The organism is Streptomyces sp. NPDC000229 (assembly GCF_040300825.1).
Taxonomy (GTDB): domain Bacteria; phylum Actinomycetota; class Actinomycetes; order Streptomycetales; family Streptomycetaceae; genus Streptomyces.
This window is the reverse complement of record NZ_JBEPEL010000016.1, coordinates 57,207-98,677: the sequence shown is the minus strand read 5'-3', so window position 1 is coordinate 98,677 and position 41,471 is coordinate 57,207. Positions and strand designations below refer to the sequence as shown.

Annotated in this window: 42 protein-coding genes (1 of these 42 only partly in view); 21 read left to right on the top strand and 21 right to left on the bottom strand. The window is 71.6% G+C overall.

Annotated features, from left to right (window positions below; genetic code table 11):
• Window positions 1–389: 389 nt before the first annotated feature.
• The 3 genes from ABT360_RS11800 to ABT360_RS11790 form a co-directional block, all read right to left on the bottom strand.
• Window positions 390–1,808, bottom strand: a complete 1,419-nt coding sequence (locus tag ABT360_RS11800) for a DEAD/DEAH box helicase (protein ID WP_351813999.1) — start codon at window positions 1,806–1,808, stop codon at window positions 390–392.
• Between the two features lie 210 nt (window positions 1,809–2,018).
• Entirely contained in the window at window positions 2,019–2,474 is a 456-nt protein-coding gene (locus ABT360_RS11795) for a DUF6003 family protein (RefSeq protein WP_351813997.1), read from the bottom strand.
• Window positions 2,475–2,719: 245 nt separating this feature from the next.
• A complete protein-coding gene (locus ABT360_RS11790) occupies window positions 2,720–3,106 on the bottom strand; it encodes a thiol-disulfide oxidoreductase DCC family protein (RefSeq protein WP_351813995.1) in 387 nt (128 codons plus the stop codon).
• 192 nt (window positions 3,107–3,298) lie between these two features.
• On the opposite strand from ABT360_RS11790, the gene ABT360_RS11785 reads away from it, so the two are divergent.
• Window positions 3,299–4,147 carry an RNA polymerase sigma factor SigF gene (locus tag ABT360_RS11785; protein WP_351814015.1) on the top strand — a complete coding sequence of 283 codons (849 nt, stop codon included), beginning with the start codon at window positions 3,299–3,301 and terminating at the stop codon, window positions 4,145–4,147.
• Between the two features lie 228 nt (window positions 4,148–4,375).
• Here the strand turns inward: ABT360_RS11785 and ABT360_RS11780 are convergent, their stop codons facing one another.
• From ABT360_RS11780 to ABT360_RS11770, 3 genes are all read right to left on the bottom strand, one after another.
• Entirely contained in the window at window positions 4,376–4,813 is a 438-nt protein-coding gene (locus ABT360_RS11780; protein ID WP_351813993.1) for an ATP-binding protein, read from the bottom strand.
• A 300-nt stretch (window positions 4,814–5,113) separates the two neighbouring features.
• A complete protein-coding gene (locus ABT360_RS11775) occupies window positions 5,114–5,518 on the bottom strand; it encodes an ATP-binding protein (RefSeq protein ID WP_351813991.1) in 405 nt (134 codons plus the stop codon).
• 149 nt (window positions 5,519–5,667) lie between these two features.
• Window positions 5,668–6,051 (bottom strand): STAS domain-containing protein, encoded by a 384-nt coding sequence (locus tag ABT360_RS11770; RefSeq protein WP_351813989.1) that lies wholly within the window; start codon window positions 6,049–6,051, stop codon window positions 5,668–5,670.
• A 346-nt stretch (window positions 6,052–6,397) separates the two neighbouring features.
• Between ABT360_RS11770 and ABT360_RS11765 the strand changes: the two genes are divergently transcribed.
• Complete coding sequence (locus tag ABT360_RS11765) at window positions 6,398–7,630, top strand: PP2C family protein-serine/threonine phosphatase (protein WP_351814013.1); 1,233 nt, start codon at window positions 6,398–6,400, stop codon at window positions 7,628–7,630.
• A gap of 204 nt (window positions 7,631–7,834) precedes the next feature.
• Window positions 7,835–8,251, top strand: coding sequence for a CBS domain-containing protein (locus ABT360_RS11760; protein WP_351813987.1), 417 nt, complete (start codon window positions 7,835–7,837; stop codon window positions 8,249–8,251).
• Between the two features lie 245 nt (window positions 8,252–8,496).
• Here ABT360_RS11760 and ABT360_RS11755 read toward each other — a convergent pair whose 3' ends face one another.
• From ABT360_RS11755 to ABT360_RS11745, 3 genes are all read right to left on the bottom strand, one after another.
• A complete protein-coding gene (locus tag ABT360_RS11755; RefSeq protein WP_351813983.1) occupies window positions 8,497–9,093 on the bottom strand; it encodes a hypothetical protein in 597 nt (198 codons plus the stop codon).
• 272 nt (window positions 9,094–9,365) lie between these two features.
• Entirely contained in the window at window positions 9,366–9,755 is a 390-nt protein-coding gene (locus ABT360_RS11750; RefSeq protein WP_351813981.1) for an ATP-binding protein, read from the bottom strand.
• 71 nt (window positions 9,756–9,826) lie between these two features.
• Window positions 9,827–10,480 (bottom strand): fasciclin domain-containing protein, encoded by a 654-nt coding sequence (locus ABT360_RS11745; protein ID WP_351813979.1) that lies wholly within the window; start codon window positions 10,478–10,480, stop codon window positions 9,827–9,829.
• A 380-nt stretch (window positions 10,481–10,860) separates the two neighbouring features.
• Between ABT360_RS11745 and ABT360_RS11740 the strand changes: the two genes are divergently transcribed.
• Together ABT360_RS11740 and ABT360_RS11735 are read left to right on the top strand one after the other, a co-directional pair.
• Window positions 10,861–11,445, top strand: a complete 585-nt coding sequence (locus tag ABT360_RS11740) for a sigma-70 family RNA polymerase sigma factor (RefSeq protein WP_351813977.1) — start codon at window positions 10,861–10,863, stop codon at window positions 11,443–11,445.
• The gene (locus ABT360_RS11735) at window positions 11,442–12,185 is read left to right on the top strand and encodes an anti-sigma factor (RefSeq protein ID WP_351813975.1); all 744 of its coding nucleotides are present in this window, start codon (window positions 11,442–11,444) and stop codon (window positions 12,183–12,185) included. The genes ABT360_RS11740 and ABT360_RS11735 overlap by 4 nt, the downstream gene beginning before the upstream one ends.
• 235 nt (window positions 12,186–12,420) lie before the next feature.
• Here ABT360_RS11735 and ABT360_RS11730 read toward each other — a convergent pair whose 3' ends face one another.
• Together ABT360_RS11730 and ABT360_RS11725 are read right to left on the bottom strand one after the other, a co-directional pair.
• Window positions 12,421–12,870 (bottom strand): DUF4383 domain-containing protein, encoded by a 450-nt coding sequence (locus tag ABT360_RS11730; protein ID WP_351813973.1) that lies wholly within the window; start codon window positions 12,868–12,870, stop codon window positions 12,421–12,423.
• A 224-nt stretch (window positions 12,871–13,094) separates the two neighbouring features.
• Complete coding sequence (locus ABT360_RS11725; RefSeq protein WP_351813971.1) at window positions 13,095–14,663, bottom strand: molybdopterin-dependent oxidoreductase; 1,569 nt, start codon at window positions 14,661–14,663, stop codon at window positions 13,095–13,097.
• Between the two features lie 435 nt (window positions 14,664–15,098).
• On the opposite strand from ABT360_RS11725, the gene ABT360_RS11720 reads away from it, so the two are divergent.
• From ABT360_RS11720 to ABT360_RS11710, 3 genes are read left to right on the top strand one after another with little or no spacing between them, the layout of a single operon-like run.
• The gene (locus tag ABT360_RS11720) at window positions 15,099–15,812 is read left to right on the top strand and encodes a hypothetical protein (protein ID WP_351813969.1); all 714 of its coding nucleotides are present in this window, start codon (window positions 15,099–15,101) and stop codon (window positions 15,810–15,812) included.
• Between the two features lie 3 nt (window positions 15,813–15,815).
• Window positions 15,816–16,265, top strand: coding sequence for a phage holin family protein (locus tag ABT360_RS11715; protein ID WP_351813967.1), 450 nt, complete (start codon window positions 15,816–15,818; stop codon window positions 16,263–16,265).
• The gene (locus ABT360_RS11710) at window positions 16,241–16,933 is read left to right on the top strand and encodes a DUF3618 domain-containing protein (protein WP_351813965.1); all 693 of its coding nucleotides are present in this window, start codon (window positions 16,241–16,243) and stop codon (window positions 16,931–16,933) included. The genes ABT360_RS11715 and ABT360_RS11710 overlap by 25 nt, the downstream gene beginning before the upstream one ends.
• A 128-nt stretch (window positions 16,934–17,061) precedes the next feature.
• Here ABT360_RS11710 and ABT360_RS11705 read toward each other — a convergent pair whose 3' ends face one another.
• Window positions 17,062–17,721 carry an alpha/beta fold hydrolase gene (locus ABT360_RS11705; protein ID WP_444852221.1) on the bottom strand — a complete coding sequence of 220 codons (660 nt, stop codon included), beginning with the start codon at window positions 17,719–17,721 and terminating at the stop codon, window positions 17,062–17,064.
• Between the two features lie 393 nt (window positions 17,722–18,114).
• Complete coding sequence (locus tag ABT360_RS11700; protein WP_351813961.1) at window positions 18,115–19,278, bottom strand: ATP-binding protein; 1,164 nt, start codon at window positions 19,276–19,278, stop codon at window positions 18,115–18,117.
• 682 nt (window positions 19,279–19,960) lie between these two features.
• On the opposite strand from ABT360_RS11700, the gene ABT360_RS11695 reads away from it, so the two are divergent.
• The 5 genes from ABT360_RS11695 to ABT360_RS11675 all read left to right on the top strand — a co-directional run bounded on the left by ABT360_RS11695 (window position 19,961) and on the right by ABT360_RS11675 (window position 25,234).
• Window positions 19,961–21,562, top strand: coding sequence for a TROVE domain-containing protein (locus ABT360_RS11695; protein WP_351813959.1), 1,602 nt, complete (start codon window positions 19,961–19,963; stop codon window positions 21,560–21,562).
• A 267-nt stretch (window positions 21,563–21,829) separates the two neighbouring features.
• Window positions 21,830–23,260 (top strand): bifunctional 3-oxoadipate enol-lactonase/4-carboxymuconolactone decarboxylase PcaDC, encoded by a 1,431-nt coding sequence (gene pcaDC, locus ABT360_RS11690; protein WP_351813957.1) that lies wholly within the window; start codon window positions 21,830–21,832, stop codon window positions 23,258–23,260.
• A 23-nt stretch (window positions 23,261–23,283) separates the two neighbouring features.
• Window positions 23,284–23,916 carry an MBL fold metallo-hydrolase gene (locus ABT360_RS11685; RefSeq protein ID WP_351813955.1) on the top strand — a complete coding sequence of 211 codons (633 nt, stop codon included), beginning with the start codon at window positions 23,284–23,286 and terminating at the stop codon, window positions 23,914–23,916.
• Between the two features lie 43 nt (window positions 23,917–23,959).
• A complete protein-coding gene (locus ABT360_RS11680; protein WP_351813953.1) occupies window positions 23,960–24,739 on the top strand; it encodes an exodeoxyribonuclease III in 780 nt (259 codons plus the stop codon).
• Window positions 24,740–24,787: 48 nt separating this feature from the next.
• Complete coding sequence (locus tag ABT360_RS11675; protein WP_351813952.1) at window positions 24,788–25,234, top strand: DUF6278 family protein; 447 nt, start codon at window positions 24,788–24,790, stop codon at window positions 25,232–25,234.
• A gap of 291 nt (window positions 25,235–25,525) precedes the next feature.
• Here the strand turns inward: ABT360_RS11675 and ABT360_RS11670 are convergent, their stop codons facing one another.
• The 3 genes from ABT360_RS11670 to ABT360_RS11660 form a co-directional block, all read right to left on the bottom strand.
• Window positions 25,526–27,127, bottom strand: coding sequence for an alpha/beta fold hydrolase (locus ABT360_RS11670; protein WP_351813950.1), 1,602 nt, complete (start codon window positions 27,125–27,127; stop codon window positions 25,526–25,528).
• Between the two features lie 104 nt (window positions 27,128–27,231).
• Window positions 27,232–28,413 (bottom strand): L,D-transpeptidase, encoded by a 1,182-nt coding sequence (locus ABT360_RS11665; RefSeq protein ID WP_351813948.1) that lies wholly within the window; start codon window positions 28,411–28,413, stop codon window positions 27,232–27,234.
• Window positions 28,414–28,519: 106 nt separating this feature from the next.
• Window positions 28,520–29,248 carry a hypothetical protein gene (locus tag ABT360_RS11660; RefSeq protein WP_351813946.1) on the bottom strand — a complete coding sequence of 243 codons (729 nt, stop codon included), beginning with the start codon at window positions 29,246–29,248 and terminating at the stop codon, window positions 28,520–28,522.
• 104 nt (window positions 29,249–29,352) lie between these two features.
• On the opposite strand from ABT360_RS11660, the gene ggt reads away from it, so the two are divergent.
• Both ggt and ABT360_RS11650 read left to right on the top strand, forming a co-directional pair.
• A complete protein-coding gene (ggt, locus tag ABT360_RS11655; protein ID WP_351813944.1) occupies window positions 29,353–31,161 on the top strand; it encodes a gamma-glutamyltransferase in 1,809 nt (602 codons plus the stop codon).
• Between the two features lie 91 nt (window positions 31,162–31,252).
• Window positions 31,253–32,308 (top strand): LacI family DNA-binding transcriptional regulator, encoded by a 1,056-nt coding sequence (locus tag ABT360_RS11650; RefSeq protein ID WP_351813942.1) that lies wholly within the window; start codon window positions 31,253–31,255, stop codon window positions 32,306–32,308.
• A 224-nt stretch (window positions 32,309–32,532) separates the two neighbouring features.
• Here ABT360_RS11650 and ABT360_RS11645 read toward each other — a convergent pair whose 3' ends face one another.
• The 3 genes from ABT360_RS11645 to ABT360_RS11635 are packed head-to-tail and all read right to left on the bottom strand — an operon-like array spanning window position 32,533 to window position 35,929.
• Window positions 32,533–33,243, bottom strand: coding sequence for a sulfite exporter TauE/SafE family protein (locus tag ABT360_RS11645; RefSeq protein ID WP_351813940.1), 711 nt, complete (start codon window positions 33,241–33,243; stop codon window positions 32,533–32,535).
• Window positions 33,240–34,625, bottom strand: a complete 1,386-nt coding sequence (locus ABT360_RS11640; protein ID WP_351813938.1) for an amidohydrolase family protein — start codon at window positions 34,623–34,625, stop codon at window positions 33,240–33,242. Before ABT360_RS11640 ends, ABT360_RS11645 begins: the two co-directional genes overlap by 4 nt.
• Window positions 34,622–35,929: a uracil-xanthine permease family protein gene (locus ABT360_RS11635; RefSeq protein WP_444852223.1), complete on the bottom strand. Its 1,308-nt coding sequence runs from the start codon at window positions 35,927–35,929 to the stop codon at window positions 34,622–34,624. The genes ABT360_RS11640 and ABT360_RS11635 overlap by 4 nt, the downstream gene beginning before the upstream one ends.
• Window positions 35,930–36,365: 436 nt before the next feature.
• Here ABT360_RS11635 and ABT360_RS11630 point away from each other — a divergent pair, with 436 nt between their 5' ends.
• The gene (locus tag ABT360_RS11630; RefSeq protein WP_351813935.1) at window positions 36,366–37,223 is read left to right on the top strand and encodes a GNAT family N-acetyltransferase; all 858 of its coding nucleotides are present in this window, start codon (window positions 36,366–36,368) and stop codon (window positions 37,221–37,223) included.
• 40 nt (window positions 37,224–37,263) lie between these two features.
• On the opposite strand, the gene map is transcribed toward ABT360_RS11630, so the two are convergent.
• Window positions 37,264–38,031, bottom strand: a complete 768-nt coding sequence (map, locus tag ABT360_RS11625) for a type I methionyl aminopeptidase (protein ID WP_351813933.1) — start codon at window positions 38,029–38,031, stop codon at window positions 37,264–37,266.
• A gap of 32 nt (window positions 38,032–38,063) precedes the next feature.
• On the opposite strand from map, the gene ABT360_RS11620 reads away from it, so the two are divergent.
• The 3 genes from ABT360_RS11620 to ABT360_RS11610 all read left to right on the top strand — a co-directional run bounded on the left by ABT360_RS11620 (window position 38,064) and on the right by ABT360_RS11610 (window position 40,174).
• Window positions 38,064–38,315: a helix-turn-helix domain-containing protein gene (locus ABT360_RS11620; protein WP_351813931.1), complete on the top strand. Its 252-nt coding sequence runs from the start codon at window positions 38,064–38,066 to the stop codon at window positions 38,313–38,315.
• A 171-nt stretch (window positions 38,316–38,486) separates the two neighbouring features.
• Window positions 38,487–39,158: a hypothetical protein gene (locus ABT360_RS11615; RefSeq protein ID WP_351813929.1), complete on the top strand. Its 672-nt coding sequence runs from the start codon at window positions 38,487–38,489 to the stop codon at window positions 39,156–39,158.
• Window positions 39,159–39,338: 180 nt separating this feature from the next.
• A protein-coding gene (locus ABT360_RS11610; protein WP_351813927.1) for an IS5 family transposase occupies window positions 39,339–40,174 on the top strand; the annotation gives its coding sequence in 2 pieces (ribosomal slippage) (window positions 39,339–39,816 and window positions 39,816–40,174; 837 coding nt in all).
• 41 nt (window positions 40,175–40,215) lie between these two features.
• On the opposite strand, the gene ABT360_RS11605 is transcribed toward ABT360_RS11610, so the two are convergent.
• Window positions 40,216–40,392 (bottom strand): hypothetical protein, encoded by a 177-nt coding sequence (locus tag ABT360_RS11605; RefSeq protein ID WP_351813925.1) that lies wholly within the window; start codon window positions 40,390–40,392, stop codon window positions 40,216–40,218.
• 225 nt (window positions 40,393–40,617) lie between these two features.
• Between ABT360_RS11605 and ABT360_RS11600 the strand changes: the two genes are divergently transcribed.
• Window positions 40,618–41,010: a PPOX class F420-dependent oxidoreductase gene (locus tag ABT360_RS11600; RefSeq protein ID WP_351813923.1), complete on the top strand. Its 393-nt coding sequence runs from the start codon at window positions 40,618–40,620 to the stop codon at window positions 41,008–41,010.
• A gap of 73 nt (window positions 41,011–41,083) precedes the next feature.
• Window positions 41,084–41,471 carry the start of a hypothetical protein gene (locus tag ABT360_RS11595; protein ID WP_351813921.1) on the top strand. Its footprint extends 914 nt past the window's final position, so only the first 388 of its 1,302 coding nucleotides appear in the window; the start codon lies at window positions 41,084–41,086; its stop codon lies off the right edge, out of view.

The window sequence follows — 41,471 nt, the reverse complement described above, 5'->3', positions numbered from 1 at the left end:
CCCTGCCTTCGGCGGGGGGACCCCCACCTCCGCCTTGCATCTGCACGCACCAGACCCCGCTCGCTGATCCGGCCTGATCCAAAAGACACGCCCTAGCCGCCGGTGGGGGCAGGCGGGCGGGTGGGGGCCGGTTGGTGCGCGCATGTTACTCACCAGTAGAGCGGTGGCGTAAGAGGCATTCAACCGACTGGACGGCAGGTTCGATGATCGGCCGCCTCGGCGGACCCCGGCGCGCTGTGCTTCCGTCCCGGCGGCCCCCAGGGGTGCGACCACGCCAGAGCCGCCCCGCCCGCGCCGGGCCCGGCACTGCACGCGTACGAGCGAGGCGCGGGCGACACCATGCCGCTGCTTCCCGGCCGGTGACCGACCCGGGGCCGACTCCGCCGGCGTCAGCGACCCTTGCGTACCCGGGCCGCGGCGCGGGCTTCCGCGGTCCTGCGGGCCTCGGCGGCCTTGCGGGACTCCTTCGCGGGGCGGCCCGGACGGGTGCCGAGGCCGCGGAAGGGCGCGTTGCCGTTGGCGGTTGCCGCCCCCGTCGGCGGGCGCTTCGCCCCCGTGATGGCGGTCAGCTTCTCCTCGCCGGAGCGCACCTGTGTGACCGTCGGCCGGATCCCGGCCTCGGACATCATCCGGTTCACGTCGCGCCGTTGACCGGGAGTGACCAGGGTGACCACCTTCCCGGACTCCCCGGCGCGCGCCGTGCGCCCGCCCCGGTGCAGGTAGTCCTTGGCGTCGGCCGGCGGGTCGACGTTGACGACGAGGTCGAGCGCGTCGATGTGAATGCCCCGCGCCGCGACGTTGGTGGCCACCAGCACGGTGATCTCACCGTCCTTGAACCGGCCGAGCGTGTGCGTGCGCTGCGGCTGTGACTTTCCGCTGTGGAGGGCGGCCGCCCGTACGCCGCCGGCCCGCAGATGACGGGTGAACTGGTCCACACCGGCCTTGGTGTCCAGGAACATCAGTACCCGGCCGTCCCGCGCGGCGATTTCGGTCGCGGTCGCGTACTTGTCGGCGGCGTGGATGTTCAGCACGTGGTGTTCCATCGTGGTGACCGAACCCGCCAGCCGGTCGACCGAGGCGAGCACCGGGTCGTGCAGGTAGCCGCGCACCAGCTGGTCGACGTTGCGGTCGAGCGTGGCCGAGAACAGCAGCCGCTGCCCGTCGGCGCGGACCTGGTCGAGGATGTCCGAGACCTGTGGCAGGAACCCCAGGTCGCACATCTGGTCCGCCTCGTCCAGCACGGTGATCCGCACCTGACTGAGGTGGCAGTCCCGGCGCGACACGAGGTCGGTCAGCCGCCCCGGCGTCGCGATGACCACGTCTGCGCCGGTCCGCAGCAGCGCCACCTGCTGGTTGATCGACAGCCCGCCGACCACCGTCGCCAGTCGTACGTTCAGCGCCTGCGCGTACGGCGCCAGCGCGTCGCTCACCTGCTGCGCGAGTTCCCGGGTCGGCACCAGGACCAGCGCGAGCGGCCGCTTCGGCTCCGCTCGCAGGCCCGCCGTCCGGACGAGCAGCGCCAGCCCGAAGGCGAGCGTCTTGCCGGAGCCGGTCCGCGCACGGCCGAGAACGTCGCGGCCCGCCAGCGCGTTGGGCAGTGTGGCGGCCTGGATCGGGAAGGGCTCCTTCACCCCGAGGCCGGTCATCGTCTCCATCAGCCGCGGCGGCAGCCCGAGTGCGCCGAAGGACTCGGCCGGCGGCAGGCCCGGGGCCACCGTCTGCGGCGTCGAGAGCTCGCCCTGCGGCGCTGTCGCCCGCTGGGGCTTGCCGGCACGGGACGGGCCAGGGGCCGGCGGCTTCGCGTTCATGGGGAACCTTCCTCGGTCGGGCGCCCGGAACGCACCGGGGCCCGTACCCCTTGGTACGGGCCCCGGCGGTGTCGAAGCGTGCCTTCCAATTTACCAGCGGTCGCCCGGATGCCTGCCGCCCTGCCGTCCGGTCCACCGAACGGTGGCGCATGGCCCGGCCGGGTTCATGTCTCGGCGCTACGCGCGGGCCTCGCCGGAACCCATGCCCGCTCAGCGGCGTCCCCGGGACTCACCGGCCTTCGCGTCGGCGGCCACGGACGCCACGATCTCGGGATCCTCGCCCGTCAGTTCCGCGATGCGGTGCGGCGGAACCCCTGCGGCCACGGCCCGGGACAGCAGCGCGTCCCGCTCACCCGTGCAGTCGCGGTAGGCCAGCAGTTCCTCCTCGACACCGGCGAGGGCTCCGGGCGCGAGGGCATGGCGCAGCCGGATCAGCTCCTCCTCGCTCAGGGGAACGGGCAGCTTCTCCACTCCGTCCGGGATGCTCCCCGTCTCCTCGGGCGGCAGCAGCCGCAGCGCGGCCGAGGCCGCCGTGACACCGTGAGCGTCGAGCCAGGCCCGTACCGCGGGGGTCTCCAGACACGTGAGTTCTCCCACAGCGGCGACGGGTGTGCCCAAGAGGGTCGCCGAGCCGTCCGCGAGAAACAGGTAGGCGTCGTCGGTCATGCTCGTCTCCTTCGCAGACGCGATGGTCAGGTGCTGTCCTCCCTACCCCCTCCCGCGCGAGACACCGGTCGGCGGACCACGCCCTGTGCCCCACGCCCTGTGCCCCACGCCCTGCGCCCCACGCCCGGAGCCTGTCGACCCGGAGCACGCGCCGGGCGGTCGGCGCGCCGAGCGGTGGCCCGGCTGCCGCCGTGCGCGACGCCGACCTGATCGGCCGGCTCACGTACCTGGACGGCCGGCCGGTGTCATCGACGCGCGCCGCGCGCGGGCACGGCGCACGCCGCCGTACCGCCCGGCATCCGGTGGCGGTTGTCCGCGACCAGCCGGTAGGCGACATGGGCGACCGACCGCACCGGGCGCAGCATGAGCAGCGCCCCCAGTGGCGCCCAGCCTCGGCCCGCGCGCAGCAGGATCTTCGCCACGGCCTGGGCACCGCCGTACACCCGGCCGACAGGAGTCACCCACAACACCTCGTGGCCGGCGCGCTCCGGCGTCACCCCCAGCGAGGCCAAGTCCGCGAACTGCCACGGGACGATGTCGCAGTCGGGTCGCAGGCGACTCTCGACGAACGTCACGGACCTCGTGCAGAAGCCGCAGTCACCGTCGAAGACGAGCACAGGTCGAGTGCGCATGTGCCCATGATGCCGAACCACCCTGCCGGGAGGGACCAGTGGGCTCCTCTCAGGCGCGCCCCTCGAGGGCCGTCCGATTGCCGGTCCCGGCAATGCATGAGACCGGTCCCCCTGGGTAGCCGCGGTTCATCGGCTTGTCGGGGGACAAAGGCGAAGGTCGACGGGTAATGGGAGGGAAGAAGCATGACGGTGATGGCGGCCAAGCGCGCGACGACCACGGACACGGGTGTGACGACCCTGCCCGAGATTGCCAACCCTCAGCAGGTCGCCCCTCGGGACGCGCGGAATCTGTCGAAGCTGTTCTTCGACCAGCTCGCTGTACTCGAAGAAGGCACCCACGAGTACCAGGACGTTCGCAACACGCTGATCGAGATGAACATGTCTCTCGTCCGCTACGCGGCCGGCCGGTTCCGCAGCCGGGGCGCGGACGAGATGGAGGACATCGTCCAGGTCGGAATGATCGGCCTGATCAAGGCGATCGACCGCTTCGAACTCTCGCGCGAGGTGGAATTCACCAGCTTCGCCGTGCCGTACATCGTCGGCGAGATCAAGAGGTTCTTCCGCGACACATCGTGGGCCGTCCACGTACCGCGGCGCCTTCAGGAAGTGCGCATCCAGCTCGCCCGTGCCACCGAAGAACTGCGCACGCGTCTGGGGCGCACGCCCACGGTCAAGGAACTGGCCACGCTGATGAGCCTCTCCGAAGAGGAGGTCATCGAGGCCCGCCTGGCGTCCAACGGCTACAACTCCAGCTCCCTGGACGCCGCCATCAACAACGACAGCGAGGACGGCGAGGCCGCCCTGGCCAACTTCATCGGCGCCGAGGACCCGGCCATGGAGCTCGTGGAGGACTTCCACGCTCTCGCCCCGCTGATCGCCGACCTCGATGACCGTGACCGCCAGATCATCCACATGCGGTTCGTCGAAGAGCTCACCCAGTCGCAGATCGGCGAACGACTCGGCTGCTCCCAGATGCACGTCTCCCGTCTCCTCACCCGCACCCTGAAGCGTCTGCGGGAAGGGATGCTCACCACGCGCTGACACTCCTCCCGTCGAGGAGTTCCCCGATGCTCTCGGCCCGGCGCCGAGGACGCAGGCCGGTGCCGACCGGAGCCTGCGGTGCCGGCCCGAGAGCATCGGGGCATACGGCTGCCGCGCGATTCTCGCCGTCACCACGGGGCTGAGTGCCGTCAACGGGGACGAATGCCGTCACCACGGGCCGAACGCCGTCACCACGGGGCTGAGTGCCGTCAACGGGGACGAATGCCGTCACCAAGGGACGAAGACGTGCACCGTCTTGCCGACCGCCTCCGGCGAGATGATGGTCTGCTCGGCGACGGTTTCGATCAGGTGCCATCCGATCCCGCCACGACCGGCGAGGTCGAGCGGGCGCGGCTGCGGTGCCGCGGGATTCGTGTCGCTCAGGGCTACCTGCACGGTGTCGGCCACTGCCCTGAGACGGAGACTGAACGGGCCGGGTGCGAAGGCGAAAGCGTTGGAGGCCAGCTCGGCGACCACCAGCTGCACATCGTGGTGCGCGTCCGGCGAGGCCGGCCGCTGCATGCGCTCCAGGCCCCGGAGGAAGACACCGGCACCTTCCCTGGCGTCGGTCACGTCGCTCAGCACGCCCTCGAAGTGCCAGGTCTGTTCAACGCTCAAGGCATTCAACAGCCCGTCACCCTGTAGCCGGTCGGGGTCAGCGGCCATGTCGCTCTCCTTCCGCTTCCGGTGTGCCTGTGGCCTTTCTCGACTGCCCGCTTTCTCGGGGCCCATGTCCGAGTTGCTGCTTTCGTATGGGTTGGGGGGTGAATGCTTCAGGTGCTGCGCCGTACGGTCACCGGCCGGGGCCCCGGACCTCGGCCGGTCGCCGGCGCGTCCCGCCCGCCACCCTGGCCGGGACGCGTCGGCTCCTGCTGCGTGCGGTCGGGGACGACGGCATCGCGCGGGTGCCGGGCGCGGGCGTCGTCGCCTCACCGCCCGGCCCCTGGGCGCCCGCGGCGCCCGCGGTCACCACGGCAGGCGCGTACGCACGGCCTTCCCACCGTCGGGGGCGGGCAGGACACTTACGTCGTCGGCGAGCCGCGTGATCAGGGCCCAGCCCCAACCGCCGCGTGCGCCGGTGATGTCGGGGGTGCGTGGCTGAGGAGGCTCGGCACTGGTGTCGCGCACTTCGACCAGTACGCCGCCTTCGTATGCCGCCAGGCACAGGGTGCACGGTCCGGCGGTATGGCGGACGGCATTGGTGACCAGTTCGCTCGCCACGAGCAGTACCGCGTCCGTCGCGGCCCGGCTTGCGGGATGCCCACGAGCCTGTTCGGCGTCGTTCATGAACCGGGCGGTGAACTCTCGGGCCCGGGCGGCGGCGACCGTGCCACCGTCCAGGTCGATGCATCGCTGAAAGGTAGTGGTCATGACGTCGCTTCCCGGGGCCGGCGGTCGAGTATTCATGGTGTTGCCACGAATGCGCCTGCCCCGTTTACGAGGCGATATCGGACCCCGACCGGATCGGCGGTACATCCCCGCCCACGAAGGCTGATCGAGCGCTTGGACGCGGGTGCCGGCTAGGCCGGTTCGGCCTGGCTGCCGCTGGCGGCATCAGCAAGCAGCAGACGCCCTTGTTCGACCGTGGCGGCGATGACGAAAAGCTGATCGGCACCCAGCAGCTCCAACAGGGATCTGAGCTGTTCCCGTACCGCGGCCAGCGCGAAGGCGCCTCCTGCCTCCTGGGCGGCCTGCCGGGATCTGAGCAGGGCGTTGAACCCGCGGGAGTCGCAGAACGACATCTTCGAGCAATCCACCACAATCCTCGGATAGCCCGCACCGATCAGATCGCCGACTGCTCCGAGCAGCGCCGTCTCCCCGTCCATGTCCAAGTCGCCGGCCAGGGAGAGGACAACGTCCCGCTCCACCACTGCCGGAGTGATCACCAGCCGCTCCACCGGCATCCCACCGCTCCTTTGTCTCGCCGGATGTTCAGGGCGGCCAGCGTACGCGCCCACTCCTCGAATCCTCCCCTCGCCGACCACGCATCATGTCGACACGGGAAAGTGAGGAATCACATGGTCATGGATCTTCGGCATCGATTTCTCCGAACGGCCTGCACCATGGGGCCCGGGTGGATCACCCCTCCACGCGCCCTCACCCGGCCGGCCGCGCTTTCCCCGAGCCGTGCACGCGGGGCGCTCAGGAGGGGAGACTGGTTGAGGGCCCGCACCGTTCGTGCGGCGTGGTGCTGTACCGAGAGAGCGGAGGGCGCCGACTGTGGACGACCGGAACGGTGATGGCCACCGGATGCTGGAGGGCCTGCTGGCCGCCAGCCACCTGATGCCGTTGGAGCGGTTGCCCACTGTGGTCGGCGAGCACGCGGCAGCGGCGGGGTTCCCGGAGGTACTGATCTACGTGGGCGATGTGCAGCGCAACGCGTTGCGGCTGCTGACCGGACGCGGCGAGGACGCCGGCCAGGCGGCGAAGGGTGAGGAAGCCGAGCTGAAGATCGAGGGGACACTGCCCGGACGGGCCTATCAGTACATCCAAGTCCTTCCCGACACCTCTCCTGGAGGAGCGGGGGAGAACCGGTGGTGGGTGCCGCTGCTGGACGGCACCGAACGCCTGGGAGTGTTGCGCGTCACCGCCGCCGAGGGCGGTACGCGCACCCGGCAGGACATGGTCGCGCTGGCTTCCCTGATCGCGCTGATCCTGGTGAGCAAGCGCGTACACAGCGACTCCTTCGCCCGGCTGACGCGTACCGAACCGATGAACATCGCGGCCGAGATGCAGTGGCAGCTGATGCCGCCGCGTACCTACGCGGACGGGCGAGTGGTGATCTCCGCGGCCATGGAGCCCACCTACCAGATCAGCGGTGATGCCTTCGACTACTCCACCGCCGGACCCATCGTGCACCTGTCGATTTTCGACGCGATGGGACACGACACCGCGGCCGGGCTCACCGCGAACCTCGCCATGGCCACCTGCCGCAGCGCCCGCCGCCGAGGCGCCGGGCTGGTGGAGATCACCGAACGGATCGAAGAGGCGCTGGTCGAACAGTACGGGCAGACCCGGTACGCGACCGGGATCCTCGCCGACCTCGACACCCAGACCGGCATCCTGACGTGGGTCAACCGCGGCCACCAACCGCCCGTGATCATCCGTGGGGGCCGCTGGACGAGTGATCTGCACTGCCGGCCGGCGCACCCGATGGGCACCTGCTTGGGACTGGTGACCACCGTGTGCCATGAGCAACTGGAGCCCGGTGACCGGATCGTGCTCTACACCGACGGGATCACCGAGGCCCGCAGGCCTGGTGACGCGGAGTTCGGGCTGAAGCGGTTCACCGACTTTCTCATCCGCCACCACGCCGACGGCCTGCCCGTACCCGAGACGCTGCGCCGAGTCGTCCACGCGGTCCTGGAGTACCACGACGGCCGACTGGAGGACGACGCCACCGTACTGTTCTGCGAATGGCTCGGCCCCAACCCCGACACGACCGGCGAGGCAGCGGAGTTGACCGGTCTCACCCCGCCGTGATCGCTGATCGCACCTCCCGAGGAGGCGTACGCGGCCGGCTCCCCGGCGGGTGGACGCCCGACAGCAGGCGTGGCGGAAACCGCACGTGGGACTCGTCAGGACGCGTCACGACTCGTCAGTGAGCCGTGGCGCCCGTGGCATCCATCGGCGGGACCGGGGCATGCGTAGGCCAGGAAGCAAGCACCGACGAAGGAGGCTGCTGGAATGACGACGGCTCGCGAGATCATGACGGAGGGCGCCGAGTGCATCGGTGCGCAGGAGACGGTCCTCGAGGCCGCCAAGAAGATGGGTGACCTCGGGGTCGGGGCCCTGCCCATCTGCGGCACCGACGACAAGCTCAAGGGCATGCTGACCGACCGCGACATCGTCGTGAAGGTCCTCGGCGCAGGCAAGGACCCCTCCGAGGTGAAGGCCGGTGACCTCGCCCAGGGCGAGGCGGTCACCATCGGCGCCGACGACGACGCCGAGGAGATCCTGCGCACCATGACCGAGCACAAGGTCCGCCGCCTGCCCGTGATCGACGGCCACCGCCTGGTCGGCATGGTCGCCCAGGCCGACGTCGCCCGCGCCCTGCCCGACCCCAAGGTCGGCGACCTGCTCCAAGCCCTGTCCGCGGACTGACCGGGAGGGCGGCTTCGGCTCACCGGCACGGCTGCGGGCGAGGTGTGTCCTCGAACGACACCGCGGCGCCGGATCCGCGAACGCCCGGCCGGCCCCCATGCCGGCCGCACGCGCAGTGAGCCGGCTCCGGGCGGAGCAAGGGAAGACGCCGGCCGGTCGGCCGGCGTCTTCCCTTGCTTGCGAGGTCTGTCCCCCGATGGCGCCGCGGACGCTCCCCGCCGTGTGCCGCGCCGCTCCCGACAGTGTCAGTGCATCAGGTGCCAGTCCGGAGCCGACGGCATGTGCGGCGCCATGGACCGTGCCTTCTGCCACATGCCCTGAGCTTGCTCGGCCGGGCGCTGCTGCTCGCCGTGCAGGGCGTTGAGGACCACCAGTGCTCCCGTCAGGGCGGGTACCACCCACTGGGCGCAGGCGAGCTGGCGCTGCGCCTTGTCGGTGTCGATGGGGTGCTTGGCCGCCTTCTCGGCGTCCTCGGGGTCGGAGGAGGAAGCCAGCTCGATCTTCTTGCCCAGCACACGGGCGTAGGCGGTGGCGGCCAGCGCCGCACCGGTGATGACGGTCTTGGCCAGCGTGGAGGCCCCCACGCCTTGCTGCGCGGCGACACGGGGAGCGTTCGCGACCAGCAGGCCCCCGCTGCCGAAGAGGTGCGTGCCGATCGCCGCGGCGTTGACCGGCGTCCACTTGGCCCACCCGGACGATGCGATCCGCGCGGTGGTGGCCCACGTACTGCCCTCGTCCTTCGCCGCGCCGTTCAGGCCGACGGCGCCCATGAGGGAGCCGCCGAACCATACGGCCAGCCCTACATCGTGCAGGCTGCGCATGAGGGTATTGCGTTCGGACATGAGGGGCTCCTTCACAGGCGGGTACAGACGGTGCGTCGGGTGAGTGGCGTGTCCACCGTCGCCCGCCGGTGTTGTGACTGCCATTCGGGCTGGTACGAACGAGGCAGCCCGAAGGCGTCGGTCGCACGGACGGGGGAGAGGCGCGCCCCCGGAGGCTCCCGGGAGGGCCGGCCATGCGAAAGCCCCTGTAGTGCAACCTTGCGGTTGCGTGTGGTTCCCTCCCGTCGGCCGAGACGGGAGGGAACCCGTCCGTGGCGGTCGACTTCCCCGGGTCACACCGTCAGCCGGGCCCAGGTGGTGTGCCCGCGTGCGTGCGCCGTGTCGCCCCAGGAGTCGGCCAGGGCGTTGACGATGAACAAGCCGCGGCCGCCTTCGGTGAAGGTGTACGAGGGATGGCGCCAGTGGGCTCGTGCCCATGCGACATCGATGCCCGGTCCAGTGTCCTCCACCTCCAGCAGGAGGGATTCCTGCCCGTCCTCGTCACGTGTCCGGCGGATGCGGACGCTCACCGGCGGCGCTCCGTGGCGGACGGCATTGCTCACCAGTTCCGTGACGATGAGCAGGGCGTCGTCGACCAGCGCGTCCAGATGCCAGCCGATGAGGCAGTGGCGGAGTTCCGCGCGAACGAGCGCCGCCGGGGGTGACGCGGTTTCCGTTCTCATGTCCCTTATTCGTGGCCACCCGCATCATGGATGGGGCCCGGGCGGCGCCCGGGCCCCGGTCCGCGGAACGGTTACATCTTGGGCATGAGGACGGTGTCGATGATGAACACGGTGGCGTTCGCGGTGGGAACGTTGCCGCACACCACGTTCGCAGCGCCGTTGACCTTGTACGTCTCGCCCGATCCGGATGTGGTCAGGGTGCTCTTCTCCAGCGTTTCGAACGTACCGTTCTCCAGCTGCTGCGGCGTGAGCTTCTGGCCCACCACGTGGTAGGTGAGGATCTTCGTCAGCGTCGCCTTGTCGTTGAGGACCTTGTCCAGGTCCGCCTTCGGGATCTTGGCGAAGGCGTCGTTGGTCGGCGCGAACACCGTGATGTTCTGGGCGTTGTTCAGGGTGTCGACCAGGCCGGCCTTCTTCACGGCCGTGACGAGGGTCGACAGGGCGGGGTTGTTCGATGCGGCCGTGGCGACGGGGTCCTTCCCCATGCCGTCGAAGCTTCCCGCACCTTCCTTGGGCACCGACGCGCAGGCTGGGCCGAACGGGCCGTCCGCCGTCACCTTCTCCTCACTCTGCTTCTCCTGACTCCGGCTCGGAGCGGAGGCGGCGGCCGACGAGTCCGACGTCGAGTCGCTGGAATCGTCCATACCGCAGGCCGCGAGGGCGAGCGGCAGAGTGACGGCTGCTGCGGCAGCGGCGAGAGCGCGGCGGGAGCGAATGGCAAGCATGGGCGGTCTCCTGAAGGGGAATGCCGGCACCGGCGTGGGTGCCGACGGGGTAGGGAGGGCAGCGGACAGCACTCACGCCCGGAAGCAGGTGAAGAGTTCTTCCCGCCGCCCTCACACCCCGCATTCGGAGATGCCCCCGGGTCGGATTGGCCCCAAGCCGAGAAGTTTTCCTCCGATTGCCGCATCCCGGGGAATGTCACACAGACGGACGCGCCGCGAACCCATCCGCGAGCGCGTGGGCTACGAATCAGCGGCAAAGGGAGCGGAGCATTGGGTGTGCACCGTCTTTTTCCTTTCGGACGACGCATGAAGGGATCACTCATGGACGATCGGCAGGTCGCCACCTGTCCAAAGGGTTACGCCCGCCGGGCGGGTACGCGGTGAGGGAGATCGCACGCATCGGCGGCTCGCCGCACCGCGAGGCGGACCTGGCCGAGGTCGTCGCCCGGGTGGCCGGGGGAGACCAGGACGCCTTCGCCGGCCTGTACGACTCGATCGTGGGACCGGTCTTCGGACTGGCGGTCAGGGTGCTGAGAGACCCGGCCCAGTCCGAGGAGGTGGCGCAGGAGGTGATGGTGGAGGTGTGGCGCCACGCCGCCCGTTTCCGGCCCGAGCAGGGAAGCGTCATGACCTGGGTCATGACGATGGCGCACCGCCGTGCCGTGGACCGCGTCCGCTCCGAACAGGCGGCCACCGAGCGCGACCGGCGCTCCGCCCGTCGGGAGCACACCCCCGCCTACGACCAGGTGAGCGAGGAGGTGGCGGTCCGGCTGGAGAGCGAACAGGTACGACGGTGTCTCGGATCCCTCACCGAACTGCAACGGCAGGCGGTGACACTCGCGTACTACCAGGGATACACCTACCGGGAGGTCGCCGCCTTGCTGTCGGCGCCGCTCGGCACGGTCAAGACACGCTTGCGTGACGGGCTGATCCGGCTGCGGGACTGCATGGGAGTGAACGCGTGAACGAGGAACATCTGCATGCGCCCTCCGGTGCCTACGCCCTCAACGCGCTGCCCGACGACGAGCGCGCCGAGTTCGAGCGCCACCTGGAGGACTGCTCCGCGTGCGCGCAGGAGGTGCGGGAGCTGTCCGCCACGGCGGCCCGCCTGGGCTCGGCCGCCGCCTCCGCGCCGCCGCCCGCGATGAAGGCACGGGTCCTGAGCGAGATCACCACCGTCCGCCAGCTTCCGCCGAGGACACCGCCCGGCGCCACCGCGCCGCCCGCTGGTTCCGGCCGCGCGTGGCGGCTGCCCCGGATGGTCCTGGCGGCGTGCGTCGCGGCGGCCGCAGCGTTCGGCGGCGTGGCCCTGTGGCAGCACCAGGAGGCGCGGCAGGCGCAGCAGCAGGCGCAGCGGGCGGAGGAGCAGGCGGCCGATATGGCCCGGGTGCTGGCGGCCCCCGACGCCCGCACTGTCACAGGGACCAAGGGTGGGGCCAAGGCGACCGTGATCGTCTCCCGCGCCGAGAACAGCGCCGTGTTCCTGTCCTCCGGCCTTCCCGAACTGCCCTCGGGCAAGACGTACCAGCTCTGGTTCGACGACGGCGGCACGATGAGGCCGGCGGGCCTCACCCGCGCCGACGGCGGCCTGGTGATGGAGGGCGACGTCGACGGGGCCAGGGGAATGGGCATCACCGTGGAACCTGCCGGTGGGTCACCGCAGCCCACCAGCAAGCCCGTGCTGCTCATGGCGCTTCCCGCCTGAAACACGGGGCACCGTCAGGAGAGCACGGCCGGCGTCCCGGCCGGGCAGGCGGGCTGCGCGGCTCACCGGCCCGGCCTCCAACGTCGAGGCCGGGCCGGCCCGGAAACAGCCTCAAGGACGGGCGGTGTCGGAACTCGCGAACCGCCCGTCCTTCCCCAAGGGCAACGCTCTCGACCGCTTCCGGCGGCGTGCACTCAGGGCTGAGGCTGAGGCTGAGCCGCAGCCGCGCCGGCTGTCAGCGTGCGTGGGTGGTGCGGCGGGTGAGCAGCACGCCGAGAGCGACCATGCCGATGCCGAGGACGAAGTGCAGCCAGTTGTCGGCCGAGTTGACGGGGACGAAGTTGGCCGCGCTGTCCTGGTCGATGACCAGACCGTAGATCCACAGCACCAGGTAGACGGCGCCACCACCGATGAGGAAGGCACGGGCGGTGGAGGCGGCGCGTGCCATGGCAAGGCCGGCGATACCGAACAGCAGGTGCACGATGTTGTGCAGGATCGAGACCTGGAACACGCCGAGGAGCTTGGCCTCGGAGTGGTGCTCGGCGAACGTCATCGTGTCGTAGCCGGTGGTGACCCCGGGGATGAACCCCAGAATGCCGACCAGGAGGAACACCGCTCCGACGAGAAGGGCGGCCTGCTGCACAGGGGTACGGACTGCTACGGGGCTCGCATGATGAGCGGACATGGCAGGAGTGTCCTTTCGATGGGTGAGTAACTGAAGAGCCGCATGTTCTTGGCGCGTTGTCCGGCGCTCGCCTCGGCTCGACGGCTGAGCGCTCGGCACTGCTTCCGGAGGTCCGGCGCCGTCCGCCGCGCCGACGGCCATGGGTCGCCGGTGCTCCAGCCGTAGGCACTCCGTGCCCCGGTGGCCGGCCCATGCCGAGCGGGCTCAGGCGTTCCGGAGGTGGCTCAGTCCACGGTGACCACCACCGAATGCCAGCCGCTCGCCCCGTCGGGGGTCGTGCGGGTGCGCTTCTCGCTCTGCGTTGTTCCGGTCCGGTCGGTGGCGCGGACGGTGAGGGTGTGGCTGCCCGGTGTGGCCTTCCAGGGGAAGGACCACTGCCGCCAGGTGTCGATCGTGTTCTCGGCGGCCAGGTCGGCCTGCTGCCAGCGGCCGTCGTCGACGCGTACCTCGACACGGTCGATGCCCCGGCTCTGGGCCCAGGCGACGCCGGCGACCATGACGGCCCCGGCGGCGGGGCGGGCGAAGGGTTGGGGAGTGTCGATCCGGGACTGGGTCTTGACGGGTGCCTCGCGGGCCCATGCGTGCTTGACCCAGTACGGATCGTAGGCATCGAACGTGGTGAGCTCGATGTCCTCGATCCACTTGCACGCCGAGACGTAGCCGTACAGGCCGGGAACCACCATGCGGACCGGGAAGCCGTGGTCGAAGGGCAGCGGTTCGCCGTTCATCCCGATGGCGAGCAGTGCGTCGCGCCCGTCCATGACGTCTTCGACAGGGCTGCCGAGCGTCATGCCGTCGACGGACCGGGCGACCAGCTGATCCGCCCTCCCGCCTTCGGACGGCGGCTTCACACCGGCTTCGGCCAGCACGTCGGCCAGACGCGCGCCGATCCAGCGCGCGTTGCCCACATAGGGGCCGCCGACCTCGTTGGACACACACGCGAGGGTGATGTCCCGCTCGATCAGCTCACCGTCGAGCAGGTCCTGGAAGCTGAGCGTCAGGGGCCTGCGTACGCCCCGGCCGTGGATCCGCAGCCGCCAGCGGGTGGCGTCCACCTTGGGCACGACCAGAGCGGTGTCGACGCGGTAGAAGTCCTTGTTGGGGGTGACGAACCGGCTGACGCCGGGGACGCGCAGCTGCGCGCCTCCGGGCACCGGTGCGGCGGGCGAGGCCGGGCGAGGAAGCCGGACCGCCACGCGGGAGGAGACGGCGTCGCGTGCCCGCGAACCACCAAGGGCCCGCCCCGCGACGCCGACGCCGGTGGACGCCACGGCGGCGGCGCTCGCGGCGATCAGGAATCCGCGCCGGTCCCAGCCCTCCTCGGGCGCCTGAACGCGTGCGGGCCGGGTGAGCCGCCCGGTCAGCCAGTACAGGAGCGCCGCCCCTGCCAGCGCCCCCGCCAGGGAGGGCGCCCCGTCGGCGAGGGAATCGGAGTCCGGGCGGGCCGTGGCGGCGACGGCCCCCACCACCCCGAACAGCAGCACCCCGGCGGCGCCCGCCCGGCGGTGGCGCAGCGCCAGCAGGCCGAGCACCACGGCGAGGGCCGCGAGCACGGCGACGATGCCCACCAGCAGGACCAGTTTGTCGCTCTCACCGAAGGTCCGGATCGCCCAGTCCTTGACAAGCGCCGGTGTACGGTCGACAGCCGCCGCGCCCACTGCTGTGACCGGACCCGCCTCAGGGCGAACAGCGGCAGCGGCCAGCTCCGCCACCGCAAGCGCCCCATACCCGGCCAGCAGTCCGTTGAGCCCAGCAGACGGCCGACGAAAGCAGATCCCTCGGTAAGCAGTCACACCCTCTCTTCGAAGCCGTGCGCCGGAAGGATTGGGTCAACTTTGCCGCCGGGCTGCCGACCAGGTGGATCGCCCCGGCCGCCCCTGCCGGCCGGGGCGCCTGCTCCACCCACCGTTCCACGGCAGCCGACGCTGCCCAGCCGATCAGGGCAGGCGTTCAGCCGCTGCCGCCGCCGCTGCCGATATGCGGAGGCGGCGCGCTTGGGGCAGTGTGGAACTGGAGCACTGGCGGAGCCCCGCCAAGGGGAGCCGGGCGGGTTGTGGCATACCGGCCCAGCACTGCGCTACCCCGGGCGGTTCCGAGCCAGGGGCCTTGTGCCGTGCCGGTCAGCTTTGACCAGCGGTCATCCGCACGAAGTCGAGCGGTGCATGGCTCGGACCGGGGTACACGACGGGTGCCAGACAACCCGATGCGTCGATCGACCAGGAGGAGCTTTGAGCGACTTCCAGGGCACGAGCCGTCCGGACCAAAGCAGGTCGGCGGCGGTAGCGAAAACGGCACAGGACAAGGCGAGCGAGGGTGCCGGGCTGGTGGGCGACAAGGCCACCGAGGTGGCCGGCACTGCCAAGGAACAAGCCGCAGGTGTTGCTCATGAGGCCACTGCTCAGGCCCGTGACTTGGTAGGGGAGTTGCGTGATCAGCTCCAGGGCCAAGCGCAGTCCCAGACACAGCGGCTGGCGGAGAATGTGCGCCGGCTGGCGGATGAGCTGCGGGAAATGAGTGAGAGCGGCAAGCAGGACTCCAGCGCCTCGGGCGTGGTCCGTCAGATAGCCGACGGCGGTCATCAGGTGGCTTCCCGCCTGGAACAGCGCGGCCCGGACGGCCTCATCAACGACCTCCAGGACTTTGCGCGCCGCCGACCCGGTGTGTTCCTGGCGGGGGCGGCTCTGGCGGGGTTCGCCGTCGCACGGGCCGGTAAGGGAGTCAGTGCTGCGGGATCCACGACGACCTCGGGTCCGGGCCCTGAGGGCGGCCAGCAGCAGACCCCTTCACGTCCGCAGGTGGAGTACGACACCCCGGCTCAGTTCCAGCCGCCTGTCGCACCCGGCTACGGGCAGGCCCCCACGGCAGAGCCCCCTACGGCACCTCCGCCGCCTGTCGCCCCGCCGCCCTACCCGGGCACGCAGCGGCCGATTCAGGGGAGTTGAGAGGTGGCTACGCAGTTCTCGCAACCCGCCCGGGCGAACGCCCCGCACCCGCCGGCGCCAGGCTCGCCCGAAACGGCGGATCCGTCCATCGGTGATCTGCTCAGTGAGATCAGCACGGACCTGTCGCAGTTGGTTCGTGACGAGATCGAGCTGGCCAAGGCGGAGATCAAGCAGGAGTCGACGAAGGCGGGCAAGGCCGTCGGGATGCTGGGCGGGGCCGGTTACGCCGGTCACCTGGTCCTGCTCCTGGGAAGTTTCACCATCATCTTCGCCCTCGCCAACGTCATGGACATCGCCTGGGCGGCGCTGATCGTCACCGCCGTGTGGGCCGTGGTCGCAGCGGTGCTGTACTCCAGTGGCCGCAAACGCCTGCGCACCGTCAACCTCAAGCCCGAGCAGACTGTGGAAACGCTGAAGGAGGATGCCAAGTGGGCACGACACCCGACGAGCTGAGGACCGACGTGGAGTACCGCCGCGCCCACCTGGCCCGCAACGTCGACCGCCTGGCGGACAAGGTCACCCCCCGCAGGGTGGCCCAGCGGAAAGCCGGCGCGGCCCGCAACCGGCTCACTGGAATCAAGGAGCGTGTAATGGGCACGGCCCGCGACACCACAGGGGGGATGGCGGACACCGCGCAGGGGATGGCGGGCTCCGTAAGCCAGGCGGCAGGAAGCCTTGCCGATTCCACCAAAGAAACGGCCGGTCAGATCGGCGACGCCGTCCAGCAAGCACCCTCCCAGATCAAGCAGCAGACCCAGGGCAGCCCGCTCGCGGCCGGTCTCATCGCCTTCGGTGCCGGGATGCTGACCGCAGCCCTCCTGCCGACCACCAAGGCGGAGGAGCAAGCCGGCCGGCAGCTGCGCGAACACTCCGACAAGCTTGTCGAACCGGTGAAGCAGCAGGCCATCCAGGCAGCACAGGACGTCAAGGAAGAGCTGCGCCAGCCGGCCACCGAAGCGGTCGAGGCCGTCAAGTCCACGGCACAGGAAGCAGCGGAGACCACGAAGGAGCAGGCCCGGAGCGCTGGGCAGGACACCTCGCAGGGGCTGCGCGAGGTGGGCCAGGACGCCGCCCAAGAGATGCGTGACCGGCCCAACCGCCCCGATCAACCGTATACGTGACCTCCTGGTCGGCGTGCCCAGCCCAGAGCAGGCGCGGCGAACCGAACGAGTCCGGCCCATCCCTCATGTTCGGGGGGTGGGCCGACCGTCGTTCTCCCAGTGGTGTCCTGCCGGACAGGTGCGGGTAGCTAGCGACTGCCTCGCGGCAGGTCCCGCAGGAGTCGGCCACCTTCACACACCGTGCCGTGGGCCTCGGCAACGGCCAGGCCGGGTGGCATGGCGATCTCACCGAGGATGCCCGCTGTCAGGGAAGCGGTGAGCCGGTGCCAGTCGCCTGCGTCGCGGAGCATGGCGTGTCCGCCGCGTGGCATGGAGATGCCGCCTGCCCGCGCACCCGTGCGATGAGCCCTGCGTACCAGGTCCCAAGAGTCGCGGGCGCTGGTGACGCGGTCGGCCTCGTCGTGCAGAACCACCAGGTGCTTGCCCCTGAGGTGCGTCACGGGTTCTCCCGGCGGACACCATGGGGCAAGGGCCACGACCCCGCTCACCTGGGAGTGGCCCGCCACCCGGAGAGCCGCCCGGGCGCCCATGGAGTGTCCCACCAGGACCACGGGGCTGAGCGGGGCGAGCAAGCTCAGCTCGTCCAGTGCCTCGTTCGCGTCATGGACCGGATCGGTACGGGATCCGTTCCAGCCGCGGTAGCGGTAGCGGACCGTCGCCAGCAGTACGTCACCTTTCGGCATCCTCCGGAGGATCGCGCTGCCGAACGGCCGCATGCGGGCCGCCGGCAGGTTCAACAGCGGGGGTGGCGTCAGGGCGTCCGAGCGGCCTCCGTGCAGCAACAGCACTGCTCCTCGAGGCACGGGCGGCACGACGCGTGGCCACAGGCACCGATGCCCGTCGCCATCCCGGTCGGCGCGCCTTTCCCCGAGCCCGCTCATCGGGCACCCCCGGCGCCACGCCCGGCAGACCGGTGCGGAGGGCGGGGAACGGAGCTGCTCATGCTCGGCAGGTGCCGCGCATAGCCGGGACGTCCCGCCATTGGGCCTCCAGAAGTCGCTTGCCGCCTCCCCCGAACAGGGGGACGCCCATTATCCCCGGGAGCGGGAAGGCTCGTCGGCGGGGTGGGAGGCCGGGACGCCGCCCGGACCAGCACAGCAGCACACTCAGTACTTCGTTGGTCTCCCTTGAGTCACCCCGCCGGTTCCGTTCCCGGGAAACGGCGGGACGGTCCGCTGGGCTCAGACCTGGCGGGCGCCCGGGAGGATCTGGTCGAGGACAGCGGCAGCCTGCTCCGGGTGTTCCTCCAGCCACGTGCTGAGGTGGTCCCGGACGGCCTGTCCGACGCAGCCGCGTACCGCCGTGCCGCCCAGCACGTTGGCCGTGGCGCCGAGAAACTCGGGCTGGTCCAGCTTCACCGATACGACCGCTGTCAGGCCCTCGCCGATCCGGCGGGCGCTGAGGTCGGGATCGCTCGCCGTCAGCAGCCCCTGTCGCCGCGCATACGCGTTGATCGCGGCCGCCGTTCCGTCGCGGAAGCCCTCCGCGTGCGTGCCGCCGTCGGGGGTGGGCCGGCTGTTGGCGAAGCTGCGGACCCGCTCCTCGGGAGAGGCGCGCCAGCGCAGGGCCACCTCCAGCGTCCCTGCCATGCGTGGCTCCTCTGTTTCGAAGCCGATGACGGACGGATGAGCGGGCGTTCCCGCCCCTGCGTCGAGGAAGGAGACGAAGTCCCGCGCCCCGCCCCGGAACCGGTAGCGCACGGAACGCGAAGCACCTGGTGGGCGCTCGTCGGTGAGCGAGATGTCCAGGCGGTGGTTCAGGTGCGCCAGTTCCCTGAAGCGCTCGGCCAGCACGGCATACGAACACTCGGTCGTGTCGAAGACGGCGGCGTCGGGCCGGAAGGTGATGGTGGTTCCGCTGCCGGTCGCCGACCCTACGGCGGTGAGCGGGGTGACGGCGATGCCGCGGGCGTACTCCTGCACCCAGCGCACCCCCTCGCGCCGCACCTCGGCCGTCAGACGGCTCGACAACGCGTTGGCGACGCAGAGTTCGGGCCGGCCGAAGAGACTCACGGCCGCGGCGTGACGCCCATCAGGCTCCGCCTCGGAGCACCGGGTCAGCAGGGTTTCCAGGGTGGGACCTCCGCCTGCGGCGACATCGACGGGGATGCCCGGCCCGTCGTCGGTGACACGCACGCCATCCTCCGGTGTGAGGGCGACGTCGACTGAGCCGGCACGACCCGCCAGGACCTCGTTCACCGCCCGGCCGACGACTTCGAACACCATCTGGTACAGGCCGCGCTCGCCGACCGAACCGACGTACATGCCAGGCCGCTTCCGGATGGCTTCGGGCCCCCACAGCACCTGGATGTGACTGGCCTCGTATCCCATGGCTTCGTCACTCATGAAGTTCCCCTCCGATGGTGTCCAGCAGGGCTCCTCAGCCTAGGCGATAGGCCAGAAAATGCCAGGTCAGAGCCTGTTTGGCGAAGCTGTGGACCAGCGGGTGCGTGCCTGCCCCGAGCGGACCGGCCCGAGGGGTCCGGTCAGCGCCCGGAACAAGGCCTGGCCCCCACCGAGGCCGTGTGCGGGCCGGTTCCGGGCGGTCCCCAGGTCCCCGATTCCGGCGCGTCGCCGTCACCGGGCGGCGATCGCCCGGACGGAAACCCCGAGCAACGGAACGCGTAGTGCGAGACGTCGTCCACCCGCGCAGGCGCGGCCTGGCGGCAGAACGACGGCGCGGCCGGCGGACCGGCGAACCAGCAGCACCCCGGCGATGACGACGGCCGGTACAGCGGCGGCCTCCCGGGGCCGGAGGCGCCCGGGTCGGAGCCCGGGAACGGGCCGGCGTTAATCGCTGGTGTGCGGTCCGGTGGCCCTTGTACGGTGGCACCGCGACCGCGCCTCCGATGCGCTCGGCTGCGGCTACTTCTTCTGACAACCAAGTGACGCCGCCGCCCCTTTTGATCTCGGCAGGCGCGGGCGTCTCTGCCCCGTCGGGCCTTGTGGCCGGGGCCGTCCGATCCTTTGAATCCGGGGGGATTCGCTGCCTCGTCACACCCCACGCGTCTCCAAGATCTGGTCCGAGATGCTTGTGGCCCCGCACGTTTCGGCGGCCGCCCGCTCCCTGCCCCCACCACGGCTCCACCGCGGGCTCGCCGAGCCGGACCTCCGCACCTACCAGGGTGGTCCGGCCTTCGTGCGGGAGCCCCGCGAGGAGCTCTTCCTCCTGGCGGTCGGCAACTTCGTCTCCCAGCAGACCTTTTACGAGAGTGGTGAGGAGCGGGACGACCGGTACGTCCGTCTCGTCGGTGAACTCGCCGTCCAAGACCCTGTGTGGACGGCCGGCCTGCTGGGCTGGCTCCGCGGCGAGGGCAACATGCGCACGGCGTCCCTGGTGGGCGCCGCCGCGTACGTGCGGGCCCGGCTCGAGGCCGGGGCGCAGGGAGGGCCGTCCAACCGGTCCGTGATCGACTCGGTGCTCCAGCGTGCCGACGAGCCCGGAGAGCTGCTCGCCCACTGGATCGCGGCGTACGGACGGAACGTGCCGCAGCCCGTGAAACGGGGCATCGCCGACGGCGTACGCCGGCTGTACACCTCACGGTCCCTGCTCAAGTACGACACCGCGTCCAAGGGCTTCCGCTTCGGCGACGTGCTCAACCTGGTGCATGCGTCCCCCGACCCGGACAAGCCCTGGCAGGGCGCGCTCTTCCGGTACGCCCTGGACCGGCGTCACCACCCGGAGCAGGCGGTTCCGCCGGCCTCCGACCACCTGCTGACCGCCCACCGGGCGCTGATGGAGGCGCCTGCGGACGAGCGGCGGGCGGTGGTGACCGGGCCGGGCGGCTCCGAGCGGCTGGCCGCGGCGGGCATGACGTGGGAGGCCCTGGCGGGCTGGCTCCACGGACCGATGGACGCCGCCGTCTGGGAAGCCGTGATCCCCACGATGGCGCCCATGGCGCTCCTGCGGAACCTGCGGAACTTCGACGAGGCGGGGGTCTCGGACGACGTCGCGGCCCGGGTCGCCGCGCGGCTCTCGGACGCCTCCGAGGTCGCCCGGTCGCGGCAGTTCCCCTTCCGCTACCTGGCCGCCCACCGGCACGCGCCGTCGCCGCGCTGGGCGGCCGCGCTGGAACGGGCGCTGGGCCACTCCCTGGCCAACGTACCGGCCCTGCCCGGCCGGACTCTGATCCTGGTGGACCGGTCCGACTCCATGTTCTGGGACACCGTCTCCGAGCGGTCGGAACTGACCCGGGCGGACGCGGCGGCCGTGTTCGGCACCGCGCTGGCCATGCGCGCCGAGCAGGCGGATCTGGTGGAGTTCGGCTGGCGCAGCGCAGAGGTGCCGTTCGAGCCGGGCGAGCCGGTGCTCGAGGTGCTGAAAAGGTTCCACAGCCTCGGAGGCACCCACACCACCAAGGCGGTGCGCACTCACTACCGGGAGCACGACCGGGTCCTGATCGTCACCGACGAGCAGGCCGCCCCCTACTGCCCGGGCGGGCCGGCCGAACCGGTCCCTGCCGACATCCCGGTCTACACATGGAACCTGGCGGGGTACCGGCCCGCCCACGGCCCCACGGGGCCCCACCGGCACACCTTCGGCGGCCTCGCGGACGCCGCGTTCCGGATGGTCGGCCTCATCGAGGCCGGCCGCGAGGCCGCTTGGCCCTGGACCGCTGAGCCGGCCTGACCCGGACGACACGGGCCGAGCTGACGGTCATGCGGTGCCCGGGTCGCCGCCGGTGCACCGGCCGGGCGAAGCGAACGCCCGAGGTCTCCGGCGAGGATGCGGGGGTGCCGCCACCACCGCAGGCCGGGCCGGGCAGCCTGCCTCGCGGCCGGAGCCGGGCGGGCACCGCCACCGCGGCCCTTGCGTTTGCGGTTGGCGACCCGGACAAAAGCCGCCAACTCCGCCCCGGCGATGTGAGATTTCGTGATACGTGAGAGGGTCTGGCGGGTGAGCGAGACACCACCGAACACCCTGCAATACCGCATTGACGGGCCGGAAGAGGCTCCAGTCCTGATCCTGGGTGCCTCACTGGGTACCACATGGCACATGTGGGACCGGCAGATACCCGAGCTCGCCCGCCAGTGGCGGGTCATCCGTTTCGATCTGCCCGGCCACGGCGGCGCCCCCGCCCACCCCGCGACGTCCGTCGGCGAGCTCACCGACCGGCTGCTGGCAACCCTCGACGAACTGGGCGTGCAGCGTTTCGGTTACGCCGGCTGTTCCGTCGGCGGCGCCATCGGCACCGACCTGGCGCTGCGGGCCCCGCACCGTCTCGCCTCACTCGCCCTGATCGCCTCCTCGCCCCGCTTCGGCACCGCCGACGAGTTCCGCCAGCGCGGCGTGATCGTCCGCACCAACGGCCTCGACCCGATGGCCCGCACCGCGCCCGAGCGCTGGTTCACGCCCGGCTTCGCCGCCGCCCAGCCCGCCATCGTCGAGTGGGCCGTGCAGATGGTCCGGACGACGGACGCCGGCTGCTACGTCGCCGCGTGCGAGGCGCTCGCCGCCTTCGACGTACGCGCCGACCTCGGCCGCGTGGGCGTTCCCACCCTCGTCCTGGTCGGCTCCGAGGACCGCGTCACCGGCCCCGCCGAGGCCCGCCACCTGGTCGCCGGCATCCCCGACGCCCGCCTCGCCGTGGTGCCCGGCGCCTCGCACCTCGCGCCCGTGGAGCAGCCCGCGGCCGTCACCGACCTGCTCGTACGGCACTTCTCGACCTCCTGGCAGGACACGATGACCGCGCTCGCGGCGCCGCCGGTGATCCCGGCCATCGCCGCACCGGCCGCCCCCGCCGCCACCCCCGCTCCCGCCCCGCACCCCGTGCCGCCGGTCGCGGCCCCGCCCGTGCCGCCCGCCGAGACCGCCCCGGTCCCGCCCGGAGCCGTACCGCCCGGTGTCGCGGTACCGCCCGGCGGCGCCGTAGCACCCGGCGCCGTTCCCTCCGCCGTCGTCCACGCCGCCGCGCCGACCGCGGCCGCCCCCGCCCCGGCCGGGCGGCCCGATCCGTACGACGCGGGCATGAAGGTGCGGCGCGAGGTCCTGGGCGACGCCCATGTCGACCGGGCCATGGATGCCGCCGACGACTTCACCGGCGACTTCCAGGAGCTGATCACCCGCTACGCCTGGGGCGAGGTGTGGACCCGCGACGGGCTGGACCGCAGGATGCGCAGCGCCGTCACCCTGACCGCCCTGGTCGCCGGCGGACACCTGGACGAGCTGGCCTTCCACACCCGCGCCGCCCTCCGCAACGGCATGTCGCCCGCAGAGATCAAGGAAGTACTGCTCCAGACGGCGATCTACTGCGGCGTCCCGGCCGCGAACTCGGCCTTCAAGGTCGCCCAGAAGGTGATCCTGGAGGAGACCACACCGGACGTGTGAAGCGCGAAGGGGAGGAAGCCCTGATGAAGCTGACCAAGAAGACCCACGCCTGCATCCGGCTGGAGAAGGGCGGGCGGACGCTCGTCGTCGACCCCGGGGGGTTCAGCGAACAGGACGCGGCTCTCGGCGCCGACGCCATCCTGGTCACCCACGAGCACCCCGACCACTTCGACGAGGGGCGGCTGCGCGCCGCCCTGGAGGCCGATCCGGGCGCCGAGATCTGGACCCTGCGCAGCGTCGCGGAGAAGATCTCGGCGGCCTTCCCCGGCCGGGTCCACACGGTGGGCCACGGCGACACGTTCACCGCGGCCGGGTTCGACGTCCAGGTGCACGGCGAACTGCACGCGGTCATCCACCCGGACATCCCCCGGATCACCAACATCGGCTTCCTGGTCGACGGGTCCCTCTTCCACCCCGGCGACGCGCTCACCGTCCCCGACCACCCCGTCGAGACGCTGATGCTCCCGGTGATGGCCCCCTGGAGCAAGATCTCCGAGGTCATCGACTACGTACGCGAGGTGAAGCCGCGGCGCGCCATCGACATCCACGACGCGCTGCTCACCGACCTGGCCCGGCCGATCTACGACCGCCAGATCGGCGGGCTGGGCGGCACGGACCACGGCCGGCTGACACCCGGGGACGCCAGGGACCTCTGACGGCCGGCTCCGGCTGTCAGAGGCCCCCGTTAGGCTGTGGGACATGCGCATCGCCACCTGGAACGTCAATTCGATCACCGCCCGGCTGCCCCGGCTGCTGGCCTGGCTGGAGAGCAGCGGTACGGACGTGCTGTGCGTCCAGGAGACCAAGTGCACCGCAGAGCAGTTCCCCACCGACGAGCTGCGCGAGCTCGGGTACGCCTCGTCGGTGCACGCCACCGGCCGGTGGAACGGCGTGGCCCTGGTCTCCCGGGTCGGCCTGGAGGAGGTCGTCCACGGCCTGCCGGGCGGGCCGGAGTACGACGGCGCGGCCGAGCCGCGGGCCATCTCCGCGACCTGCGGCCCCGTCCGGGTCTGGTCGGTGTACGTGCCGAACGGCCGTGAGGTGGTCCACGAGCACTACGCCTACAAGCTGCGCTGGCTGGAGGCGCTCAAGAGCGCGGTCGCCGACGACGCCGCGGGCCCCCGCCCCTTCGCGGTGCTCGGTGACTTCAACATCGCGCCGACCGACGACGACGTCTTCGACCGCGCCTTCTTCGAGGGCTCCACGCATGTCACCGAGCCGGAGCGCGCCGCGCTCGCCGGGCTGCGCGACACCGGGCTGACCGACGTGGTGCCGCGCCCGCTGAAGTACGACCATCCGTTCACCTACTGGGACTACCGCCAGCTGTGCTTCCCCAAGAACCGGGGCATGCGCATCGACCTGGTGTACGGCAACAAGCCGTTCGCCGAGGCGGTCAAGGACAGTTACGTCGACCGCGAGGAGCGCAAGGGCAAGGGAGCCTCCGACCACGCCCCGGTCGTCGTCGACCTGGACGTCTAGCGCGCGCCCTGTAGTGCGCCCGGTGGGTTCGGTGCGACGCTGGGCGGTATGAACATCCCTTTCCTGGACGCCTGGCGTAAACGGCACGGCGGCGGGCCCGCCGCCTCTGCGGTGGAGCGCGTCCCGAAGGGCAGCGACCCGGAAGGTGTGGCCGACATGCTCGCCGAGTGTGATCTGCTGCGCGCCCGGGTGCAGGGGTTCGGGGTCCAACTGGATGACACCCCCCGGTCCTTGGAGGCCATCGACCAGCTCCCGCCGCGCTGGCGGGACGACCCCGAGGAACTGCCCTGGCTGGGCAACGACGCCGGTCTGTACCTCGGTACGGTCATCGTACGGACGGTGCCGGGCGCGCATTGGCACCTGGCGCCTGGCGGCCACCCGGTCGTGCGGCTGGTGTCGGGCCGGGAGATCCATGTCGTCGAGGCCGGTCTGGACTGGGCGATCAGCGGTTCTCCCGAGCTGTCCCAGGTGTACGCGGAGGCGGCGGAGGGATAGCACCGGGTGGGGTGGTTATACGGCTTATGCCCCCTTTATGCGTGTCGAGGACGTGAAGTCCCTTTTCGGGCTGGATAGTTTGCGCTGACCTCAACACAGCCAAACATGGGCAGGACACCGTATGGCCGTCGATCCGTTGATCGAGCTGCGTGACGTCAACAAGGACCACGGGAAGGTGGACGCCGCTGCCGGGGGCCCCTCCGCGCCGAGATAGGGCGCGGAGGGAACACGGCGGCGAGTCGGGGTGCCGACAGACCCGATGGGCCAGGCCCGCCCGGCAGCGGCCGGAGATCACTTCTCGCGCAGCGGGACCGACACGTACGACGGGTCGGACGACGGCGAGGAGAAGGTCAGCCGCGCGCCGGACGGGTTGTGCTCGATGTACAGCGGGTCGACGGTGTCGACGACCAGGGCGAGCCGGTGGCCGGCCGGCACGTCGTAGGAGGTGGAGAACAGCTCCAGGTCCACGGCGAACGGCCGGCCCGGTGTCTTTCCGTGGAATGTGTAGGGGGCGCTGCTGACCAGCTTGCCGACGCCGAGCGGGCCCACGTCGTAGAGGTACGCGACGAGGGTGCCGCTCGACTCGTTGCTGGTGACCGTGGTGTGGAGCTTCGCCGTACCGCGGACGCGCTGGACGGAGTCGTACCGCTCGGACTGCCAGACGGCCGCGAAGGAGCGGGGGAGGAGCGGGATGGAGGCCATCGGGGGCAGCTTCAGGAACTGGTCGAGGGCGTTGGAGAGCATGACGACGCCGCCGTTGGCGCCCGAGTCGATGTTCGCGTACACCTTCTGCGCGTCGGCGAGGGCGATCTTCCGCTCGTTCGCGCCGACCGACTTCCAGTCGGGGTAGCCCTCGTAGCCGCCGCCGGTGCGGGACTTGAGCTGGACCGGCTGCTCGCGGTCGATGCCGTTGTCGGCGCCCTTGAGGTGGTGGTCGAACCAGCGGTGGGCGTTGGTCCAGGTGTCGTTGGGCAGGCCGAGCAGGCCGGTCGCCTCGGCGGTGGCGTGGTCGCCGGGGCGGAACTCCAGGCGCTTGGGCCCGGTGAGCTTCTCGTAGAAGGAGGCGTACTGGTTGGGCGGGAAGATGGTGTCGCCCCAGGCGTTGCCGAGCATGATGGCGGCGCCGTTGGCGTTGATCTTCTCCAGCTGGAAGGCGGGGGAGCGCTTGGCGCCCCACGCGATCATCTCCTCCTCCTTGTCGAGGTCGGAGGCGAGGAAATCCTTGAGGGTCTGCTGGAGTTCGGCGCTCGGACGGCCGGTGAGGTAGCCGGTGCCGCCCAGCATCGCGGCGGCCTGGAGGTGCTGGGTGCGGCCGCTGTAGATGGAGTCGATGAGGTCGGCCCAGCCGCTCATCGCGACGACCGCCTTGATCCGCTTGTCGTGCCCGGCGGCGAGCAGGCTGATGCCGGCGCCGTAGCTGACACCCGCCATGCCGATCCGCTCGGGGTCGGCGGGGGTGTTGGCCAGCGCCCAGTCGATGACCTTGGAGGCGTCGGCGACGTCCGGCGGGCCGGCGACCTCGATGTGGCCGCCGGACTGCCAGAAACCGCGGGAGTTGTAGCTGACGACGACGTATCCGGCGTCGGCGAGCTTCTGCGCCTGGGCGAGGTACTCGATCTGCGGCATGGACCAGCTGGTGGGCAGCACGATCACCGGGTAGCGGCGGGTGCCGTCGGAGTTCGCCGGGGTGACGACATTGGCCTTGAGTACGGTGCCGCCGTCACCGGCGATGTCGACGAACCGTATACCGCCGCTCGTCCCGGTGGCGGCGGCGGTGGGGGCGAACCCCAGGGCCGTTCCGGCCAGCAGGGCGGCCGAAACGGCGCCGGTCGTCGTCGTACGCACGGATGCACGCAGGGCTGTGCGCGGTTTTCCCACGGTTCGTTCCCCCATCGCTGTGTCAACGCTTGAAAGGTGAACCGAAGGAAAGCACGGGTCGCTTACCGGAGGTAACCCATCGGTAAGTTACGCACCGGTAACGATTATTGGACGACGTGTCAACGAAGGGCGCTCTTCGCCTGCCAGTCCGTCCACGACAGGTTCCACTCGCCGTACCCGTTGTTCAGCGCCTGCGTGCCCTTGGCGTCGCCGCCCTCCACCTCGAACGGGTCGCCCACCTGCACCTGGTCGTACACCCACCGGGCGTCCGGGGTGTCCATGCCGAGGCAGCCGGAGCTCTTGTTGGCGTTACCCATGTAGCGGGCGTTCCAGGGCGCGGCGTGCGCGTACATCCCGGACCAGGTCAACCGCATCGAGTAGTCGACCATCTTGTCGTACGCGTCGCCCAGGCCGACCGTCTCGGAGCGCATGTTGATCGTGCCCTCCTTCGACATCAGCACGGTCTTCCCCCGCCACGACGCCTTGTCACCACCCGGCGTACCGCCCGACATCGGGATGTCCTTGACCTCCTGTCCGTCCCGCACCAGCTTCAGCCGGTGGTTGTCCAGGTCGACCTTGACCAGCTGGTTCTTTCCTATGGTCACGTTGGTCGTGTAGTCGCGGACGAACCAGCCGCCCTCGCCCGAGTCGATGCCGTTCAGCTCGGCCTGGAGCGTGACCTTGGTGCCGGGCTTCCAGTACTCCTTGGGCCGCCAGTCGACCCGGTCCTTGCCCGACCAGTCCTCCATCCAGCCCCACGAGCCGACCGTGTTGTTCGAGGTCGTCACCTTGAGCTGCCTCTCGACCTCGGCCCTGTTCTTCACCGGGTGGTCGAAGACGATCGACAGCGGGTGGGCGATACCGACCGTGGTGTTCTTGCCGGGGGCCAGCGTCAGCTTGTTCACCTTGCCGGGTGCGGCCGTGGCGAAGTCGGCCTTGGCCGTGCCGCCGTCCGTGGAACGCGCCTCGACGGTGTACCCGGTGCCGGGGGCGGCCTTGCGGGCGGAGGTCCAGGTGCGGCCGTCGGCCGAGACGGTGCCGTGGAGCGTGGCGCCCTTGGAGTCGGTGACCGTGACCTGCTGGAGCCTGCCCTCGGCGAGCGTCACCTTCACCGGCCGGCCGGCCTTGGCCTGCTTGCCGGACAGGTTCACCGAGATCCGGGTGCCCGGCCTGGTGTCCTTGCCGTCGGCCTTCGCGGTCCCCGAGCCGCCCGAGCACGCGGTCAGGGCGGCCGCGGCGAGGACCGCGGTGCCGGCCAGAGCGGCGGTGCGGAAGGGATGGCGCGGGCGTGTGCGGGTCACCTGGAAAACCTCCGATGCGATCTTTCGTCCCCCGGTGAGAGGGCGAGCGGAGGCCCCGGGTTGCCTGCGGGGTGCCGGAAATTTCCGGCCGTGCCGGATTGGGGTGCTAGCCGGCCTCCGCCACCGGTGCCGACCGCGCGGTACGGGTCACATCCGCGACCAGCTCGACGACGTCGGGCCCGTACGCCTCCGAGTTGACCACCTTCAGCAGCAGCACGAACGACCCACCGGTCCCGTACTTGCGGGCCAGCTTCTCGTGGTGCCGGACCAAGTAGCGGGTGGCCGCCTGGTTGGTTATCGCGCGCTGCCCGCAGAAGAGGAACACGGGCCGGGCGCCCTCACCGGCGGTGAGCCGGGCGAGGAGGGCGTACTCGGACGACCCCCCGTCCACCGGATAGAGCTCGGAACCGATGGTGAAGGCACCGCGCTCCGGGCTCGGGTCCACGTCCACATTGACGTGCACTCCCGGAAGCAACGTCCGCAGGTGCGCCTCCATCCGCCTGTTGGAAGACGGCCCGCCGAGGCAGAATTCGGTGCGCTCGCCGAAGCCCTGCTGCGCCACGTCGTGCGGCACGATCCGCGCGTGGGCGCCGCAGTCCTTGATGAGGGCCGCAAGTTCCAGCAGGGCGAAGACGTCGTAGCGGCGGACCGCGCCGTCGCTGCCCGCGTCGCGGTTGACCACCAGCAGGCACTCGGCGTTCCCCGGCAGCCCGAAGAAGGCCTGCTTGCGGCGGAGCCTGCGGCGCCACAGGGCGGTACGGGCGATCCAGCCGAGCGACGCGCTGACCCCGGTGGCGATCACGCCGAGCGCGATGTTGAGCAGGTCTTCATACATGGGCGCGCATGGTAGCGGGGGAGCGGAACGTTGTTCGAGGCGGTCCTGGCAAGGGGCTGCCGGCGAAGTTAGGCTGCGCGGACGGTCGTTGACTGGAGGTACGGATGCGTCGGTCCCACGTACGTAACGTCTCGCTCGCCGCTGTCGCCGCCACGGTCCTCTCGGTCGGGGCCGCGGCGCCCCCGCCCACACCACGGACGACGCCCGACAAGGAACCCGTGGCGGTCGGTTACGGCGGCGCCGTCGCGAGCGTGGACCCCGACGCCTCGGCCGCCGGTATCGAGGTACTGCGGCGCGGCGGCAACGCGGTGGACGCGGCGGTCGCCACGGCCGCGGCGCTCGGCGTCACCGAGCCGTACTCGGCGGGCATCGGCGGCGGTGGCTACTTCGTGTACTACGACGCCAAGACGCGCAAGGTGCACACCGTCGACGGTCGCGAGACGGCTCCCCTCTCCGCGGACGAGTCGCTCTTCCTCGGCGAGGACGGCAAGCCCCTCCCCTTCGAGGAGGCCATGACCAGCGGGCTGAGCGTCGGGACCCCGGGCACGCCCGCCACGTGGGACACCGCACTCGACGCCTGGGGCAGCAAGTCGCTGCGGGACCTGCTCAAGCCGGCCGAACGGCTGGCCCGGGACGGCTTCACCGTCGACGCCACGTTCCGCGCCCAGACCGCCGCCAACGAAGCCCGGTTCCGGGACTTCCCGGCCTCCGCCGAGCTGTTCCTGCCGGGCGGGCGCCTGCCCGTCGTCGGTTCGGTCATCAAGAACCCGGACCTCGCGCGTACGTACGAGAAACTCGGCCGCCACGGCGCCGGGGCCCTGTACAAGGGCGAGCTGGCCCGGGACATCGTCCGTACCGTCCAGGACCCGCCCGTCCGGGAGGGCGCCACCCGCAACGTCCGCTCCGGCGACCTGACGGAGCGTGACCTGGCCCGGTACGAGACGGTGTGGCGCAAGCCGACGAAGATGTCGTACCGCGGCCTCGACGTCTACGGCATGGCGCCCTCCTCGTCCGGTGGCACGACCGTGGGTGAGGCGCTCAACATCCTGGAGCGCACCGACCTGTCGTCCCTGTCCAAGGCCCAGTACCTGCACCGGTTCATCGAGGCCAGCCGGGTGGCGTTCGCCGACCGCGGCCGCTGGGTCGGCGACCCGGCCTTCGAGGACGTCCCGGTCAAGGGCCTGCTGTCGCAGCGCTTCGCCGACTCGCGCGCCTGCCTGATCCGCGACGACGCGGTCCTCACCAGCCCGCTCGCACCCGGCGACCCGCGCGACCCGCGGCCGTGCGCGGCGGGCGGCAAGGCCGCGCCGACGACGTACGAGGGTGAGAACACCACGCACCTGACCGCGTCCGACAAGTGGGGCAACGTCGTCGCGTACACCCTGACCATCGAGTCGACCGGCGGCAGCGGCATCACCGTGCCGGGGCGGGGCTTCCTGCTCAACAACGAGCTGACCGACTTCTCCTTCGCGCCCGCCAACCCCGCGGTCCACGACCCGAACCTCCCCGGCCCCGGCAAGCGCCCCCGCTCCTCCATGTCGCCCACCATCGTCCTCGACGCCCACGCCCGCCCGGTCCTCGCCCTGGGCTCCCCGGGCGGCGCGACCATCATCACCACCGTGCTCCAGACCCTGACCGGCGTCGTGGACCGCGACCTCCCGCTCGTCGAGGCGATCGCCGCCCCCCGCGCCAGCCAGCGCAACCAGACGACCACGGAACTCGAACCGGCCCTCTACAACAGCCCGTTGCGCGCGAAGCTGGAAGCCCTGGGCCACGCCTTCCGCCAGAACCCCGAGATCGGCGCCGCGACCGGCGTCCAGCGCCTCCCGGACGGTCGCTGGCTCGCCGCCGCCGAGACGACCCGCCGTGGCGGCGGCTCGGCCATGGTGGTCCACCCGGCCGGCAGGCCGTAGCCCCGACGCGCCTTCCGGCGGCCCGGGCCCGTCGGCGAAGATGAGGCTGTCAGCACCAGGCACGAGCAGTGAACGAGGAGCGTCCACGCAGATGGCCACGTCCGGTCCCGGAACCAGGCCGCCCACGATCGCCGACGTGGCCCGGGCCGCGTCGGTGTCGCGGACGACCGTGTCGCACGCCCTGAACGGGATCGGCAAGGTCGACCCCCGGACCCGGGAGCGGATCAAGAAGGTCGCCGCCGAGCTCGGCTACCGGCCCAACCTGCGGGCGCAGCGGCTGCGTCGCGGTGAGGCGAAGGCCATCGCGCTCGCCTCGTCCATGCCGTTCGCGGTGGCCGGCGGGCCGTCCCGGCTCGGGTTCTACATGGAGGTCGCCGCCGCGGCCGCCGAGCGGGCCCTGCTGCACGGGTACGCCCTCGTGCTCGTACCGCCCGTGCAGTCCGGTTCGGCGCTGTACTCGGTGGACATCGACGGCGCCATCGTCGTCGAGCCCGACCGGGACGACGTCGCCGTGGCGCAGCTCCACGAGCGGGGACTGCCGTACGTGGCGCTCGGGCGCCCCACGGCGGAAGGGGACGACGCCGCGTACGTCGACCTGCGCGGCGGCCTCGTCGTCGACCTGCTCCTCGCCCACCTGCGCGAGCAGGGCGCCCGGCACCCGGCGCTGCTCATCGGAGGCGGGTCACGGCACTCCGCCGTCGACGCCCGCGCCGCGTATCTGCGCGCCGCGGCCGAGCACGGCTGGGCGCCCATCGTCACCACGGCACGCGAGGAGGGCGGCGAGCAGGCCGGGTACGACGCCTGCGCCGCCCTGCTCGCCGACCACCCGGACGTGGACGCCGTCTGCGCGCTCGTGGACGCCTTCGCGGTCGGCGCCGTCCGCGCGATCCACGACAGCGGCCGCCGCATCCCGGACGACATCATGGTCGTCACCCGCTACGACGGACTGCGCGCCCGGACCTGCGAGCCGCCGCTCACCGCCGTCGACCTGCACCTGGACCAGGCCGCCGCCGACGCCGTGGAGCTGCTGCTCGGCCGGCTGCGCGGCGAGGCGACCGCGCCCCTGGCCACCGCGCCGGAACCGCGCGTCGTCCCCCGGGCCTCGTCGCTGCGTGCCACGGCACGGGCGGACGCGCCCCCGGGATGAGCCCGCCCCGGTGGCGGGCGCGGCTCATACCGGCGTACGGCACGGGCGAAGCGGCCCCCGGGGCGTGCCGGACCGGGGGTGAGCCCGGCCGGTCGTGAGCCCGTCCGGGGCCTGCCCGACCGGCGTGAGCTCGGCCGGTCGTGAGCCCGACCCGGGGGAGAGCCCGACCCGGGGGCGTGCCGGACCCGGCGTGAGCCCGCCCCGACCGTGAGCCCGACCCGGGGTCACAGCCCCAGGATCAGCCCCGCCCCGGAGACCAGCGCGAAGACCAGCACGAACAGCCGCATCCGGCGAGCGTCGAGCCGCTCGTGGACCAGCCGGCTCAGCCACGCCCCGGCGGCCAGTGCGGGCAGCAGTGCCGCCGCCCATCCCAGCTGACCCACGCTGCCCCGGCCGGTGGCGAACAACAGGGCCAGCGAGGCCACTTCACCGATCAGGAAGCAGACCGCGACCGTGGCCCGCAGCTCCGCCGGCGGCCGGTGCTGGTACACCAGCGCCAGCGGCGGGCCCCCCACGCCCGTCGCCGTCTCCGTGAGCCCGGTGACCAGCCCCGCGCCCACATACGCGCCCCGTCCGGGCGTGAACGCGGGCGCGGCCAGGCTCACCACCGCCGCCAGCACGGTCGCCACGCCCACGAACAGGCCGAGCCGCCGGTCGGGGATCACCCACAGCAGCATCAGCCCGCCCGGGGTGGCCGCCAGCCGCGCCGCAGTGATCCAGCCGGCGCCCCGCAGGTCCAGCGCCGCACGCTCGCGCCACGCGACGTACAGATTGAGCGGGATCATCGACGCCAGCACGAACACCGGCACCAGGGTCGGGTCCAGCAGCCCCGCCACCGGCGCCACGATCAGGGCGAAGCCCAGTCCGCTCGCGCCCTGCACGAACGCGGCGACGGCGACCGTGACGGCGAGGACGGCGATCGTCTCCGTACTCACGAGCAGGCCGCCCAGGCGTCGGCCGACGTGGGGTGGACCCGGGTCACGGGCGCCCGCAGCATCACGTCCTGGGCCAGCTCGGCCGCCCGACGCACCAGCGCCGGGCCGTCCCAGCCGGTCGGCCACCCGCGCCACAGCCGCAGCCGGCCGGCCACGAACACGGCGCTGATCTGGTCCCGGTTGCCGCGCCGTACCAGCTCCCAGGGCAGGTCGTGGGACAACCCCGTCTCGGGGGTGGCGACATCGACGAGCAGGAAGTCGGCGGCGGCGCCCACCGCCACCCGGCCGGTGCGGGCGCCGAGCCCGACCGCGTCCGCGCCGCCCCGGGCGGCGCGGTCCAGCCACGTCCAGCCGGCGCCGCACGACGAGTCGCCGGTGGCCAGCCCGTACGCGAGGCGCTGCGCGAACTCGGCGGCGTCGGCGAGCCGGAACGCGTCGCCCCGGGTGCCGTCCGTCCCCAGCCCGAACCGGATCCCGCGCTCGGCCATCGTCGTCGCCGGAGCGACGGCGTTGCCCTTCCAGGCGCTGGCCACGGGGTTGTAGCTGACGGCCGCCCCGCTGTCGGCGAGCAGGGTGACCTCCCGGGGTGTGACCAGGGTGGCGTGGGCGGCCAGCAACTGCGGCCCGAGGGCGCCGACTTGGTGCAGGTACTCCAGGGGCCGCAGCCCGTGCCGGACCAGGGAGCGCTCCACGCCGGCGAGATGCTCGTTTACGTGGATCTGGACCACCGCGCCCGCTTCGGCGGCCAGGTGGGCGGTGTGGCGCAGGGTGCGGGCGGTCGCGGCCTCCGGGACGGAGACGGCGAGGGACGGGTGGATCAGCTCCTCGATGCCGTACCGGGTGAGGTGCTTCTCGGCGTCCGTCAGCGTCTGCGCGGTGTCGCCGTCCACGTCGTTGCAGACCAGGCCGAGGACGCAGCGGATGCCGGCGTCCCGCGTGGCGGCGGCCACGAGCTCCACGTCGACGGGTGCCCGGGTGCCCGCCTCGGCGACGGTCGTGAACCCGCCGCGCAGGGATTCGAGGGCGGCCAGTTTCGCCGCCACGTACACCGCCTCCTCGTCCAGGGCGCCTTCGAGCGGCACCCACACCCGGCGGAAGATCTCCGACGGTTCCCCGAAGGCCAGCGCGGCCCCGAAGCTCTGGGTGAGGTGGTGGTGGGCGTCGACGAAACCGGGCATCAGGATGTGTCCGGGCAGCCGTACGGGGGTGAGGTGCGGATGCTGCCGCGCCAGCCGTTCGGCCGGTCCGACCGCCTGGAAGGTGCCGTCGGCGACGACTGCCGCGTAGTGGTCCTTCAGCCCGTCGGGTGTGAGCACCGCGTCGGGGGCGAGGAGGAGTCCGCCGTCGTCGGGATGGAGGCGGTCGGGGGTCAGGTCGTTCATCGGTCGCTTTCGGTACGGGTACGGGGGCGGGGGAGGCGGACGTGATGGAACAGGACGTTCAGGACGGCGGCCGTGACGGCGCCGACGGCGACGCCGCTTTCCAGGAGGATCCGGGCGTTGGGCGGGAAGCCGCCGTACACGCCGGGGATGAGGATGGGCAGCAGGCCCAGGGCGAGGGCGACGGCGCAGATGAAGGTGTTGGTGTGCCGGTCGAGCTCGGCCCGGCCCAGCATCTGCACGCCGAGCACCGTGATGACGGCGAACACCACCATGGCCGTGCCGCCGACGACGGCCGACGGGATGACACTGATCGCACGGGTGACGGGTGCCAGGAAGCCGATGACGATCAGCACGACTCCCGCGGCGGCGGTCACGAACCGGCTTCGTACGCCGGTGACGCGGACGATGCCGATGTTCTCGCCGCTGGTCACCATCAACGGCAGGCCGAAGAAGCCGCCGAAGAGCGAGGTGAGCGCGTCGCCCCGGATGGTCTTCGGTACGTCGGCCTTCTTGTCGATCTCCTTGCCCACGGCCTCCGCGTTGATCACCGTCTGGCCGGTGGCCTCCGCCATGGAGGCGAGGCTGTACAGCATCAGCGGCAGCGCGGCGACCAGGTTGAACTCGGGCGAACCGAAGGGCAGCACCTGGGGGAGGTTCAGCAGTCCGCCCTCGGTGGCCGTGCCGAAGTCCACGCCTCCGAGGAGGAAGGCGAGGACCGTACCGGCGATCAGGCCGAGCATCACGGCGAGTTGGCGCAGCACGCCGGTGAACAGCCAGTAGAACGCGACCGTGAAGCCGATGGTCGCCATGCCGAGCAGCAGGTTGGTGGGGTCGGCGAACCCGGGCGTGCCGGGCCGGCCGGTGACGAGCACGGCCCCGACCTTCACCAGGTTGATGCCGACGATCACGATCATCGTGCCGATGACCAGGGCGGGGAAGAACGCCAGCAGCCGGGAGAAGACGGGCAGGACGACGAAGTAGAAGGCGGCGGTGAGGATCACCGCCCCGGTCGCCGTGGGCAGTCCGTGCTGTTCGGCGATGGCCAGGAACAGGATGAGCGGTGCGCCCCCGGGCAGCATGACGAACGGCAGCTTCGGCCCGAACTTCCACGGCCCGAGCGACTGGATCAGGGACCCGATCCCGGAGAGCACGAAAGCGGCCGAGAGCAGATCGACCGTGAGGCCGGGATCGAGCCTGAGGGTGGCGCTCATCAGGAAGATGGCCGAGATGGGCGTCGCGGCCATGACGAGCACATGCTGGAGCCCGAACAGCAGGATCCGGCCGAGGGGCCGCGATTCGTCCACGGGGTGGGGCGCCCCGGAACCCTGCTCGTTCTGCTCGTCCTGCCGTTCGGTCCCGCCCGGGGGCGGGCCACCGGCCGTCGGCGTGGACTGGTTCGGCGATGCGGGCGCCGGGACGGGGGTGGACGCCGTCTCGTCGTGGTGGTCGGGGGCCGGCCCCGGTGGCGTGGGGACGGGGGGAGTGGGGTGGGGACTGGACACGTTCGAGCTCCGTTCGGCTCGCTCCGGCTTCGGCCGCGATCCACCCGAGACGGGGGCGGAATCGTGGGGGCCAAATCGATTTGGCCGCCAGTATGTGAGTGCCAGGGAGGCACGTCAAGAGACTGGTGTGGCCCGGGTTCCCCCGGCTTGGCGGCCGGATTGCCGCGGGCATGGCGGAGACGTTTGATGGAAAGAGACCCCCGGTGGGCCGGGCCGTCGGCCGGAAGGAGAGGCGATCGTGGTTCTCGTACTGCGCCCCGGGAGGGCGGAGGACGCCCCGGAGTGCGGCAGGATCTGCTTCGAGGCCTTCGGTGGCATCGCCCGTGACCACGGGTTCCCGTCCGACATGCCCGGGGCCGAACCGGCCGCGGAGATGTTCCGGATGGTGTTCGACCATCCCGGCTTCTACACCGTCGTCGCCGAGGACGACGGCCGGATCGTGGGCAGCAACTGCCTCGACGAACGGTCACCCGTGGTCGGCGTCGGGCCGATCACGGTGGACCCGGCCGTTCAGAACGGCCGAATCGGGCGCCGGCTGATGCTCGACGTCATGCGGCGGGCGGCCGAGCGGCAGGCGCCGGGCATCCGGCTGCTGCAGAGCGGATACCACTGCCGGTCGTTCGCGCTCTACGCCGGGCTCGGGTTCGAGTTCCGCGAGACGGTGGCCTGCCTCCAGGGCCCGCCGATCGGCGGTGTGGTGCCCGGGTACGAGGTGCGGGCGGCCACGGACGCGGACCTGGCGGCCTGCAACGACCTGTGCCGCCGGGTCCACGGCGTCGACCGGGGCGGTGAGCTGGTCGACGCGCTCAAGGCCGGTACGGCACGGGTGACCGAGCACGGCGGGCGGATCACCGGCTACGCCACGGACCTGTCGTTCTTCGCCCACGCGGTCGGCGAGACCACCGAGGACGTCCGGGCGCTGATCGCCGCGGCGCCCTCCTTCGGCGGACCCGGCATTCTCGTACCCGCGAGCGACAGCGCCCTGTTGCAGTGGTGCCTGGGAAATGGGCTCAGGGTGGTGCAGCTGATGAGCCTGATGACCATCGGCCTCTACAGCGAGCCGGCCGGGGCGTACCTGCCGTCCATCCTGTACTGACCCGCGCGTCCGTCCTGCGCCGACCCACGCCGACCGGGCGCTACGGCGCCGTCAGCACGCGCGGGCCCTCGTCCGTGATCGCGATCGTGTGCTCCACGTGGGCCGCGCGGCTGCCGTCGAGGGTGCGGACCGTCCAGCCGTCGCGGTCCGTGCGGTGCTCGTCGCCGCCGCCGGCGATCAGCATCGGTTCGACGGCCAGCACCATGCCGTGGCGCAGCGGCATCCCGCGGCCCGGCCGGCCCTCGTTCGGTACGCCCGGCTCCTCGTGCATCCGGCGCCCCACCCCGTGGCCGCCGAACCCGTCCGCGATGCCGTACCCGGCGGTGCGGCACACGCGGCCGATCGCGTGCGCGATGTCCCCGATGCGGTTACCGGTGACCGCCGCCGCGATACCGGCGTCCAGCGCCTCGTACGCCGTGTCGATGAGCCGCGTGTCCGCCGGACGCGCCCGCCCGACCGTGAAGCTGATGGCGGCATCGCCCACCCAGCCGTCCAGGACGGCGCCGCAGTCGACGCTCACGAGGTCGCCGTCGCACAGCCGGTAACCGTCCGGGATGCCGTGCACCACGGCGTCGTTGACGGATACGCAGATCACCGCCGGGAACGGCACCGGTGCCCAGTCCGGCCGGTACCCGAGGAACGGTGACCCCGCGCCCGCCTCGCGCAGCACCTCGCGTGCGGCCGTGTCCAGCGCGCCGAGCGTGACGCCGGGCGCCGCCGTCCTCCGTACCGCCGCCAGGGTCTCGGCGACGATCCGGCCGGAGGCGCGCATGGCCTCCAGGGAGGCATCGGTCTTGATCTCTACCATGCCAATTACTATACCGGTATTAGTATGGGCGCATGGTCCGTACCCCACTCACCCCCGAAGAGCGCGAACGCGGCGAACGCCTCGGCCAGTTGCTGCGCCAGGCGCGCGGTCCGCGCAGCATGGTCGAGATCGCGGCGGCCGCCGGGCTCTCGGCGGAGACGCTCCGCAAGATCGAGACGGGGCGCGCCCCGACCCCCGCCTTCTTCACCGTCGCGGCCCTGGCAGGGGTGCTGGGTCTGTCGATGGACGACCTCGCGTCCCGGTGCGCGCTGGTGCCGTCCTAGGGCCTGTCTGACAAATGATCAGCACCGTGCTGGTCGTATGACCGACGAAGGCCCCGCCGACTGAGCCCAGCCGTTGCGGCACAACTCTTAAACCAAACGCCGTTGGCGGTCCGATCTGCAATGTTGTTGAGTGTCCGTGCCAAGTGACCGGACCGATCGGAGGAGTTGACGTTGAAGAGTGCGACGCGGGGGATGGTGCTGGCTGTGCTGGTGGCGGTGTTGACCGCGTGCGGAGGCGGGCCGGCCGGTCACGCGAACGGCGATTCACTGGAGGGGCACGAGAACGAGGCTCCGCTCACGCTGTCCGCAGAGCAGCTCCGTGTGGCTCTGCCGAGCAAGAAGAGCCTCCCCGAAGGCTGGATAGGGGGAGGCTGGTCGTCCGATCCCCAAGTGGACGAGGGCGCGAAGGCGGCAGACGACTGCGGAGACGACACCCAGACGGGCTGCGCCGGGCTCATGGCCCACGGTCGCCGGTCTGTGGAGAGCGAGGAGAACGCGGAGTCGACGGGCAAGGGGGCACCTGTGTACATCCACGTCTACTCCTTCGACACCGCCGAGAACGCGGGTGTGGCGTTCAAGGGCTTGGTGGCCAGCAAGCGCAAGCCGGCGCCTGGCGGGAGCGCCCCCGTGCCGGTCGCGATCTCGACGGGCGCCGACGAAACGGTCGCCGTCTCCGACGACATCAGCGGCGAGTACACCGTCGAGGTGATGATGCGCGTGGGCGGGGTCGTGGTGTACCTCGGCGGATACGACCAGAAGAAGCCGGACAGCCTGCAAGAACTCGCGCAGCTTCAGATCGACCGGATCAAGAAAACGGCCGAGGGCAAGAACCCCGACGCGTGAGGGCACCCACGGCCCGGGCCGGCGACGCCCGGGCCGTGGCCTCGAACAATGGCGGGCGCGCCACGCGACAGACTGCCGTGTCGGGCCCCGTGCCCGGCGGCCAGGACTACGCCGATCATTGATCATGCGGCTGGTCGAGGTGGGCTGACGGACGCGGCGTGGGAGCGGATAGAGCCCTTGATGCCGCAGGTGGACGGGCGTGCCCGTCCGTGGCGTGACCACTGCCAGGTGGCAAACGGTGTGCTGTGGCGACTGCGGACCGGGGCTCCGTGGCGTGATCTGCCCGAGAGGTACGGGCCGTGGCAGACGATCTGCGAACGGTTCGCCCGCTGGGATGCCGATGGGACCTGGGCGAGACTGCTGGAGCACGTCCGGGTCTGCGACGACGCGGTGGACCGGGTCGAGTGGACCGTCTCCGTCGACTCCACGATCAACCGGGCCCATCAGCACGCCGCCGGCGCTCGCAAAAAAAGGGAGGCAGACGGGGACGAACTGGAAGGTCCGGGCCACCCGCAGGCGCGCCAGGCCCTCGGCCGATCCCGGGGAGGGCTGACGACCAAAGTCCACCTCGCCGTCGACGGGCGGGGTCTGCCGCTGTCGATCGTGCTCACCCCGGGCAATGTCAACGACGCCACCGCCTTCCGCCGGGTCCTGGAGGGATCCGCGTCCCGCGTGCTGCCACGGGTCGCCCGCGCACGACACCGGACCGGATCCTGGGCGACAAGGCCTACTCGAGCCGAGCGATCCTGCACCTGCTGCGGCGTCGCGGCATCGCAACCACGATCCCCGAACGCCGCGACCAGGCGGCCAACCGTCGGCGGCGCGGAGCTCTCGGCGGCAGACCACCCGCTTTCAACATGGCCGCCTACCGCGATCGCAACGTGGTCGAACGTTGCTTCGCCCGCCTCGAGCGGTTCCGGGCGATCGCCACCCGCTTCGACGAACTCGCCGACCGCTACCGCGCCGGAGTCGTCCTGGCCTCCCTGATCCTCTGGCTGCGCGAACCAGCCAGGTGATCATTTGTCGGACACGCCTTAGGGGCGGAGGACGAAGGGGACTACCCGCTCCGGCCCGCGCGGCCCACCGAGGCCATCGCCTCCTGCAGCAGGGCCCGTGCCTTCGTCTCCGCCGCGTACGGCACGCGCAGGATCTGCTCGGCGTTCCCCCAGACCTGGCCGGGGCGCTGCTGGAAGACCCCGAGCGAGTCCTTGTCGCCGCAGCCGGGGTTGTTCATGTGCGACTCGACCCAGCCGGCTCGAAGGCGGCCGACATGACCTTCTCCGAGACGCCCACCGCGAACCGGCGCGTCATGAAGTCGACAGCCGAGCGGGCGCCCGCAGTCGAGCACGAACCGCCGTGACCTGCTGGGGCCGATGGGCACCGCGTGCGACCGGGCCAGGGAGCCGGGCCGCCCGTCGGCGAGGCGAGGGCGGCGTACGACAGGCGTAGGCTCACGGCCGTGATACCCGAGGGATTGCGGCACGGCCGCTACGTCAGCCTGACCACGTTCCGCAAGGACGGCACGGGGGTCGCCACGCCGGTCTGGTACGCGGTGGACGGCGACGAACTGTACGTCTGGACGCGCGAGGACTCCTGGAAGGTCAAGCGGCTGCGCCGCGACAGCCGGGTCGTCGTCACCGAGTGCGACGTGCGCGGCCGGGTCGCGGAGGGCGCCGCCCACGCCGAGGGCACGGCGCGGCTGCTGGACGACGTCCAGGGCGTACGGAAGCTGCTGGCCCGCAAGTACGGCCTGCAGTTCTGGATGGTCGACCTGCCGGCGGCCCTGGTGCGGCGGGGGAAGCGGCCGCATGTGGGGATCGCGGTGAAGTTCCCGGTCGAAAAGCCCCTGTAGCCCTGCTGTAACACGGCTGAGGTCGAATGCCTCCCGACCGGAGGATTCCAGTCGGCTGTGGGCAGGGGCATACATGATGGTGCATCACCTCCCGGAGGAGGTCGCGGCGTTCGCGCGCCACCTCGGACGCCTGGTGGCGGGGCTCGACGAGGGAGGCGGCTGGTACGGCGTCTTCCGGCAGCGCGACCCCGACGGGATGCGGGCCTGCCTCGACGGCAGGGAGGTACCGCCCTGGGACGTGGTCGAGTCGCTGCTCCAGGACCTGGCGGCCGCACGGGGCGAAGGGGAGCTCGGGCCGGAGACGGTACGCGCACGGCGGCTGCACGCCGCCGCTGCCGCCGCGTACGACCGGCGCCCGGGCGGCCGGGACGCGCTCCGCGAGCGGCTGGCCCTGATGGTGCGCGAGCAGGCGGCGGCCGTACGGCGCGGCGAGGAACTGGTGGCCCTGCTGGGCACGGTCC

What these genes read in the sequence shown, in the direction of transcription:
- map (WP_351813933.1), bottom strand. Translation starts at nt 38,031, where the DNA reads ATGGTAGAGATCAAGACCGATGCCTCCCTGGAGGCCATGCGCGCCTCC.
- ABT360_RS11605 (WP_351813925.1), bottom strand. Translation starts at nt 40,392, where the DNA reads ATGAACAACCCCGGCTGCGGCGACAAGGACTCGCTCGGGGTCTTCCAG.
- ABT360_RS11760 (WP_351813987.1), top strand. Translation starts at nt 7,835, where the DNA reads ATGACGACGGCTCGCGAGATCATGACGGAGGGCGCCGAGTGCATCGGT.
- ABT360_RS11695 (WP_351813959.1), top strand. Translation starts at nt 19,961, where the DNA reads ATGCTTGTGGCCCCGCACGTTTCGGCGGCCGCCCGCTCCCTGCCCCCA.
- ABT360_RS11730 (WP_351813973.1), bottom strand. Translation starts at nt 12,870, where the DNA reads ATGTCCGCTCATCATGCGAGCCCCGTAGCAGTCCGTACCCCTGTGCAG.
- ABT360_RS11685 (WP_351813955.1), top strand. Translation starts at nt 23,284, where the DNA reads ATGAAGCTGACCAAGAAGACCCACGCCTGCATCCGGCTGGAGAAGGGC.
- ABT360_RS11620 (WP_351813931.1), top strand. Translation starts at nt 38,064, where the DNA reads ATGGTCCGTACCCCACTCACCCCCGAAGAGCGCGAACGCGGCGAACGC.
- ABT360_RS11765 (WP_351814013.1), top strand. Translation starts at nt 6,398, where the DNA reads ATGCTGGAGGGCCTGCTGGCCGCCAGCCACCTGATGCCGTTGGAGCGG.
- ABT360_RS11650 (WP_351813942.1), top strand. Translation starts at nt 31,253, where the DNA reads ATGGCCACGTCCGGTCCCGGAACCAGGCCGCCCACGATCGCCGACGTG.
- ABT360_RS11795 (WP_351813997.1), bottom strand. Translation starts at nt 2,474, where the DNA reads ATGACCGACGACGCCTACCTGTTTCTCGCGGACGGCTCGGCGACCCTC.
- ABT360_RS11670 (WP_351813950.1), bottom strand. Translation starts at nt 27,127, where the DNA reads ATGGGGGAACGAACCGTGGGAAAACCGCGCACAGCCCTGCGTGCATCC.
- ABT360_RS11640 (WP_351813938.1), bottom strand. Translation starts at nt 34,625, where the DNA reads ATGAACGACCTGACCCCCGACCGCCTCCATCCCGACGACGGCGGACTC.
- ggt (WP_351813944.1), top strand. Translation starts at nt 29,353, where the DNA reads ATGCGTCGGTCCCACGTACGTAACGTCTCGCTCGCCGCTGTCGCCGCC.
- ABT360_RS11790 (WP_351813995.1), bottom strand. Translation starts at nt 3,106, where the DNA reads ATGCGCACTCGACCTGTGCTCGTCTTCGACGGTGACTGCGGCTTCTGC.
- ABT360_RS11780 (WP_351813993.1), bottom strand. Translation starts at nt 4,813, where the DNA reads ATGGCCGCTGACCCCGACCGGCTACAGGGTGACGGGCTGTTGAATGCC.
- ABT360_RS11785 (WP_351814015.1), top strand. Translation starts at nt 3,299, where the DNA reads ATGGCGGCCAAGCGCGCGACGACCACGGACACGGGTGTGACGACCCTG.
- ABT360_RS11675 (WP_351813952.1), top strand. Translation starts at nt 24,788, where the DNA reads ATGAACATCCCTTTCCTGGACGCCTGGCGTAAACGGCACGGCGGCGGG.
- ABT360_RS11660 (WP_351813946.1), bottom strand. Translation starts at nt 29,248, where the DNA reads ATGTATGAAGACCTGCTCAACATCGCGCTCGGCGTGATCGCCACCGGG.
- ABT360_RS11680 (WP_351813953.1), top strand. Translation starts at nt 23,960, where the DNA reads ATGCGCATCGCCACCTGGAACGTCAATTCGATCACCGCCCGGCTGCCC.
- ABT360_RS11800 (WP_351813999.1), bottom strand. Translation starts at nt 1,808, where the DNA reads ATGAACGCGAAGCCGCCGGCCCCTGGCCCGTCCCGTGCCGGCAAGCCC.
- ABT360_RS11755 (WP_351813983.1), bottom strand. Translation starts at nt 9,093, where the DNA reads ATGTCCGAACGCAATACCCTCATGCGCAGCCTGCACGATGTAGGGCTG.
- ABT360_RS11750 (WP_351813981.1), bottom strand. Translation starts at nt 9,755, where the DNA reads ATGAGAACGGAAACCGCGTCACCCCCGGCGGCGCTCGTTCGCGCGGAA.
- ABT360_RS11770 (WP_351813989.1), bottom strand. Translation starts at nt 6,051, where the DNA reads ATGCCGGTGGAGCGGCTGGTGATCACTCCGGCAGTGGTGGAGCGGGAC.
- ABT360_RS11745 (WP_351813979.1), bottom strand. Translation starts at nt 10,480, where the DNA reads ATGCTTGCCATTCGCTCCCGCCGCGCTCTCGCCGCTGCCGCAGCAGCC.
- ABT360_RS11700 (WP_351813961.1), bottom strand. Translation starts at nt 19,278, where the DNA reads ATGAGTGACGAAGCCATGGGATACGAGGCCAGTCACATCCAGGTGCTG.
- ABT360_RS11775 (WP_351813991.1), bottom strand. Translation starts at nt 5,518, where the DNA reads ATGACCACTACCTTTCAGCGATGCATCGACCTGGACGGTGGCACGGTC.